Annotated in this window: 47 protein-coding genes, 5 pseudogenes and 1 riboswitch; of the genes and pseudogenes, 26 read left to right on the plus strand and 26 right to left on the minus strand. The window is 71.2% G+C overall.

What is annotated here, in order from left to right; genetic code table 11:
* The first annotated feature begins 126 nt into the window (after window positions 1-126).
* Both ABD323_RS09815 and ABD323_RS09820 read left to right on the plus strand, forming a co-directional pair.
* Entirely contained in the window at window positions 127-912 is a 786-nt protein-coding gene (locus tag ABD323_RS09815) for a GNAT family N-acetyltransferase (protein ID WP_344440884.1), read from the plus strand.
* 101 nt (window positions 913-1,013) lie between these two features.
* On the plus strand, window positions 1,014-1,964 hold the full coding sequence (locus tag ABD323_RS09820; RefSeq protein WP_344440944.1) for an NAD(P)-dependent alcohol dehydrogenase: 951 nt from the start codon (window positions 1,014-1,016) through the stop codon (window positions 1,962-1,964).
* 1 nt (window position 1,965) lies between these two features.
* Here the strand turns inward: ABD323_RS09820 and ABD323_RS45960 are convergent.
* Window positions 1,966-2,091: pseudogene (locus ABD323_RS45960) on the minus strand (transposase family protein); the annotation flags it as partial.
* Window positions 2,092-2,105: 14 nt separating this feature from the next.
* Between ABD323_RS45960 and ABD323_RS09825 the strand changes: the two are divergent.
* A complete protein-coding gene (locus ABD323_RS09825; RefSeq protein ID WP_344440885.1) occupies window positions 2,106-2,327 on the plus strand; it encodes a hypothetical protein in 222 nt (73 codons plus the stop codon).
* Here the strand turns inward: ABD323_RS09825 and ABD323_RS09830 are convergent.
* On the minus strand, window positions 2,313-2,978 hold the full coding sequence (locus tag ABD323_RS09830; protein ID WP_344440886.1) for a TetR/AcrR family transcriptional regulator: 666 nt from the start codon (window positions 2,976-2,978) through the stop codon (window positions 2,313-2,315). The two genes, ABD323_RS09825 and ABD323_RS09830, sit on opposite strands and share 15 nt — an antisense overlap.
* A 109-nt stretch (window positions 2,979-3,087) precedes the next feature.
* On the opposite strand from ABD323_RS09830, the gene ABD323_RS09835 reads away from it, so the two are divergent.
* Together ABD323_RS09835 and ABD323_RS09840 are read left to right on the plus strand one after the other, a co-directional pair.
* Entirely contained in the window at window positions 3,088-4,014 is a 927-nt protein-coding gene (locus ABD323_RS09835; protein ID WP_344440887.1) for an SDR family NAD(P)-dependent oxidoreductase, read from the plus strand.
* Window positions 4,015-4,147: 133 nt separating this feature from the next.
* Window positions 4,148-5,140, plus strand: coding sequence for a transposase (locus tag ABD323_RS09840; RefSeq protein WP_344440888.1), 993 nt, complete (start codon window positions 4,148-4,150; stop codon window positions 5,138-5,140).
* Window positions 5,141-5,187: 47 nt separating this feature from the next.
* Here the strand turns inward: ABD323_RS09840 and ABD323_RS09845 are convergent, their stop codons facing one another.
* A complete protein-coding gene (locus tag ABD323_RS09845; protein WP_344440889.1) occupies window positions 5,188-5,631 on the minus strand; it encodes a hypothetical protein in 444 nt (147 codons plus the stop codon).
* 171 nt (window positions 5,632-5,802) lie between these two features.
* Between ABD323_RS09845 and ABD323_RS09850 the strand changes: the two genes are divergently transcribed.
* Window positions 5,803-6,435 carry a hypothetical protein gene (locus ABD323_RS09850; RefSeq protein ID WP_344440945.1) on the plus strand — a complete coding sequence of 211 codons (633 nt, stop codon included), beginning with the start codon at window positions 5,803-5,805 and terminating at the stop codon, window positions 6,433-6,435.
* Window positions 6,436-6,599: 164 nt separating this feature from the next.
* Here ABD323_RS09850 and ABD323_RS09855 read toward each other — a convergent pair.
* Window positions 6,600-6,911, minus strand: a pseudogene (locus ABD323_RS09855) (Tn3 family transposase); the annotation flags it as partial.
* Between ABD323_RS09855 and ABD323_RS09860 the strand changes: the two are divergent.
* Window positions 6,897-7,079 (plus strand): annotated as a pseudogene (locus ABD323_RS09860) (site-specific integrase); the annotation flags it as partial. The pseudogenes ABD323_RS09855 and ABD323_RS09860 sit on opposite strands and share 15 nt — an antisense overlap.
* Window positions 7,080-7,213: 134 nt before the next feature.
* On the opposite strand, the gene ABD323_RS09865 reads toward ABD323_RS09860, so the two are convergent.
* Window positions 7,214-7,975 (minus strand): SDR family oxidoreductase, encoded by a 762-nt coding sequence (locus ABD323_RS09865; RefSeq protein WP_344440890.1) that lies wholly within the window; start codon window positions 7,973-7,975, stop codon window positions 7,214-7,216.
* A 189-nt stretch (window positions 7,976-8,164) separates the two neighbouring features.
* Here ABD323_RS09865 and ABD323_RS09870 point away from each other — a divergent pair, with 189 nt between their 5' ends.
* Window positions 8,165-9,037 (plus strand): helix-turn-helix transcriptional regulator, encoded by an 873-nt coding sequence (locus tag ABD323_RS09870; protein WP_344440891.1) that lies wholly within the window; start codon window positions 8,165-8,167, stop codon window positions 9,035-9,037.
* Between the two features lie 561 nt (window positions 9,038-9,598).
* Here the strand turns inward: ABD323_RS09870 and ABD323_RS09875 are convergent.
* A pseudogene (locus ABD323_RS09875) lies at window positions 9,599-9,936 on the minus strand (uracil-DNA glycosylase); the annotation flags it as partial.
* A gap of 564 nt (window positions 9,937-10,500) precedes the next feature.
* Window positions 10,501-10,671: pseudogene (locus tag ABD323_RS09880) on the minus strand (family 1 glycosylhydrolase); the annotation flags it as partial.
* A 397-nt stretch (window positions 10,672-11,068) separates the two neighbouring features.
* Here ABD323_RS09880 and ABD323_RS09885 point away from each other — a divergent pair.
* The gene (locus ABD323_RS09885) at window positions 11,069-13,879 is read left to right on the plus strand and encodes a glycosyl hydrolase family 95 catalytic domain-containing protein (protein WP_344440892.1); all 2,811 of its coding nucleotides are present in this window, start codon (window positions 11,069-11,071) and stop codon (window positions 13,877-13,879) included.
* A 66-nt stretch (window positions 13,880-13,945) separates the two neighbouring features.
* Here the strand turns inward: ABD323_RS09885 and metE are convergent, their stop codons facing one another.
* Complete coding sequence (gene metE, locus ABD323_RS09890; RefSeq protein WP_344440893.1) at window positions 13,946-16,288, minus strand: 5-methyltetrahydropteroyltriglutamate--homocysteine S-methyltransferase; 2,343 nt, start codon at window positions 16,286-16,288, stop codon at window positions 13,946-13,948.
* Window positions 16,289-16,426: 138 nt separating this feature from the next.
* Window positions 16,427-16,649: riboswitch (cobalamin riboswitch) on the minus strand.
* A 668-nt stretch (window positions 16,650-17,317) separates the two neighbouring features.
* Here metE and ABD323_RS09895 point away from each other — a divergent pair.
* Window positions 17,318-18,016: a type 1 glutamine amidotransferase domain-containing protein gene (locus tag ABD323_RS09895; RefSeq protein WP_344440946.1), complete on the plus strand. Its 699-nt coding sequence runs from the start codon at window positions 17,318-17,320 to the stop codon at window positions 18,014-18,016.
* A gap of 57 nt (window positions 18,017-18,073) precedes the next feature.
* On the opposite strand, the gene ABD323_RS09900 is transcribed toward ABD323_RS09895, so the two are convergent.
* Complete coding sequence (locus tag ABD323_RS09900; protein WP_344440894.1) at window positions 18,074-18,832, minus strand: DeoR/GlpR family DNA-binding transcription regulator; 759 nt, start codon at window positions 18,830-18,832, stop codon at window positions 18,074-18,076.
* Between the two features lie 289 nt (window positions 18,833-19,121).
* Here ABD323_RS09900 and ABD323_RS09905 point away from each other — a divergent pair, with 289 nt between their 5' ends.
* The 7 genes from ABD323_RS09905 (at window position 19,122) to ABD323_RS09935 (ending at window position 26,151) form a co-directional block, all read left to right on the plus strand.
* Window positions 19,122-20,396 carry an extracellular solute-binding protein gene (locus ABD323_RS09905; RefSeq protein WP_344440896.1) on the plus strand — a complete coding sequence of 425 codons (1,275 nt, stop codon included), beginning with the start codon at window positions 19,122-19,124 and terminating at the stop codon, window positions 20,394-20,396.
* Window positions 20,397-20,516: 120 nt separating this feature from the next.
* Window positions 20,517-21,455: a carbohydrate ABC transporter permease gene (locus ABD323_RS09910; protein ID WP_344440897.1), complete on the plus strand. Its 939-nt coding sequence runs from the start codon at window positions 20,517-20,519 to the stop codon at window positions 21,453-21,455.
* Window positions 21,455-22,309, plus strand: a complete 855-nt coding sequence (locus ABD323_RS09915; protein WP_344440898.1) for a carbohydrate ABC transporter permease — start codon at window positions 21,455-21,457, stop codon at window positions 22,307-22,309. Before ABD323_RS09910 ends, ABD323_RS09915 begins: the two co-directional genes overlap by 1 nt.
* Window positions 22,310-22,397: 88 nt before the next feature.
* Window positions 22,398-23,345 (plus strand): SIS domain-containing protein, encoded by a 948-nt coding sequence (locus ABD323_RS09920; RefSeq protein WP_344440899.1) that lies wholly within the window; start codon window positions 22,398-22,400, stop codon window positions 23,343-23,345.
* A 10-nt stretch (window positions 23,346-23,355) separates the two neighbouring features.
* Window positions 23,356-24,405 (plus strand): ROK family protein, encoded by a 1,050-nt coding sequence (locus ABD323_RS09925; RefSeq protein ID WP_344440900.1) that lies wholly within the window; start codon window positions 23,356-23,358, stop codon window positions 24,403-24,405.
* Window positions 24,402-25,337 carry a 1-phosphofructokinase family hexose kinase gene (locus ABD323_RS09930; protein WP_344440901.1) on the plus strand — a complete coding sequence of 312 codons (936 nt, stop codon included), beginning with the start codon at window positions 24,402-24,404 and terminating at the stop codon, window positions 25,335-25,337. The genes ABD323_RS09925 and ABD323_RS09930 overlap by 4 nt, the downstream gene beginning before the upstream one ends.
* Window positions 25,315-26,151 (plus strand): class II fructose-bisphosphate aldolase, encoded by an 837-nt coding sequence (locus tag ABD323_RS09935; protein ID WP_344440902.1) that lies wholly within the window; start codon window positions 25,315-25,317, stop codon window positions 26,149-26,151. Before ABD323_RS09930 ends, ABD323_RS09935 begins: the two co-directional genes overlap by 23 nt.
* A 74-nt stretch (window positions 26,152-26,225) precedes the next feature.
* On the opposite strand, the gene ABD323_RS09940 is transcribed toward ABD323_RS09935, so the two are convergent.
* Window positions 26,226-28,931 (minus strand): M9 family metallopeptidase, encoded by a 2,706-nt coding sequence (locus ABD323_RS09940; RefSeq protein ID WP_344440903.1) that lies wholly within the window; start codon window positions 28,929-28,931, stop codon window positions 26,226-26,228.
* A 341-nt stretch (window positions 28,932-29,272) separates the two neighbouring features.
* On the opposite strand from ABD323_RS09940, the gene ABD323_RS09945 reads away from it, so the two are divergent.
* Window positions 29,273-29,803 (plus strand): hypothetical protein, encoded by a 531-nt coding sequence (locus tag ABD323_RS09945; RefSeq protein WP_344440904.1) that lies wholly within the window; start codon window positions 29,273-29,275, stop codon window positions 29,801-29,803.
* On the opposite strand, the gene ABD323_RS09950 is transcribed toward ABD323_RS09945, so the two are convergent.
* A complete protein-coding gene (locus ABD323_RS09950; RefSeq protein WP_344440905.1) occupies window positions 29,800-30,744 on the minus strand; it encodes a lytic transglycosylase domain-containing protein in 945 nt (314 codons plus the stop codon). The genes ABD323_RS09945 and ABD323_RS09950 overlap by 4 nt on opposite strands.
* A gap of 163 nt (window positions 30,745-30,907) precedes the next feature.
* Window positions 30,908-31,588, minus strand: coding sequence for an alpha/beta fold hydrolase (locus ABD323_RS09955; RefSeq protein ID WP_344440907.1), 681 nt, complete (start codon window positions 31,586-31,588; stop codon window positions 30,908-30,910).
* A gap of 405 nt (window positions 31,589-31,993) precedes the next feature.
* Between ABD323_RS09955 and ABD323_RS09960 the strand changes: the two genes are divergently transcribed.
* Both ABD323_RS09960 and ABD323_RS09965 read left to right on the plus strand, forming a co-directional pair.
* Window positions 31,994-32,347 (plus strand): hypothetical protein, encoded by a 354-nt coding sequence (locus ABD323_RS09960; protein ID WP_425555932.1) that lies wholly within the window; start codon window positions 31,994-31,996, stop codon window positions 32,345-32,347.
* A gap of 74 nt (window positions 32,348-32,421) precedes the next feature.
* A complete protein-coding gene (locus tag ABD323_RS09965; protein ID WP_344440908.1) occupies window positions 32,422-32,583 on the plus strand; it encodes a DUF4158 domain-containing protein in 162 nt (53 codons plus the stop codon).
* A gap of 151 nt (window positions 32,584-32,734) precedes the next feature.
* Here ABD323_RS09965 and ABD323_RS09970 read toward each other — a convergent pair whose 3' ends face one another.
* The 3 genes from ABD323_RS09970 to ABD323_RS09980 are packed head-to-tail and all read right to left on the minus strand — an operon-like array spanning window position 32,735 to window position 35,424.
* The gene (locus ABD323_RS09970) at window positions 32,735-34,000 is read right to left on the minus strand and encodes a multidrug effflux MFS transporter (RefSeq protein ID WP_344440909.1); all 1,266 of its coding nucleotides are present in this window, start codon (window positions 33,998-34,000) and stop codon (window positions 32,735-32,737) included.
* A 3-nt stretch (window positions 34,001-34,003) separates the two neighbouring features.
* Window positions 34,004-34,648 (minus strand): NAD(P)-dependent oxidoreductase, encoded by a 645-nt coding sequence (locus ABD323_RS09975; RefSeq protein WP_344440910.1) that lies wholly within the window; start codon window positions 34,646-34,648, stop codon window positions 34,004-34,006.
* Between the two features lie 23 nt (window positions 34,649-34,671).
* Entirely contained in the window at window positions 34,672-35,424 is a 753-nt protein-coding gene (locus ABD323_RS09980) for an MBL fold metallo-hydrolase (protein WP_344440911.1), read from the minus strand.
* Between the two features lie 81 nt (window positions 35,425-35,505).
* Here ABD323_RS09980 and ABD323_RS09985 point away from each other — a divergent pair, with 81 nt between their 5' ends.
* Window positions 35,506-36,135: a winged helix-turn-helix transcriptional regulator gene (locus ABD323_RS09985; protein ID WP_344440912.1), complete on the plus strand. Its 630-nt coding sequence runs from the start codon at window positions 35,506-35,508 to the stop codon at window positions 36,133-36,135.
* Window positions 36,136-36,343: 208 nt separating this feature from the next.
* Here the strand turns inward: ABD323_RS09985 and ABD323_RS09990 are convergent, their stop codons facing one another.
* Window positions 36,344-36,940, minus strand: coding sequence for a transposase (locus ABD323_RS09990; RefSeq protein WP_344440913.1), 597 nt, complete (start codon window positions 36,938-36,940; stop codon window positions 36,344-36,346).
* A 213-nt stretch (window positions 36,941-37,153) separates the two neighbouring features.
* On the minus strand, window positions 37,154-38,107 hold the full coding sequence (locus ABD323_RS09995) for an NADP-dependent oxidoreductase (protein ID WP_344440947.1): 954 nt from the start codon (window positions 38,105-38,107) through the stop codon (window positions 37,154-37,156).
* Between the two features lie 124 nt (window positions 38,108-38,231).
* Between ABD323_RS09995 and ABD323_RS10000 the strand changes: the two genes are divergently transcribed.
* Window positions 38,232-38,810 carry a TetR/AcrR family transcriptional regulator gene (locus tag ABD323_RS10000; protein ID WP_344440915.1) on the plus strand — a complete coding sequence of 193 codons (579 nt, stop codon included), beginning with the start codon at window positions 38,232-38,234 and terminating at the stop codon, window positions 38,808-38,810.
* Between the two features lie 151 nt (window positions 38,811-38,961).
* Window positions 38,962-39,351 carry an SUKH-4 family immunity protein gene (locus ABD323_RS10005; protein ID WP_344440916.1) on the plus strand — a complete coding sequence of 130 codons (390 nt, stop codon included), beginning with the start codon at window positions 38,962-38,964 and terminating at the stop codon, window positions 39,349-39,351.
* A 134-nt stretch (window positions 39,352-39,485) separates the two neighbouring features.
* Here the strand turns inward: ABD323_RS10005 and ABD323_RS10010 are convergent, their stop codons facing one another.
* The 7 genes from ABD323_RS10010 to ABD323_RS10040 form a co-directional block, all read right to left on the minus strand.
* Window positions 39,486-40,940, minus strand: a complete 1,455-nt coding sequence (locus ABD323_RS10010) for a hypothetical protein (RefSeq protein WP_344440917.1) — start codon at window positions 40,938-40,940, stop codon at window positions 39,486-39,488.
* 157 nt (window positions 40,941-41,097) lie between these two features.
* Window positions 41,098-41,430, minus strand: a complete 333-nt coding sequence (locus tag ABD323_RS10015) for a hypothetical protein (RefSeq protein ID WP_344440918.1) — start codon at window positions 41,428-41,430, stop codon at window positions 41,098-41,100.
* A gap of 72 nt (window positions 41,431-41,502) precedes the next feature.
* On the minus strand, window positions 41,503-42,057 hold the full coding sequence (locus tag ABD323_RS10020) for a GNAT family N-acetyltransferase (protein WP_344440919.1): 555 nt from the start codon (window positions 42,055-42,057) through the stop codon (window positions 41,503-41,505).
* Between the two features lie 253 nt (window positions 42,058-42,310).
* Window positions 42,311-43,564 carry an RNA polymerase sigma factor gene (locus ABD323_RS10025; protein ID WP_344440920.1) on the minus strand — a complete coding sequence of 418 codons (1,254 nt, stop codon included), beginning with the start codon at window positions 43,562-43,564 and terminating at the stop codon, window positions 42,311-42,313.
* Window positions 43,561-43,908 carry a YciI family protein gene (locus ABD323_RS10030; RefSeq protein WP_425555935.1) on the minus strand — a complete coding sequence of 116 codons (348 nt, stop codon included), beginning with the start codon at window positions 43,906-43,908 and terminating at the stop codon, window positions 43,561-43,563. The genes ABD323_RS10025 and ABD323_RS10030 overlap by 4 nt, the downstream gene beginning before the upstream one ends.
* A gap of 123 nt (window positions 43,909-44,031) precedes the next feature.
* Entirely contained in the window at window positions 44,032-44,316 is a 285-nt protein-coding gene (locus ABD323_RS10035; RefSeq protein ID WP_344440924.1) for a hypothetical protein, read from the minus strand.
* Window positions 44,313-45,467 (minus strand): inorganic phosphate transporter, encoded by a 1,155-nt coding sequence (locus tag ABD323_RS10040; RefSeq protein ID WP_344440925.1) that lies wholly within the window; start codon window positions 45,465-45,467, stop codon window positions 44,313-44,315. The genes ABD323_RS10035 and ABD323_RS10040 overlap by 4 nt, the downstream gene beginning before the upstream one ends.
* A 143-nt stretch (window positions 45,468-45,610) precedes the next feature.
* Between ABD323_RS10040 and ABD323_RS10045 the strand changes: the two genes are divergently transcribed.
* Window positions 45,611-45,991 carry a hypothetical protein gene (locus ABD323_RS10045; protein ID WP_344440926.1) on the plus strand — a complete coding sequence of 127 codons (381 nt, stop codon included), beginning with the start codon at window positions 45,611-45,613 and terminating at the stop codon, window positions 45,989-45,991.
* Between the two features lie 39 nt (window positions 45,992-46,030).
* On the opposite strand, the gene ABD323_RS10050 is transcribed toward ABD323_RS10045, so the two are convergent.
* A complete protein-coding gene (locus ABD323_RS10050) occupies window positions 46,031-46,669 on the minus strand; it encodes a TetR/AcrR family transcriptional regulator (protein WP_344440928.1) in 639 nt (212 codons plus the stop codon).
* 65 nt (window positions 46,670-46,734) lie between these two features.
* Between ABD323_RS10050 and ABD323_RS10055 the strand changes: the two genes are divergently transcribed.
* Window positions 46,735-47,625, plus strand: coding sequence for an NAD(P)H-binding protein (locus tag ABD323_RS10055; RefSeq protein ID WP_344440929.1), 891 nt, complete (start codon window positions 46,735-46,737; stop codon window positions 47,623-47,625).
* Window positions 47,626-47,676: 51 nt separating this feature from the next.
* Here ABD323_RS10055 and fabV read toward each other — a convergent pair whose 3' ends face one another.
* Window positions 47,677-48,882 carry an enoyl-[acyl-carrier-protein] reductase FabV gene (gene fabV / locus ABD323_RS10060; protein ID WP_344440930.1) on the minus strand — a complete coding sequence of 402 codons (1,206 nt, stop codon included), beginning with the start codon at window positions 48,880-48,882 and terminating at the stop codon, window positions 47,677-47,679.
* Between the two features lie 674 nt (window positions 48,883-49,556).
* Here fabV and ABD323_RS10065 point away from each other — a divergent pair.
* The gene (locus tag ABD323_RS10065) at window positions 49,557-50,552 is read left to right on the plus strand and encodes an AraC-like ligand-binding domain-containing protein (RefSeq protein ID WP_344440931.1); all 996 of its coding nucleotides are present in this window, start codon (window positions 49,557-49,559) and stop codon (window positions 50,550-50,552) included.
* The last annotated feature ends 233 nt before the right edge of the window (window positions 50,553-50,785 follow it).

The following is a 50,785-nucleotide window of genomic DNA, read 5'->3' on the forward strand; positions in this document are numbered from 1 at the left end:
GGGCGTCCCTCAGGGCCGACACGCCCACAACCTGCTTCCGGCCGGCGCCCGAGTCACGCACTGTGGAGAACGAGCTCTCAGTCAACCCATCCGAAACGCAGGGCCTGCTTGCTTCGGGGTGGAATCGTGAATACGGCTGAACCGGAGGCGGTTTCTCTTCATGACATTTCTCCGCAAATGGCTAATCTTCGGGCCCACTGGCTCGCCTGGGGCGGATCCGACTCGATCCAGGATGATCTGGTCGTCTACCGCAGTGGCCTCCAGCACGGACTGCTCAATGGTGTCCTGAGGCTCAGCGGTCGCAGTGTTCCCGAGGCGGCCGCTGATGCTGAGCAGCAACTGGCCAACCTGCCCTGGCGATGGTGGGTTGGCCCGGACAGCGACGCCGGCGTGGCGGAGGCATTACGGGAACGCGGCTACAGCCGCAACGGCAGCATGCCAATCATGGCAGTCCGACTCGACCAGTTGTCTGCACCGCCTTCGCCCGCCGGCCTCATCATCGAACGCGTCGATGGACCGGACAGTGTGACGGACTACGTCGATGCCTACGCGTCGTCTTTCGGAGTCGGCCACACGCTTCGGGCCTTGGTAGTGGACGCCGAATCCAGCCTCCGCACCGATCTCGGCCGCCTCATCCGCCTGGTCGGGCGAATTGACGGTCGCGCGGTGGCCACATCGGCCGTGCTGATCAGCAACGGTGTTGCAGGTGTCTACTGGGTCGGGACACATCCCACGTATCGTGGGCGAGGCGTAGGCGCGGCGCTCACGGCGGCGGCCATGGTCATTGGGCGCCAGCATGGAGCACTCGTTTGCACTCTGCAGGCCAGTGCCCTGGGCGCGCCGGTCTACCAGCGGCTGGGATTCACGCAGGTGAGCGAAGTCGTGCTCTATTCGCCGCCATCCGGGCTGTGACCAGAACTGCGCCCCAAACCTACGAAGAGAGAAACGACCGTGATGTCGCGTCCGGGGTCCGGCATCAGAGGCACCACTGTCGGTCACGGAAGGACAGCGACATGAGGGCCGTTCAGATCATGAGTTACGGTGCGGCGGACGTCCTGCTCGTCAACGAGGTCGACCGTCCCGCTCCCGGTGCGGGCGAGGTGCTGGTGTCGGTCGAGGCGACCAGCGTGAACGGCCACGATGTGATCTTCCGCGCGGGGCAGTTGAAGATGGTGTCGGGATGTCGGTTCCCGATCGGTACGGGGCTGGACTTCGCGGGCACCGTCGTCGAGACCGGCGCCGACGTCCAGGGCTACCGGGCCGGGGACAGGGTGTGGGGCATGGTGCACCCCCGGCAGCGGCACGTCACTGCGGGGGCGGCCGAGTACGTCACGGTGGCAGCGAACCGCATCTCGCACGCTCCGGCGGGACTCTCGTCGGTCGGCGCGGCCTCCCTGGTCGTGGCAGGCGCCACAGCGCTGATCGCGCTGCGTGACAGCGTGCACGTCGTTGGCGGGGAACGGGTCCTGGTGCGGGGCGCGGCCGGCGGAGTCGGCACCGCCGCCGTGCAACTGGCACACGCGATGGGCGGCCATGTCACCGCGCTGGCCCGCGACCGCCATGCAGAGCTTCTCACCGGACTCGGTGCCGACGAGGTCCTCGACTACCGCTCCACCACCTCGGACCGAATCGGCCCGTTCGAGGTCATCGTCGACACCGTCGGCACGGAACTGCACTGCTACCGGAGCCGGTTGACAAAGGGCGGTCGGATGGTCACCGTCGGACTGTCCCTGTCGGCCCTGGCCGCGATCGCCGTGTCGAGCGTGCACGGTCCCCGCCGCATCCGCACCTTCAGCGCCAACCCGGGTAGCGCCGTGCTGGGCGACGTGGCCGACCAGGTCACCTCGGGTGCACTGCGTCCGGTGGTCGACAGCGTGTACCCCCTCGCGGACATCGCCGCGGCGCACGAGGCGTTCGAGCGCGGTGGCGTCGCGGGCAAGCACGTGGTCATGGTGTCCGGATGAAGAGGCGAGCCAGAACAGCGTGGGGTAGGTCGTGACGCAGGTGGATGAGCGTGGCGCTCACCCGGTCGACGAACACGAGCCGATGAGTCGGCGCCATGCCCTCCTTCCGTCCGCGCCCAGCTGGCCGAGGGCCTCGTCACGGTGTCCTCCGGCAGTCCGGCGGGTCAGGTCGCGGGCCGCTTCCACACCTGCGACTCCTACAGCTCCCTCACGCTCGATGGCCCGCTGCGGGCCGATCGGATCGTCGACGCCACCGCGATGTTCGACACCAAGATGGCCGCGCTGCGCCAGCACGCGAGCCAGCCCTCGGTCTTGGGGAACAGCGGTACAGCCGCACATGCGTCGTTCTCAGCGGCGGGGTAGTACACCCAGGAGAGTTGCGGTCAAGGCCTGCTTCAAGTAGTCCTCCAGGTCCAGGTGGAAGCGGGCCAGGTCGGGCTCGGCCTGGTAAGCCGCCTGCAGACTGGGCGGGGGGGTGCTGTACGCCGACAGCGCCCCGGCCATGACCATGGTTTGCAGACTGAACAGGGTGGCGTTCTCCCCCAGCTCCGATAGGTGCGTCCTGAGCAGGTCGGTCATGGTCGTCAGGCGAGTCAGGGAGGCGCGCTTGTGGCGGGCCGCAACCTCGACGGAGACATTGTGCTCGAGAACGCTGCCCTGTGCACCGAAGAGCTCGCACAGCACCACCCGGCCGGACAGCGAGCGACTGAGGACCTCGGCCACCGCTGCCGCTCGCTCGGTCATGGAGAGATCGTTGTCGAGAGCGGCGGCCAACTCCTCTGTCAGTTCTGCCAGCCACTCCTGCAAGAAGCGGTCGAGCAGTTCCAAGAGCACCGCTTCGCGGGACTCGAAGTAGCGCAGCACATTCGGCTTCGCCAGCCCTACCCGGCGGCTGAGCTCGTTGAGGGTGACCGCGGCCACCGGCATCTCGTCGAGCATGGCCGACGCCACGTCGAGGATCGCCTGCCGGCGGATCGTCCGTTGTTCCTCTGTTCGCGCGCGCTGGAAAGTCACGTTCCCCAGTCTAGATTACGTACCATCGGTACATTGACATCGTACCGACGGTACCTTAGCGTCCGAGACACAAGATACCTTCGGTACTTTCAGCGGCTGGGAGTCTGGCATGAGCGATGAGTGGACGACCGCACGTATTCCTGACCAGCACGGACGGGTGGCCGTCGTGACCGGCGCCAACACCGGCCTGGGATTCGAGACCGCCAGGGCGCTCGCCGAACGCGGGGCCTCCGTGGTGCTCGCCGTGCGCAACGTCGAGAAGGGCGAGAAGGCGGCGGCCCGCATCAACGGCGAGGTGACCGTGCAGGCGCTGGACCTGACCTCGCTCGACTCCGTCCGGGCCGCAGCCCAGGACCTGCGATCCCGGTACGACCGGATCGACCTGCTGATCAACAACGCCGGCGTCATGTACACCCCGAAGCAGACGACCGCCGACGGTTTCGAGATGCAGTTCGGGACCAACCATCTGGGCCACTTCGCACTCACCGGTCTCCTGCTGGACCTGATGCTGCCGGTGCCCGGCTCGCGCGTGGTGACGGTCAGCAGCACCGGCCACCGCATCCGGGCCGCGATCCACTTCGACGACCTGCAATGGGAGCGCTCGTACAGCCGGGCCGGCGCCTACGGCCAGTCCAAGCTGGCCAACCTGATGTTCACCTACGAGCTGCAGCGCCGGCTCGCCTCGCAGGGCACCACCGTCGCGGTGGCCGCACATCCCGGCCTGTCCAGCACCGAGCTGGTCCGTAACAGCCCTGCGGCCATCCGGCTTCCGCTCACTTGGCTCGCGCCGCTGGTCACCCAGACCCCGGCGATGGGCGCACTGCCGACCCTACGCGCCGCCGCCGACCCCGCCGTGCTGGGCGGCCAGTACTACGGCCCCGGCGGACGCCTTGAGATCAAGGGTCACCCTCAGCTGGCCACCTCCAGCGCGCAGTCGTACGAGACAGCCGTCCAGCAACGGCTGTGGGCCGTCTCCGAAGACCTCACCGGCGTGATGTTCCCCGCCGCCCAAACCCAGCAGAACCAGATCCAGTAGGGACCGGCCATCACCAACTGAGAAGCGATCCGCAAACCCGACACGGGACTTGGGAACAGCACGAGTGTTCCCGGGTTCCCGATTCGGGTGATCTCGGCGTTGTCGGCGCATGAAGACAGGGCCTCGGTGCAGCTTGGAGGTTGTCGAGACCGAAAAGCCGCAAGGAGATCCTGTTGCCGCTTTTGTATGCTACGACGGCGCGAAGAAGATCAACGGCCGCAAGCGACACCTGGTCGTTGACACCCCCGGCCTGCTCCTGATGATCCTGGTCACGCCCGCCGACGCCGGCGACCGGGCCACCGCCGCCGACATGCTCCCCGCGCCGAAGGCCAAATTCCGTCTCCTGCACAGGATCTGGGCCGACAGCGGCTACACCGGCGACCTCATCACCTGGGCGGAGACCAAGCTCGCCCTGGTCGTGGAGATCGTCAAACGCACCGACGACCTGTCCCGGTTCCGCGTCGTCCCGCGCCGGTGGGTGGCGGAGAGGAGCCTCGCGGAGCTGACCCGAGCTCACATCGAGGGCTTCCTGACCCACCAGATCGCCTGCCGCAAGGCCGGGCTCCTCGACGGCGACGGCAACCACACAGTCACCGCCCACAGGTTCCGGCCTTCCGTTGGCACCCAGCTCGCCGAGGGCGGCGCCCAGATCCAGCCCATCATGGCCATCCTGGGCCACCGCAGCGCGCAGATGTCAGCGACCTACTCCCACATCAGCGACCCCGTACTCAAAGAGCAGTACGAAAAGGTCATCGCCGCCGGCGGACGCATCGCCGGCCCGGCCGCCGAGGCAATCCTGGCCAGCCAGCTCGGCGAGGAAACCGTCCACTGGCTGAAGACCAACTTCTTCAAGACCGAACTCGAACTCGGCCACTGCCTGCGCACCCCGGCCGAAGGACCGTGCGAATGCGACCTCTACCTGCGGTGCTCGAAGTTCTTCACCACCGGCGAGTACGTTCCGCGACTGCGGGAGCGGCTGGTCCGCGAGCACGAGCTGGTCCAGGACGCGGTCGAACGCGGCTGGCCTCGTGAGGTCGAACGGCACACCGCGCTCTCCGGCCGGATCTGCGAACTCCTCGCGGAACTCGGCGAGTCCATTGCCTCAGGCACGCTCGGGGATGCGTGATCTCGTCTTCGGGCCGGTTCATTGATGCCCGTCCCGTCGCGACGAGGTCAGGTGCCCACGGGGGTGCCGTCGGGCTTCCGCCCGAAGGCCGACGCGAGGACGTCGGGGAGGTCGGCCGCTGGGACAGCGGTGCGCACCTCCGCCAGGACACGGGGGAAGTCGTCATCATCGATGGCACCCAGGTACTCCTGGCGCAGCTTGTGGATGACCTCGACAAGCTCGGGCCGCAACCGCATCCAGGCGCGAGACGTTCGGATCTCCTCCTCGACCTGATCCATGAACCAGCGCATGACCTGGTACGGGATGTCCAGGTGTCCACCTTGGGGGTCGAAGCACAGCGTCGGTTCCCGCACCGGGTCCTCGTCAGGGACGACGGCGGTCACAAGAGCTCGTTGATCGGCGACAAGGTGCAGTTCCAGATACCAGGCGTCGTCCGGGACGGAGTACATCACGGTGATCGCGTAGTCGCCGTCGGGGTGCGGGAAGGGCATGGCCGCATGCTGCCACAGCCGTTGTCGGCGTACACCTGTACCTGCCCAGGGTGGTACGGCCGAAGGTGCTCAGCTCCCGCGCCGTTTCAGGCTCGGCAGAGACGAGGATGCTCGGCGTAATCGGGAGGCGTCACGGGCGGGGGATGCGGAACACTTCGGCGGGTGATCGTGATGCAGCCCGTCCTGGAGATCAACACCCCCGACGGCTTCGACCTTTGGCCTGTCGCTGAGGCCGAGCCGTTCGGCTTCCTGCCCCTCAGCGGCGAGCTCTCGCCCGCCGAGGTCGGGACAGCGGTGATGCGCATCGCCGGCTGTAATGACATCGACCCCGACGGAGACCGCCCGCCCCGGCCCTCCGACCCGCTTGACTCCTTCCTTCACGGACTGCTGACCTTCGACAACCTCTTCGCGGCCGGCGGCCTGCGGGTGACCGACAACTCCACCGGCATCACGTTCCTGCCCGGCTGCTGCGACGGGCTGGAGGACTGGCGCGACTGGTATCGGCTCGTCGACGGCGGCGGCCTGCTCGGCTTCGGCCACGACCCCGTGTCACCGGTTGCGGAGCGCTTCGGCGACACCATCCGGCTCACGGTCAACGCCGAGCAGAGCGACAGTCCCGGGATCGAACTGTCCGTCACCGAACTCCGCCACCTGCTCACCGGTGCCGAGCGAGACCTGGCCGACTTCCTCGCGCTGGCCGCCGACTGGGTCCTTCAGCACCTGCCCGGCCACTGGGCTCCGGTCACCGCCGCCCTCGCCCGGGCTCTCGACCTGCCCGCGCTGGCCGTACCGCCGGAGCAGTAATGCAGCGGGCCCGGTTCCGCCGGCCGACGAAGACCGGGCCCGGCACAGTCATCGTGCGTGCCGCGGTGAGCATCTTCGCGTGCACCGGCTGGGCACTTCGAGGTGTACGCCGACAGCCGTCAGGCGGCAGTTCGCCAATATCGGACCTGCAACTTGTCCAGATAAACGTTGAGGTTCCGGTGCTTGAGCGGGGAGAGGCGGGCGATGTCCTCGTCCCTGATCTCGTGGCCCCCGGCGCGGAGCTGGGCGACGGCGGCATCGATGTACTTCCCGTCGCGGTACGCCAGGTAAATGGTGCCGCGCTTGCCGTGGCACACGTCGCGGGCGAGCTTGTGCCGGGACTCCTGCCCAGTGACCTGCCGGTTCATCTGCCGGCGGTAGGTGTCGTCGACCGGGTCGACCATTCGCATCAGGTGCTCGGTCTTGGCGATCCGCCCGTACTCGGCGACGCCTGCCCCAGCGGGGTGGGGTGGCCCTGGGACCTGCACGACTACCGCCACTCTGCCCTGACCTACCTCGGCGAGCAGGGCGCCCCGGCGCTGGTGCTGATGGCGAAGTCCCGGCACAAGAAGCCGGAGAACGTCCGTCGCTACTTCAAGCCCTCCCCGGAGGCGATCGCCGAACTCACCAGTCCACTCGCCCCGGAGACGTCCGCTGCTGAACCGCCGTCGCCCGGCAGAGCGGGTCGCAGGGACGGTCCGTTCGTGTCCAGGACGCGTGGCTGCCCGTCGGCCGCTCGGGGGCGATGAGCGAGGAGGCTGCCGGCGGGGGAAGGGCGTCAGCCTTCGCGACTGGGAAGCATGGCCAGGGCCTGGGAGCGCCGTGCGACGAGGTCGTCGTAGGTGCCGTCGCGCTCGGCCCAGCGGTGCATGAGGACGCCCTTCACGAGGATTTCGTGCGGGGTGGGGTTCTCCGAGAGCAGGTGCATGACCTCGGTGGCGAAGTCGTCGAGCGGCAACGCGTGCGGGTTCACCTTTTCCTGGCCTGCTGTGGCGACGGCCGGGGGGACGAGCTCGACGACGCCGACACCGGTGCCGTCGAGCTGCGCGCGCAGCGCCTCGGAGTAGGCGTGCACTGCGGCCTTCGAGGCGGCGTAGCTGGGCATGGGCGGAAACGGCAGGAAGGCGATTCCGGAGGTGACGGTGATGAAGGTGCCGGCGCCCCGCTGGACCAGATGCGGGGTGAAGGCGTCGATGACTCGGATGGTGCCGAGCAGGTTGGTGTCGATCGTCGTCTCTGCCACCTCGAAGTGCGCGGGGTCGCGCAGGTCCTCCAGGAGCATGACCCCCGACATCGTCACCACGGTGTCCAGCTCGGGGTACCGGGCGAGCACGTCATCACGGGCAGATGCGACGGAGACACTTTCGGTGATGTCGATGCTGATCGTGCCGAAGCCTTCGCCAGCGAGTTCCGCGAGTGCCTCCGGGCTGCGGCCGCCGACGGCCACGGTACTGCCCGCCGCAGCGAACCGCCGGGCCAGCTCTCGCCCGATACCCGAGGTTCCGCCGACGATCAGAACGGTGCGGTTGGAGAGATCCACGAGGTCTTCCCTTCAGTCCCGAGCGCCGCCTGCGTTCAGGCCCGCGGCGCAGACAGTGATGCTCTCTGTCTCGTTCGAAACAGCGCCATCGCAGTATTGACGGCATTCGCTAGGTGTGGCAGGGCCCCCGTCTTCCCTGGTCCTGTCAGGGCCCCCTCTGCGATGCGCGCACCGCATTACGGTGTCGGTATGAAGGACGAGGAATCCGGTAGCCGGCTCGGCGGCTACCTCCGTGCCCGGCGTGAGCTGGTCTCCCCGGCGCAGGCAGGACTCCCGCCTGGCGGCAGCCGCCGCGTGCCCGGCCTGCGCCGTGAGGAAGTCGCCCTGCTCGCCGGAATCAGCCCCGACTACTACCTACGCCTGGAACGGGGCCGCGACAAGAACCCCTCACCCCAGGTGCTCGAATCACTCGCGCGTGTCCTGCAGCTCGGCGACACCGAACGGACGTATCTGCTCGGCCTCGCGGCGGCACGCCCCAGGGCGCCGCGCCGCAAGCGGCCCGAGCACGTACCGGCGCGGGTGCACGAGCTGCTCGCTCACCTTCAGGTCCCCGCGTTCGTCGAAGGGCGCGCGTTCGATGTCCTGGCCTCCAACCCCATGGCCCTCGCGCTCTCCCCCCGGCTGCGGCCCGGCCAGAACCGGCTGCGTTCTCTCCTCCTGGATCCTGAGGAACAAACCTTCCACCAGGACTGGACGAAAGCCACCGCCGATTTCATCGCCACCCTTCGCACCACCATCGGGGACGACACCGACAACCCCCGGTTCGTCGAGCTCGTCGGAGAACTCGCACTGTCCAGTCAGCGGTTCCGCACCCTGTGGGCCCGCCACGACGTCCGCAACCTCGACGGAGGCACGACCACGGTCCACCACCCCGTCGTCGGTGAACTACGCCTCCACCGCGACAAACTCCCCATCGACGATGTCATCCTCGTCGTCTACTACCCCGACAAGAACAGCGACAGCGACGAGAAACTGCAGCTCCTCGCCGCACTCTCACACACCGGGTCCGCCAGCACGGTGCACGACAGGCCGGCGGACACCCCGCACGCGGAGACACCTTGAGGAACACGCGCCGTCCCGGCGTCGCAACCAGAAGGCGCGCGCCACGGGTTCGTCACCCGCGCGATCGCCCGGGGCCCTGATCACGAGGCCGCGGGCCCCCGGGCAGCTCGGGGAGCTGCAAGGAGTACCGGCCCGTTGCTGACGCTACGTTGTGGCAGCGATCACCAAGGGTGTTCGTCGGGTTGGCGGGTGTGCTTCGCCGATCCCGGGCGCCGCTGGCAGCAGTTCGCCGATCCCATCGCGGTGAAGTTCTCCTGCGGGCTGCCGGAACTGCAGCGCGCTCACGGTCGACGTCCCGGTCAGCCGTTCCTGCTGGCCCCGGCGGCAGACCGGACGCGCGGGTGAACGCGTTCTTCACGACGAACCCGATGACGTCGCGGGGCCCGGACACCTGGCGCAAGTACGCCTACGCGCTCGGGCTGTGGCTGTGGCTGTGGCTGTGGCTGTGGCTGTGGCTGTGGCTGAGCTTCCTGGCTGTACGGGGACGAGACTGGCAGCAAGCGGTAGCAGCCGACGTGGAGGCGTTCAAGTTCTGGCGGACGGCCGACCCGGCCAATCCGCACCGTTGCTGGGCGGCGGGAAGCCGAGGTCCTGGCCCAGCTCACGATGGATGTTGATGAGACTGCCCGGCAGGTTCCGCACCTGCGGGTCGACCGCGAAGCTGAGACCGATCGCCATGCCCGGGGTGGGGTATGGGTCCTGCCCCATGATCAGGGCCCGTACCTCGTCGAAGGGCTACTGGAATGCCCGAAGAATGGTCGCGCCGGCGGGAAGGTACGTCCGCCCCCGGCAACCTCCGCACGGAGGAACTCCCCCATCGCGGCGATCCGATCCGCCACCGGCTCCAGGGCCTTCGCCCGGCCCGGGTCGACGAGTTCGTGCAACGGCCTCGCAGTCACCGTGCACCTCCCGCATGCCGCAGGGCAGTAGTGACTACTCCTCGTCCTGCTCCCCGTCGCCCAGACGACCCAGAAGCTCCCGGAGCGCGCTCTCGGGAAAGACGGGCGCACCCTCGACCCAACGCTCCGCCCACTCCGCCACGGTCATCATCGTCGGTCAGCCTCCACTCCGAAACCAGTGATTTTTCGGAACTCTCGCGTGAGCGGTGGCAGTTCGGGCTCGAGCGGGAGTCGCTCCGCCCACGTGGAGGGCCTGGCACCCCTCCCGCCCCTGCCGACTTGGGACGAACACCCACCCCGCCACCTGGAGATCCCGCGGGAGCAGCGGAATGCGCCGCCCAGACGAGGTCAACGTCAGCGTCCTGCTGGCTGGCCGATCACGTGGGCCAACGCCGCTGACGACGAGTCCTTGTCGGGACCCAACAAATGCACCAGGGACGGCACCCGAGGGACCGGATCCCCGCCGGCCCGTCAGCATCGTCCGGCCGCACGGGCTACTGGCCTGCCGACCACTGGCGCAGCGGGATCGGGCTCGGGGCAGCCCCACCTCGACCGATCCTCGCAGTCGCAGGCCACCCGCCCCGTATGCCCGTCCTTCACCGCCCCGGGGCGCTCCACGAAGAGGTCCCAGATCGAAGCCCCGCGACCGTCCTCCCCCACCGCCCCTTCGACCTGGTACGCCGCCGTAGCAGCACCCCAGCGGAAGCCTGCCGGCAGGTCGCGTCGATTCGCCATCTCCCCAGCCCCCTTCAGAAAACACGAGGGCTGCTCATGTTAGTGACCCGCACTGCCGACACCGCCAGGGGCGACATCCTCGCCGACTCCCCCGTCCAGCGTCTCGGCGGACGGCTGCGGCGCAGATTCATCTGATGACATCCTTGCCACGCGCTGACATATCCTCGTAATCTCTGGGACACGCGCCACCCCGGGCCCTGATTCATCCGATGAAAGTGACCCGACGGTCGGCCCTAGGACGATCGGCCAGGCCGCCGGGACTCGCGAGATCGCCCAGCCGACCGTGACGCACCGTCGGGACAGCCGCGACGAGACGCACCTCAGCACGGCAGGCACCACACAGCACCGCCCCGCACAGAAGCAGCCTCTCCCCCACCCCTTCTGAACGGACTTCACCATGCCCCCTTCCCAGACGCCGAACGAGCGGCCGTCCCGTCGCGGAGTCCTGCGCGCGGCCATCGGTCTCGGCACCACACTCGCGCTCGGCTCCCTGCCGACCTTCACGGCGCACGCGGACGTCGTCCGGCCGCCGACGCCCACCCTGGTGCCGGACGCCCAGGCCGTCGCCCTCTGGTACGGCTCCCCCACCACCGAGGCGGCCGTCATGAAGGAGGGCCTGCCGGTGGGCAACGGCCGCCTCGGGGCCATGACCACCGGCGATCCCTCGCACGACGCCTTCGTCCTCTCCGATGCCACCCTGTGGACCGGCGGGCCGAACGCCTCACTCGGCTCGGACGGCCAGTTCCCTTACGACAGCGGCAACTTCGGCACGTTCGGGATGCTGGCCAAGGCCTACCTGAACCTCCCCGCCCACACCGCCGGCGCGATCACCGGCTACCAGCGCCGGCTCGACCTGAGCAACGGCCTGGTGACGACCACGTACCAGCTGGGCGCGGTCACCTACCGCCGCGAGGTCTTCGCCAGCCACCCCGACGACCTGCTCGTGATCCGCCTCAGCCAGAGCGGCGGGGGCACCTTCACCGGCAATCTCACCCTCGCCGGCACCCGCGGGGAGAGCGTCACCGCCGACGTGTCGACGGGCACGGTCTCCTTCGGCACCGCCCTGTCCAACGGCCTGAAGTACGCCACCACCGCCAAGGCCGCCTCGGCCACCGGCACGGTCGGCGTGTCCGGCGCGACCGTCACCTTCGCCGGCTGCCAGGAGGTCGTGCTGCTGGTCAGCGGCGGCACCAACTACACCACCGACTCCGCCACCGGGTACCAGGACGCCTCGCTCGACCCGCTCGCCGTCGCGCGCGGCAAGGCCGCGGCTAGCGCGGCCGTCGCCGGAGCCTCCCTGCTCGCCACCCATGTCGCGGACTACCAGTCACTCCAGCAGACGATGACGGTCGACCTGGGCGCCTCCACCGCCGCCCAGCGAGCGATGGACACCCCCTCGCGGCTCGCCGCCCGCGCCGCCGCCGGCTCCGCGCCCGACCCCGAACTGGAAGCCTCCTACCTCCAGTTCGGCCGCTACCTGACGATCACCGGCTCCCGGAGCAGCCTGCCCACCAACCTCCAGGGCCTGTGGATCGACACCAACAGCCCGGACTGGATGAGCGACTACCACACCGACATCAACGTCCAGATGAACTACTGGCTGCCCGACCGGGCCGGCCTTCCCGGCAGTTTCGACGCCTTCGCCGACTACTGCCTCGCGCAGTACCCGGGCTGGCAGGCGACCACCCGGGCGCTGTTCAACGACCCCCGCAACGGCTTCCGCAACACCTCGGGGAGGATCGCCGGGTGGACGGTGGCCATCTCCACCAACATCTGGGGCGGCTCCGGCTGGTGGTGGCACCCGGCGGGCAACGCCTGGATCAGCAACTCCCTCTACCAGCACTACGAGTTCACCCTCGACCAGGCGTACCTGGCGCGGATCTACCCGCTGCTGAAGGGGGCCTGCCAGTTCTGGGAGGCCCGGCTCGTCACCACGACGGTGACCGACCCGGTCACCGCAGTGAGCTCCCAGGTGCTGGTGGACGACCACGACTGGTCGCCCGAGCAGGGGCCGACCGACGCCCTGGGCATCACCTACGCGCAGGAGTTGGTCTGGCAGCTCTTCCAGAACTACCGCGCCGCCGCCGCGGCGCTCGGCCAGGACGCCGCCTACGCCGCCACCGTCACCGACCTCCAGTCCCGCCTCTACCTGCCGAGGGTCAGTGCGACCACCGGCTGGCTGGAGGAGTGGATGACCGACGCCAACCTCGGCGACACCACCCACCGCCACCTCTCCCCGCTGATCGGGCTCTTCCCCGGTGACCGGATCGACCCCTCCACCAGCCCCGCCGCACTCGTCACCGGAGCCACCAACCTGCTCACCGCGCGGGGCATGCAGAGCTACGGCTGGGCCTGTGCCTGGCGGGCACTGTGCTGGGCACGGCTGAAGAACGCCGACAAGGCGTACCAGTTGGTGCTCACCGTGCTCAAGCCCGCGGTGAGCGGCAACAACGGCAGCAGCATCAACATGTTCGACCAGTACGGCGGCAGCGTCTTCCAGATCGACGCCAACTTCGGCACCCCCACCGCCATGATCGAGATGCTGGTCCACTCCCGACCAGGGCTGGTGGAACTGTTGCCGGCCCTGCCCTCCGCCTGGGCCGCCGCCGGCCGCATCACGGGCGTCGGCGTGCGCGGCGGCTGCACCGTCGACCTCGCGTGGAGCGCCGGCAAGGTCACGACCGTGACGCTGCACAGCGTCCACGGCGCGGCCACCACCGTGCGGGCCGGCGCCTGGAGCCAGGCCGTCACCGTGCCGGCCGGCGGCTCGGTGACCCTGACCCCGGTCGACGTGTTCCAGTTGGTCAACCGCCGCAGCGGCAAGGTGATCGACGTGCCGGGCAACTCCGTCTCCGCCGGAACGGCCCTGGCGCAGGACACGAACCGCCCCTCCGACAGCCAGCGCTGGCGGCTCACCCCGATCGGCGCGGGTGGCTTCGAACTCACCAATGTCCACTCGGCGTTGGCCATGGACGTCAACGGCGGCACCACCGCCGACGGTGCCTCGATCATCCAGTGGACCCCGCTCCACAGCACCAACCAGCAGTGGAGGCTGGCCGACGCGGGTGGCGGCTACGTCAAGCTGCTCAGCGTCCGGAGCGGCAAGGTGCTCGGCGTGGCGGGCGACTCCACCGCCGACGGCGCGGGCATCCAGCAGCAGAGCGACACGGGCGGCATCAGCCAGCACTGGCAGGTCCTGCCGGCCTGACAGCGGCCACGGGGCGGTGCCGGGGCGGGCGGTCACGGTGGACCGCCCGCCCCGGGACTGCCGGTGTCAGTCGGTGAGTTCCGCGCGGACCGTGTGGGCGGCGGCGACCAGGTGGTCGAGTGAGGCGCGGGTCTCGGGCCAGCCGCGGGTCTTGAGGCCGCAGTCGGGGTTGACCCAGAGGCGTTCGGCGGGGATCGCGGCCAGGCCGGCGCGCAGGAGGTCGGCGGCCTCCTCGGTGCTCGGCACGCGCGGGGAGTGGATGTCGTAGACGCCGGGTCCCACCTCGCGGGGGTAGCCGGCCTCGGCGAGCTCGTGGGCGACCTGCATGTGCGAGCGGGCGGCCTCCAGGGAGATGACGTCGGCGTCGAGTTCGTCGATGGCGGTCATGATCGCGCCGAACTCGGCGTAGCACATGTGGGTGTGGATCTGGGTGTCCGCGCGCACGCCCGAGGTGCTGAGGCGGAAGGCCTCGGTGGCCCAGTCCAGGTAGCCGGGGCGGTCGGCGGCGCGCAGCGGCAGGGTTTCGCGCAGGGCGGGTTCGTCGACCTGGATGACGGCGGCGCCGGCCGCTTCCAGGTCCTGGACCTCGTCGCGCAGGGCGAGGGCGACCTGGCGGGCGGTGTCGGCGAGCGGCTGGTCGTCGCGGACGAAGGACCAGGCGAGCATGGTGACCGGGCCGGTGAGCATGCCCTTGACCGGGCGGTCGGTGAGGTCCTGGGCGTAGCGGAACCAGCGGACGGCCATCGGGTGCGGGCGGGAGATGTCGCCGGCGAGGACCGGCGGGCGCACGTAGCGGGTGCCGTAGGACTGCACCCAGCCCTGCTGGGTGGCCAGGTAGCCGGTGAGCTGTTCGGCGAAGTACTGGACCATGTCGTTGCGTTCGGGCTCGCCGTGCACCAGGACGTCGATGCCGGCCTTCTCCTGGTAGGCGATGACCTCGGCGACCTCGGCGCGCATCGTCTCCTGGTAGGTGTCCTCGTCGATCCGGCCGGCGCGCAGGTCGGCGCGGGCGGTGCGCAGGTCGGTGGTCTGCGGGAAGGAGCCGATGGTGGTGGTCGGCAGCAACGGCAGGGCGAGGCGGGCGCGTTGGGCCCGGGCGCGGTCGGGGTAGGGCTGGGCGCGGCGGGCGTCGTCGGCGGTGGTGGCGGCGGTGCGGGCGCGGACGGCGGGGTCGTGGGTCAGGGCGGAGGCGGCGCGGGAGGCCAGGTCGGCGCGGTTGGCGGCGAGTTCGGCGGTGATGGCGTGGGTGCCCTCGCGCAGGCCGCGGGCGAGGGCGGTGATCTCGGTGGTCTTCTGGCGGGCGAAGGCGAGCCAGCGGGCGACCTGCGGGTCGAGGTCGCGCTCGGCGCCGGCGTCGAGCGGGACGTGCAGCAGGGAGCAGGAGGGGGCGACGTCGACGCGGCCGGCCAGGCCCAGCAGGGTGGCCAGGGTGGTGAGGGACTTCTCCAGGTCGTTGATCCAGACGTTGCGGCCCTCGACCACGCCGGCGATCAGCCGCTTGCCGGGCAGGCCGCCGACGGCCGCGAGGTCGAAGAGGTTGGCGGCGCCGGGGCCGGTGAAGTCCAGGCCGACACCGTCGATCGGGGCCTTGGCCAGCACCTTGAGTGCCTCACCGGCCCGGTCGAAGTAGGTGGCGACCAGCAGTTTCGGGCGGTCGGTGAGGGCGCCCAGTTCGCGGTAGAGGCGGGCGGCGGCGTTCAGTTCGGCGGGCGTGCGGTCCTGGACCAGGGCGGGCTCGTCGAGTTGGACCCACTCGGCGCCGGCGGCGCGCAGGTCGGCGAGGAGTTCGGCGTAGACGGGCAGCAGCCGGTCCAGCAGGGTGATCGGCTGGAAGTCGGCGGCGACGTCCGGGGCTGGCTTGGCGAGCAGCAGGTAGGTCAGCGGGCCGACCAGCACCGGACGGGCCCGGTGGCCCAGCGCGAGGGCCTCGCGGAGCTCGCCGACCGCCTTGGCGGAGTTCGCGGCGAAGACCGTCTCGGGTCCCAACTCGGGGACGAGGTAGTGGTAGTTGGTGTCGAACCACTTGGTCATCTCCAGCGGCGCCAGGTCCTGGGTGCCGCGGGCCATCGCGAAGTAGCCGGCCAGCGGGTCGGCCTGGACGGCGGCGCGGTGGCGCGGCGGGATCGCCCCGACGGCGACCGTGGCGTCCAGCATGTGGTCGTAGAGCGAGAAGTCGCCGGTGGGGAGCTCGGTGACACCGGCGTCGGCGAGTTGGCGCCAGGTGGCGCGGCGAAGGCCCTCGGCGGTGGTCCGCAGGTCGGCGGCGCTCACCCTGCCGGCCCAGTAGCCCTCGATCGCCCTCTTCAGTTCACGGTGGGGGCCCTGCCGCGGGTAGCCGTACACGGTCGTCTGCGCGGCGGTGGTCGTCGCGGGGCCGTCGGTCGCACTGGTGGTGGAACTCGTTGACACGGAACTCTCCTTCGCGAGTCGCGTTGCGATCCCGGGAGAGCACGAAGCCGTGAACGTACGACAGCGCGGGCACGGCGCCAGGATGGGCCCGCCCGCTCCGCCGACCCGCCCTCGAGGTCACCGAGATCACCGCGTGCGAGGTGCACGCGGGCAGTGGCAGGTCTTCGGACTCGCGGGCGCGTCCACCTGTGAAGGCGGACCCCTACTGGCCGTCGCTTCCCGGGCCCCTGCTGGGGCCCAGTGCATGTGACGGCGGTCGTTCCCACTCACCGCTGCGGGGCAGTCCCGGATTCCCACCGGGTTCCCTCTTACGACGCACCTGCCTGGCGGACAGGGCGAACCGACTGCGAGTCACAGCCTAGGCCCATCGGGGCCGCGCCGCCGGAAATCGTCCGCATGACGGATGAGAATCGATCAGCATGCGAGCCGCGGTCCACCCGCGACACCGGCCCCCGGGCGCCGGCCGTCCGCACGCGCGCTGCCGCATAGGTGTAGTTGCCGGCCGCCGCGCAGCTGGGGTCCGGGGCGGTACTGGCCCGGGTGCAGACGGCCTGGTCCAGGGCGGCGACCAGGTCGTGACCGCCGAAGGCGTGCGGGTCGTAGCCGGTGATCTCGGCGAGCAGGGCCTCCTTGCCGAGCGAACCGCGCCGTAGACCTCGACGGCGCTCGTGGTGACGCGGCTTCAGCGCAGGTAATCCGACTCGTCCACCTCGCGGTGGACCTACGGTTGCGGGTCAGCGCCGGATTTTAACCGGCTTCCCCTGGCTGCTGAAGGTTTGAAATCGGCTCATCTGACCAGAGTCGGTCGCGAAGCGTCAACGGAGCGGGATACCCGGCCCGCCCGGCGGGATGCCCACGCGGCCCCGCACGATGACATTCCGTCGGCTCCCGGCTTCGCCGGCCGTCGGCGTTTCCCCCGGTGGCCGGAACTTGACCGGGTCTACCGTCGAGGCCATGAGCACGCCGGCGTCCTGGATCCAGGGCGTCGGAGCGTGGAACCAACCACCACCCCCGGAGCGGACCACCACCATGGCCAAGAAGATCCTTTTCGTGATGACCGGCGCCGACCACTGGACGCTGGCCGACGGCACCAAGCACCCGACCGGCTTCTGGGCGGAGGAGGCCCTCGCCCCGTACGAGGCGTTCACGGCGGCGGGCCACCGGATCGTCGTCGCGACTCCCGGCGGCGTGGTCCCCACCGTCGACCGGGCCAGTCTCGCCCCGCAGTTCAACGGCGGGGAGGAGGGCGCCAGGAAGGTCGCGGACGGCCTCGCCTCGATCGCCGAACTCCAGCGGCCCGTCAGGCTGGAGGACGTCGGCCTGGACGACTACGACGCCGTCTTCTACCCCGGCGGCCACGGTCCGATGGAGGACCTGGCCCTCGACGCGAACTCCGGGCGGCTGCTGACCGAGGCGCTTACCTCCGGCCTGCCGCTGGGCGTGGTCTGCCACGGCCCCGCCGCACTGCTGGCCGCCCGCGACGCCGACGGCGGCTCGCCGTTCGCCGGCCGCAGGCTGACCGGCTTCAGCAACACCGAGGAGATCCAGGCGGGCCTGGCCGACAAGGCCCGCTGGCTGCTGCAGGACCGCCTGGTCGAACTCGGCGCCGACTTCCAGGAGGGCGAGCCCTGGGCTCCGCACGTCGTCGTCGACGGCAACCTGGTCACCGGCCAGAACCCCGCCTCCGCCGCCCCGCTCGCGGCCGAGCTGCTGAAGATGCTGGCCTGACGGGTCGCACACTCCCGGCGCGTTCCCGCCGCGTTCCCGGCGCGGTACAGGCGCGGTTCAGGCGCGCAGCACCCGCGGCCCGCGCGCGGTGATGGCGCTCTCCTGCGCCGCGTCGAGGGCGTCGTCGGTGACCAGGTCGTCGACGTCGGCGAGCGGGCAGATCTCGGCAAAGGTCACCCGGCCGATCTTGGTGTTGTCCGCCACGACGACCGAGCGGGCGCTGCTGCGCAGGAAGGCCCGGTCGGTGTGGGCCTCCATCTCGTCGTGGGTGGTGCAGCCCTCGGTGGCGGTCAGGCCGTCCACGCCGATGAAGGCGATGTCCAGGTGGTACTGGGCGAGCATCCGCTCGGCGGCCGGCCCCACCAGTTCGTAGCTGGCCGTGCGGGCGTTGCCGCCGACGACCACCAGACGGATGTCGGGCCGCACGATGAGGTCGGCGGCGATGTTGACCGCGTTGGTGACCACGGTGATGCCGCTGCGTTCGGCCAGGACCCGGGCGATCTCGGTGACGGTGGTGCCTCCCGTCATGCCCACCACCGCGCCGTCCGGGACGAGCCGGGCGGCGGCGAGGGCGATCCGCCGCTTCTCCGCCTGCTGCCGTCCGGCCCGGTGGCGCAGCGGCAGTTCCAGGTTGACGGCGCCGGTCACCGCGCCGCCGCGGGTGCGCTGCAGCAGCCCCTGCTCGTGCAGGGCCTGCAGATCGCGGCGGATCGTCGCCCCTGACACGCCCAGCAGGTCGGCCAGCGCGTGCACATCGGCACTTCCCTCGGTGGCGACGTGGTCAAGAATGCGCACGGTTCGATCAGCTTTGAGCATGGCGGGAGTGTAGCCCCCGCCGCCGCTCGGGGACACACCCACCGACCAGGAAGACCAGGCCGTCGGATCACAACAGTCCAGTAACAGCGTCTGGACCTGGGAGTCCGGCTCGTGAATACTTCGCGGCGCAGCAGCTTTCCTTTCGGAACTGCTCGAAACAGGCCAGGTCTGAGCACTTCCACGCACACGAGCGCCAAGTCGACGCAGAGTGGCGGGGCCGCCGGACCTGAGCATCCCGGAGCGGACCCGGTTCAGGCGCGGGTCCGATGGTGCGAAGGCGGTATCTGCAGTGAACAAGCGTGTGCTCGGCCTTGCGGCGGTCTGTGCGATCGGCACCCTCACCCTGACCGCGTGCGGCAGCGGCGGCGGCAGCTCCAGCGGCTCCGCGAGTGGTCCGGTGACCCTCAAGCTGGTGGCGGCCGACTACGGCGACAAGGCGTCCAACAGCTCCACGGTCTACTGGAACGACGTGGTGAAGGGCTTCGAGGCCGCCAACCCGAAGATCAAGGTCGACGTCCAGGTGATCAACTGGAACGACATCGACAAGCAGGTCAAGACGATGATCCAGAGCGGCAACGTGCCGGACGTCCTGCAGACCGGCGGCTACGCCGACAAGGTCGCCGACAAGCTGCTCTACCCCGCCACCGACGTGCTCTCCCCCAGCACCCAGGCCGGCTTCATCGACACCTTCGCCAAGGCCGGCCAGGTCGGCGGCACCCAGTACGGCATCCCGTTCGTCTCCTCGGCCCGCGCCTTCTTCTACAACAAGGCGATATTCGCCCAGGCCGGCATCGCCGCCCCGCCGCAGACCTGGGACGACGTCAGGGCCGATGCCGCGCTGATCAAGTCCAAGGTCCCCGGCGTCACCCCCTACGCCCTGCCGCTGGGCCCCGAGGAGGCGCAGGGCGAGAGCATGATGTGGGAGCTGGGCAACGGCGGTGGCGTCACCGACACGTCGGGCAAGTACGCGCTCAACAGCCAGGCGAACGTGGACACCTTCTCCTGGCTCAAGAGCAACCTGGTCGACCCGGGCCTGACCTACGCCAACCCCGCCACCACCGACCGCAAGACCGCCTTCGCGGACTTCGCCGCCGGCAAGGCCGCCATGCTCAACGGCCACCCCTCGCTGATCCAGATGTCGACGGACGGCAAGGTCGACTACGGCGTGGCTCCGATCCCCGGCAAGAGCGGCGCGCTCAAGTCCACGCTGGGCGTGGCCGACTGGATGATGGCCTTCAACAAGAACGGCCACAAGGACCAGATCAGGGCCTTCCTCGACTTCGCGTACTCCAAGGAGAACACCGAGAAGTTCGACGAGACCTACAACCTGATGCCGGTCACCAAGGACACCCTCGCCGACATGACCAGCAGCGGCAAGCACAAGGACCTCGAGCCCTTCTTCGCCCTGCTCCCCGGCGCCTCCTTCTACCCGCTGGGCGACACCAGTTGGGACGCCGTCTCCGCCGAGATCAAGAAGAGCGTCGGCACCGCCGTCTCCGGCGACCCCGCCCAGGTCCTCGGCGACCTGCAGAAGAAGGCCCAGGCCGCGGCCGCCGACAAGTAGCCCCGGACGCAGGCGAGGGGAGCGGCCGACCAGCGCCCGGCTCTCCCCCCACCCGCGGCCCGTTCGCATGTCGCCAGCCCTGCGGCAGGCACTGCCGCACACACACGGAAGGCACCACCCGTGTCCCACACCACCGCCGCCCCCGACGCCGCCGCCGGGCCGACGACGGCCGCAGCGGCCCCCCGGCGGCCCGGCCTCGAACGGCTCGGTCCGCTGCCCTGGATCGCTCCGGCGGTCCTGCTGATCCTGCTCGTCGTGCTCTGGCCCGTCTACGAGATGGTCCACACCTCCTTCCTGCGGATCAGCAGCAGCGGGTTCGTCCGCGGCTCGGCGGGCCTGGACAAGTACCGCAAGCTCTTCGGCGAGACCGACCTCGGCCACGTGCTGGTCTCCACCGTGATCTGGACGGTGGTCGTCGTCGCCCTGACGATGCTGCTGTCGCTGGCCCTGGCCCAGCTGTTCAACCAGCAGTTCCCCGGCCGCCGGCTCACCCGCTGGGCCCTGATCGCCCCCTGGGCCGCGTCCGTCCTGATGACCGCCATCGGCTTCAAGTGGATGCTCAACCAGACCGCCGGCGTGCTCAACACGGCGATGACCGACCTCGGACTGATCGACGGCCCCAAGGACTGGCTCGGCTCCCCCACCACCGCCTGGCCGTGGATGATGGTCGTGGCGGTCTTCGTCTCGCTGCCCTTCACCACCTACACCCTGCTGGCCGGACTGCAGACCGTCCCCGGCGAGGTGTACGAGGCCGCGCGGGTCGACGGCGCCTCCACCTGGCAGACCTACCGCAAGATCACCCTGCCGCTGCTGCGTCCGGCCTTCCTGGTCGGCGTGGTGATCAACCTGATCAACGTCTTCAACTCCTTCCCGATCATCTGGGGGATGACCCAGGGCGGCCCGAGCAGCGCCACGGCCACCACGACGGTCTTCATGTACCAGCTGAAGGACACCGACATCGGCGAGTCCGCGGCCATGTCGGTGGTCAACTTCGCGCTGGTCGTGCTGATGGTGCTGGTCTTCCTCAAGGTCAGCCGCTGGAACGAGGAAGAGAGCTGATGAACCGTCAGACATTCACCACCGGGCCCGCCCCGCGCCGGCTGCGACCGCGCACCCTGGTCATCACCGCCGCCGCCTGGCTGCTCGCCGCACTCTTCCTGCTGCCGTACGGCGAGATGGTGATCACCGCGCTGCGGCCCGCCGACGAACTGCGCGACGCGAGCTACCTGCCCCGGCACTTCGCCTGGTCCAACTTCATCGACGTGTGGCGCGAGTCCACCCTGGGCGACAACCTCCAGGTGACGCTCCTGGTCGCCGGCGGCTCCACGCTGCTGGCCCTGCTGGTCGCGCTGCCCGCCGCGTACTACACCGCGCGGATCAGGTACCGCGGCCGCAAGTACTTCCTGCTGCTCGTGCTGGTCACCCAGATGTTCCAGCCGACCTCGCTGCTGGTCGGCCTGTACCGCGAGTTCTTCCAGCTGGACATGCTCAACTCCGTCTGGACGCTGATCCTGTGCAACGCCGCCTTCAACCTGGCGTTCGCGATCTGGATCCTCACCGCCTACATCGGTTCCATACCGGTGGAGTTGGAGGAGGCCGCGATGATCGACGGCCTCGGCCGGCTGGGCGCGCTGCGCCGCGTCGTCCTGCCGCTGGCCATGCCGGGCGTGGTCACGGCCGTCATCTTCACCTTCATCTCGGCCTGGAACGAGTTCGTGATGGGCCTGACCCTCTCGACGGTCCCGAGCAGCCAGCCGCTCACGGTCGGCATCAACAGCTTCATCGGCAACTACACCGTGCAGTGGAACTACCTGTTCGCCGGATCCGTCATCGCCATCCTCCCGGTCGTCGTGCTGTTCGCCTTCATCGAACGCCAGGTCGTCTCCGGGCTGACCGCCGGTTCCGTGAAGTAGCCACCCGGCCGGGCCCGCACCCGGCCCCGCACCCCGGCCCCAACTCCCGCTCCCGCTCCCGCACTCTCCGCTCCGAAGGAGCTCGCGCATGCCCAGCACGCCGTCCCGCACCGCCGTCGAAATCGCCTCCCAGCCCGACTGCTGGCGCCGGGCCGCCGCCACGCTGCCCCAGCACCTCGCGGCGCTGCCGCGCCGGGGCGAGAGCGTCGCCGTCGTCGGCTGCGGCACCTCCTGGTTCATGGCCCAGTCCTACGCGGTGCTGCGCGAGAGCGGCGGCCACGGTCGCACCGACGCCTTCGCCGCCTCCGAGTTCCCCGGCGTGCGCGACTACGACCGCGTCCTGGCGATCACCCGCTCGGGCACCACCACCGAGGTCCTGGACCTGCTCGGCCGGGTCCGCGGCACGGTGGCCACCAGCGCCGTCACCGCCGATCCGGCGACACCGGTGATGACGGCGGCCGACGCGGTGGCCGTGCTGGACTTCGCCGACGAGGAGTCGGTGGTCCAGACCCGCTTCGCCACCACCGTGCTCGCCCTGCTGCGCGCCCAGTTGGAGGCCGAGGGCGCCCTGCCCGTGGGGGTGCCCACGCTCGCCCGGGCGGCCGAGGACGCCGAGCTCGCCGTCACCGTGCCACTGGCCGAAGAGGTGCGCGGCGCCGAGCAGTTCACCTTCCTCGGCACCGGCTGGACGTACGGGCTGGCGCTGGAGGCCGGGCTCAAGATGCGCGAGGCCGCCGGCGCGTGGACCGAGGCGTACCCGGCCATGGAGTACCGGCACGGACCGATCAGCATCACCGGTCCCGGCCGGGTGGCGTGGGTGTTCGGGACGCTGCCGACCGGGCTGGCCGGCGACGTCGCGCGGGTCGGCGGCACGCTGGTCGCCGAGTCGCAGCACGCCTCCGGGGGCCTGGACCCGCTCGCGGACCTGGTCCGGGCGCAGCGCCTGGCGGTCGCGGTCGCCGAGGCCCGCGGCTACGACCCGGACCGCCCGCGCAACCTCACCCGCTCGGTCGTCCTGGAGGACTCCCTTGCCTGAGGCGCACGGGATGCACGAGATGCACAAGGTGCACGGGACGGGCGCGGTGCACGAGACGCGCGAAGCGGCCGCGGTGCACGACACGCGCGAGCCCGGCACGCGCGAGCCCGACCCGTGCGTGATCGCCCTCGACGTCGGCGGCACCGGCATGAAGGGCGCGCTGCTGGACCGGGACCTGCGGCCGCTGGCCACCCTGCGCCGCCCCACGCCCCGCGACGCCGGCCCGGACGCGGTGGTGGACGCGATCGCCGCCACCCTGGAGCTGCTGTCCCGGCGCGCCGGCGAGCAGGGGGTGACGGTCCTTCGGGCGGGGGTCGTGGTTCCCGGCATCGTCGACGAGGAGCGCGCCCGCGCGGTCTTCTCGGCCAACCTCGGCTGGCGGGACCTGCCGATGCGCGCCCTGCTCGAACAGCGCTGCGGCCTACCGGTCACCCTGGGGCACGACGTGCGGGCCTGCGGGTCGGCCGAGGCCGAGCTGGGAGCCGCGCGCGGCGCCCGCGACGTGCTCTTCGTCGCCATCGGCACCGGCATCGCCGCCGCCGTGATCAGCGACGGACGCCCCGTGCGGGCCGGCGGCCACGCCGGCGAGCTGGGCCACCTGGTGGTCGAGCCCGACGGCGCGCCCTGCGGCTGCGGCGCACGCGGCTGCCTGGAGACCGTGGCCTCCGCCGCCGCCGTCGCCGGTGCCTTCACCGCCCGCTCCGGGCGCTCCGTCGACGGCGCCGACCAGGTCGCGGCGCTGCTCGCCCTGGGCGATCCGAACGCCGAGGCGGTCTGGCGGCGCGCGACCGAGGCCCTGGCCGACGCGCTCGCCATCGCCACCACGCTCCTCGCCCCCGAGCTGATCGTGCTCGGTGGCGGCCTGGCCGAGGCCGGCGAGCTGCTGCTCACCCCGGTGCGGGCGGCGCTGGCCGAACGGCTGACCTTTCAGCGACAGCCGGCCGTGGTGCGGGCCGCGCTCGGCGACGAGGCCGGCTGCCTGGGCGCCGGGCTGCACGCCTGGCACGCGCTCACCGACGCGACCCTCCCCCGCGAGCTGACGGGAGGTGCGACCCGGTGATCCTCACCGTCACCCTCAACGCCGCCCTGGACGTCACCTACTTCGTCGACCGCCTGGTCCCGCGCGCCTCGCACCGCGTGGACACCGTGCACGAACGGGCCGGCGGCAAGGGCGTCAACGTCTCGCGCGTGCTCGCCGCACTCGGCCGGCCGACCACCGTGACCGGCCTCGCGGGCGGACCGACGGGCACCGTGCTGCGCGCCGAACTGCGCGCGGCGGGCCTGCGGGACGAGTTGCTGCCCATCGCGGGCGACTCCCGGCGCACCGTCACCGTCGTCTCGCGCGAGGACGGTGACGCCACCGTCTTCAACCAGAGCGGGCCGCGGGTCCAGCCGGCCGACTGGGCCGACTTCACCGCCTGGTACGCCCAGTTGATCCGCCACGCCGCCGTCGTCGTGCTCTGCGGCAGCCTCCCGCCCGGCCTGCCGCCCGACGCCTACGGGCAGCTCGTCACGCTGGCCGCGGCGGCCGGGGCCGCCACCGTCCTGGACACCAGCGGCCCCCCGCTGCTCGCCGCGCTCAGCGCCGGGCCGGACGTGATCAAGCCCAACGCCGCCGAACTCGCCGCCGTCACCGGCCACCGGGACATCGCGGCCGCGGCCGCCGAACTGCGCGCTCTCGGGGCCCGCGCGGTGGTCGTCTCCTGCGGGCCGGACGGGCTGTACGCCCTGACGCCGCAGGCCAGTTGGCGCGCCACGCCGCCCGAGCGGCTCAGCGGCAACCCCACCGGCGCGGGCGACGCGTGCGTCGCGGCGCTCGCCGCCGGACTCGCCTCCGGCACGCCGTGGCCGGACACCCTGCGCGAGGCGGTGGCCCTGTCGGCCGCCGCCGTGCCCTGCCCGGTCGCCGGCGACTTCGACGCCGACCTCTACCACCGATTCCGCACCACCGTCACCGTGGAGGACGTCCATGACGCTCATACCGACCGATGAGATCACCCGATCCGCCACCGAGAGCAACACCGGTGTCGGCGCGTTCAACGTCGTACAACTCGAGCACGCCCAGGCCATCGTGGCCGGCGCCGAGGCCGCCGGGCGGCCGGTGATCCTGCAGATCAGCGAGAACACCGCCCGCTACCACGGCGCCCTGGAGCCGATCGCCCTCGCCGCTCTCGCCATCGCCCGGGCCGCGCGGGTGCCCGTGGCGGTCCACCTCGACCACGCCGAATCGGTCGAGCTGGTCCGCGAGGCCGTCGAACTGGGCTTCACCTCGGTGATGTTCGACGCCGCCAGGCTCCCCTACGCGGAGAACGTCGCCACCACCCGCGACGTCACCGCCTACTGCCACAGCCGGGGCGTGCGGGTCGAGGCCGAACTCGGCGAGGTCGGCGGCAAGGACGGCGCGCACGCGCCCGGGGTGCGCACCGACCCCGAGGAGGCCGGCGCGTTCGTCGCCGCGACGGGGGTGGACGCCCTCGCGGTCGCCGTCGGCAGCTCGCACACCATGCTGACGCGCGACGCCGTCCTGGACTTCGAGCTGATCTCCCGGCTGCGCGCGGCCGTTCCGGTCCCGCTGGTCCTGCACGGCTCGTCCGGTGTCGGTGACGCCGACCTGGCCCGGGCCGTCGCGGCGGGCATGACGAAGGTCAACATCTCCACCCACCTCAACAAGACGTTCACCCAGGCCGTCCGCGGCTACCTGGACGCCCACGCCGAGGTCGCCGACACCCGCAAGTACCTCGGCCCGGCCCGCGAGGCCGTCGCGGCCGAGGTGGCCCGCCTGCTGCTGGTCCTGGCCGGAAACTGACGGACCACCGGCCGGCTGGGGTGCCCCGGGCTTGCCCGTCGGCTGCCGCGCTCCGTCCGGCAGCCGGTGCGGCGTCAGTACCGCGTGGACACCGTGACACCACTGAAGTCGGTGGTGGCGTGCAGCGTCAGGTAGCGGTATCCGGCAGCGGTGTTGGTGACGGTGATGCTCTCACTGGTACCGGAGTTGGTGGACTTGGCCGTGTAGGTGGTCGGGGTGGCCCAGGTGTCGGGGTCGTAGTAGAGGTCGGCGTTGCCGGTGCCGCCACTGGTGGAGACGGTCAGCGTCGAGGTACCGGCCGGCAGGTAGACCCACAGGTAGTCGTTGTTGCCGGCGGTGGCCGACTGGTTGGCGCGCGAGCAGTTCTTGTCCATGGCCTGGGGGTTGCTGCTGGTGCACGCGGGCAGGGTCCCGCCGCCCCCGCCGGTGCCGAACGCGTAGTGCGTGGTCACGGTGACTCCGCTGTACGCGGTGGTGGCGTGCAGGTCGATGTACCGGTAGCCGGGCGTGGCGCTGGTGAAGGTGAGGGTGATGGCGTCGTCGTTGCCCGGGTTGGTGGACTTGGCCGTGTAGGCCGTGGGACTGGCCCAGGTGTCGGGGTTGTAGTAGAGGTCGGCGTTGCCGGTGCCACCGGTGGTGGTGACGGACAGGGTGACGGTCCCGGCCGGCACGTAGACGTACAGGCCCGCGTCGTTGCCGGCGGCGGCCGACTGGTTGGTGCGGTAGCAGTTCTGGCCCATGGCGCGGGTGTCGGGGTCGGTGCACGCGGTGGCGGGACCGTTCGAGCCGGCGTTGGCGAGCGCGTCGAGCCAGGCGTCGAAGTCGGCGTCGTAGCCGGTACCGATCGCGTTGTAGACGGCGTAGGCGCCGGTGTAGTCGCCGACCCGCATCTTGGCCAGCATGGCGGAGGTGACGGTCGGGTGCTTCTCGAACATGTACCGCACCGCGAGGTAGCCCCACGGGTAGGTGCGGGTCGTGTTGGAGTTGTCGTACGTGCTCTGGAACAGGGTGCTCAGCGCGTACGTGTGCTGGCTGGCGTCGGTGACCGCCTCGGTGTCGGTGACACCGCGGTAGGTGTAGGAGACGTACTCGGCCTGGCCCTCGATCCACCAGATGTCCGGCACCGTGATCTGCTGCTCGAAGGTGCCCTTCATGTCGTAGATGGACTGCAGGAGGTGCGCGTACTCGTGGTTGAGGTTCCAGACCCGCGCGGTGAACCCGTTGTCGGTGGGCCACTGGTACTGGACGGAGACCGGCTGGTTGTTGGGGTCGGTGATGTCCCCGGTCAGGGTCTCGCCACCGTTGTTGGTGGAGTTGCCGAAGATCCAGCTGGAGTACGTCTGGTAGTCCTTGGAGCTCGCGAAGATGGCGAGCCGGACCTTCGACTCGTACTGGCCGGCTATGACGCCGTTGTCCTTGTCCAGGCCGTGGAAGTACGGGTACTCGTTCACCAGGCTCGTGCAGACGGCCGCCAGGTCGGAGGCGCTCAGCGCCTGGGCCAGCAGCGTGATGGTCGGCACGGACGAGCCGCAGGAGTACGTGGTCGGCAGCGAGGCCGCCGCGAGCTGGGTCGCCAGGTTGCAGGTGCCGTAGGAGGAGCACTGGCCCTGGTCGTAGGTGTCGGTCATCCCGGCGACCCCGACCCACAGCGGCGCCGAGTTACCGGTGACCGCCGAGGCGCTCAGCAGTCCCTTCACCAGCGGACGGACCTTGGCCTGCAGCGCGGGGGTGTCGAGGAAACGGGCGGTCTCGGTACCGGCGTTGGAGACCAGGTAGAACCAGCTCCCGTTCAGCACGGCCGGGTGGTTCAGCGCGAACGCGTCCAGCGTGTCGATGATGCTCGGGTCTGCGGTGACCGCGCTGACGAACGCCGGGTTCTGGTGGCCGCGGAAGATCGGGGTGAAGACGTCGTTGACGGCCACGTCCATGCTGAAGTAGGCGTCGTAGGAGCTGTTGTAGGCGTTGAGCACCCGCTTGTAGGTGTTCAGGTAGCGGGCCTGCTCGTTGGCGCTGTCGGTGAGGACGATGACCTCACCCGAGACGTCGCCGTTGGCCGCGGTGACGTCCATGAAGTGCGAGGAGGCCACGAAGGTGTCCAAGGCGCCCTCGATGGCGGCGGCGAGGGTCGGGCCGTACGTCCCGACGTCGGCCGAGTGGTTGAACTGGACGTAGTAGCCGGCCCGCAGGAAGAGCACGAGCTGCCACAGGTTGGTCGAGTTGTCGCCGGGGTAGGCGGCCGAGCCGCTCCTGAAGGCGTTGGCCACCGTGACCATCTGCGCCTCGGCGAACACGTTGTGCGCGTCGGTGCCCGTGACGTTGAACAGCGTGTTGACGCAGTCCGTGGTCGAGGCCTGGACGTAGGCGACCAGCGCGGAGCCGGAGCGGCTGCCGAAGTCGGCCGGCGTGCAGGACTGGGCCGCCGCGACGGCCGCGGACTTCGGGTGCGCGGTGGGCTTCGCGGACGTCGAGGGGGTTGTGGACGTCGCGGACGTCGTGGGCGTCGCCGGGCTGAGCGGGCGCGCGCGGGCGGCGTCGACCGGGTGGCTCCGCACGTCGGCCTGCTCGGAGTGGCCGGTGCTGACACCCAGCGGCGACTGCGACTGCGGCGCACTCACCGACTTGGCGGGGACCGCGGGGGACTTCAGCGCCGTGGAGGCAAGCGCCGTGGCGGGGTTCGGGCCGGCTGCAGCTAAGGCCGGCGCAGCCAGCAGGCCGACGGTCGCGACGGCGGCCGCCACCGTGGCGGCCAGGAATCTGGGCAGGGCGAATCGATGGCGCATCAATGCTCCTGAGTGCACGTGGGGGCACGCCTCGCGTGGGGGTGAGGCGTGACATGTAACATCTCACCGCGCCCAGCTGCTGGCAACGTGCTGTGCGATAGGACATTGCGCGGGCCGTGACCACGCCGGCTGCTATGGGAAACGCGGTGCACACCAGCCCCTGCGGCACCGACCGGTGCGGGGTGACGTGCCCGGAGCCTTCACCCGGGCGAGCGCGTCACCGCGTCGGCTCCGGAACACTTCTGCGGCCAGCGGCCGTTCGCGCCCCCACGCTCCGGCGGCTCGAGCGCCGGGCCCCGCCGTCCACCCGCGGCGCCCGGCGCTCGGCTCACCTGCCGGTCGTGGCGGGCGACGGGCTCGGGGAGCCGGTCGGCGCGGCGGCGGAGGGCGACGAGGTGGCGGTGGGCGAGGGGGTCGCGGTGGGCGAGGGGGTCGCGGTGGGCGAGGGGGTCGCGCAGTTCGGCGAGGGGGTGCCCGAGGGCTGCGGGGAGCCCGGCGTCGCGGACGGGGCGGGAGTCGGCGTCGCGGACGGCATCGCGGACGGAGACGGGGACGGCGAGGCCGACGCCGACGGGCTCGGGGTGGCGGACGCGCCGGCCGTCGGGGACGGGCAGGCGGTCGGCGTCGGGCACGGCGTGGGCGACGGCGATGCCGTGGGGGTGGGTGAGGCGGTCGGCGACGGCGAGGCGGTGGCCGTGGGCGACGGCTTCGCCGTGGGCGACGGTGAGGCGGTCGGTGAGGCCGGGACAGCCGTCGACGGCGACGGCGCGGCAGTCGGCGACGCGGAGTCGCTCGGGGCGGCCGAGGCCGAGGGGGCAGCCGTGGGCGGAGGTGTGGCAGAGGGCGGCGGCGCGGGCGCCGCGGTGGGCTAATGGTTGGCGGCGGGCACCGGGACCGGCCGGGGCACCACCGACGACGCCGAGGTACCGGACGCCCCGGAGCCCGTCGACACGGCGGTCATCCGGGCGGGCGCGGCCGGCAGGTCCGACACGGCCGAGGCGCCCGTCCGGTAGTACGCCATCCAACTCCTGACCGTGTTGAGGTAGTCGGTGGAGTCGTTGTAGCCCAGGACCGCCCGGTCGAGCTGGGCCGGCACCGACAGGTCGCGGCCGTCCGCGCAGAGGTAGCGGCCGGCGGCCAGCGCCGCGTCCCAGATGTTCTCGGGGTCGGCCTTGCCGTCACCGTTGCCGTCGGCGCCCCACACCGCCCAGGTGGAGGGGAGGAACTGCATCGGGCCGACCGCCCGGACCCACGAACCGGCGGCCCCGTAGGTGTCGCCGCCGGTGTTCGCGATCGCGGCGAAGCCGTTGGTCCCGTCCAGCGCCGGACCGAGGATCGGCGTGTACGTCCTGCCGGTGGCGTCGACCCGGCCGCCGTCCGCCTGGCCGGACTCCACCTGGCCGATGCCGGCCAGCAGTTGCCACGACAGGTGGCAGCCGGGATCGGTGCCGGCCAGGGACGCCTCGGCGTTGCGGTAGGCGGCGAACACCGTCGCCGGCAGCCGGGGCCCGTCCGCGGCCGGGGAGACTGTGGACGACACCGGCACGGCGGTGGAGGTCCCGGTCGGCAGGGCGGCCGGCGCCACGAAGGCCGATCCGCCCACCGTGTCCGGCGGCTGCGGCAGGGCCCGGCGGGCAGCGCCGTCCAGCGGCGTCGACCCGCTCGGCGCCGCCCCTCCCCCGGAGGTCGCGGGCGCCTCGGCCGCCACGGCCGAGGCGAGGGTCAGGGGTGCGGACGGCGCCGCCGCGGCAGCGAGGGCGACCAGCACCCCTGCTGTCTGGAACAGCGCGCGTTTCCGTATCCACCTGGCCATGTGAAGTCCTTCCGTCGGAACCTGCGAAACCTTCGGTCAGTCCATGGACGAACCAACTGCCTCTCAGGTTCCATCCAGGTTCCGGAGTTCGACCTCGCGCCGCGACCCCCAGCCGGCTTCGGCACCGGAGTACGGGGCCCACCGCCGCCGTTGCCGCCGGCGCCTACAGGGACTTCGCCGCGTCGCGGATCACGTCCAGGACGACGTCGGGGTGCGAGAGCATCGGGACGTGGCTGCTGTCGACGTCGTGGGTCCTGGCGCCCATCCGCCCGGCGGCGAAGCGCTCCAGGTCGGGGTTCACGGTGCGGTCGTTGTTGGCCACGATGTACCAGCTCGGCTTGGTGCGCCAGGCGGTGCCGGGGACCTGCTGGTTGAACAGGTCCGCGACCGGCACCGCACCCGTCGCCAGCACGAGCTTCTGTTCCGCCTCCGGCAGGTCGCCGCAGAAGTCCGCGAGACCCGAGGACTTGAGCCACAGCCGTCCGTCGCCGACCTCGAGGTGGTCGAAGACCGGCATGGGGGCGAACTGCTCCTGGAGCTGCTGGGACGTCTCGTTCTCGTCCGGGGCGAGCGCGGCGATGTACACCAGCGCGCCGACCCGGTCGTGGGTCCCGGCCTTGGTGATCAGGGTCCCGCCGTACGAGTGGCCCACCAACACGATCGGCCCCGGGACGTGGTTGAGCGTGAAGTTCACGCACGCGACGTCGCTCTCCAGGGAGTTGAGGCCGTGTTGGGAGGCGAAGACCTCGTGCCCCTCGGCCTGGAGCGTCGGGATGAGCTTGCCGAAGCACGAGCCGTCGGCCCAGAGCCCGTGGGCGAAGACGATGCTGGGCTTACCCGCCATGGTGGTTCCTCCTCCGTGAAGACCTGCACGATGCACTGCGTCGACTCCCCCCGGGGGCAGGCCAGGAGGCCTGTCCGAGCCCGATCGTCGCGCAGTGCGCACGCTCCGGACCGGCGGCGCCCCAGGGCCGGGCCACGCCCGCACCCGTTCGGCGGCGGCGGTCGGCTCCCCGGGCACGAGAACTCGCGAAATCAAAGACCCGGGGACCGCCGGGAACAGCCTCGTACGCGGCCTGGCCGGGCCCGCGGCGGCGATCCCGCGGGGGCTCGGGACTCCCGGACCGACCCCCTTCCGACAGACCCTCACACGCCCGCCCAGGCACTCGCCACATGTGCCCTGACCTGGTGTTTTCTCGCATTTCCCCTAAGCTGGGGAGCTCTGCTGGACACCTTCGGAGGGGACATCGTGGGCGAGGAAGCCACCAGGTACAGCGCCGCCAACATCCAGGTGCTGACCGGATCGGAAGCCGTTCGGAAGCGGCCCGGGATGTACATCGGCTCGACCGGCGAGCGCGGCCTGCACCACTTGGTGTTCGAAGTCGCCGACCGGGCCGTCAACGAGGTCCTGGCCGGCCACGCCCGCCGCGTCGACATCACGCTCACCCCCGACGGCGGCGTGTGCGTGGCCGACGACGGACGGGGCGTCAACGGTCCCGGTCTCGAAGCCCTGCTGACCCGCATGCAGGTCGGGGAGGGGACCGGCGGCCGCCACGACGTGACGCTCGGCTTCTGTGCGATGGTGGGACCCTTCGTCCACTGAGGGTTGATCAAGCCCCGCCGCGAGCCATAGCGTGCCGTCCGTTTGGTGACGGTCGATGCTCAGGCAGTGAGTTCGTGGCGACTCAGGATGTGTTCTCTGCGGAGGAACTGGCGCGGCTTCGGGGTTTCCCGGAGATCGACCGGGCTGAGCTGATTCGGTACTTCACGTTGACCGGTGCGGACGAGGCGTTTGTGCGCCAGTTCCGTACGGGCCGCAACGCGAGCACGTCGAAATAGCGGCCCTCCACGAAGGCGGGCAGCTGCAGGGATGCGAGCAGGTGCCCCCAGACGGGCGGGAACGCGTTCCACCCGTCGCTGCACCCGACCGTCGTCGTACGTCGGTCACGCTGATCGCGGAATCACCCTGTTCGCCAGACGCTGGCCCGATTCACTGGATGCCGGCTCGTCCGCGATCGATGTGCCGGCGCGGTCGCCGGTGCCCGGCAGGTCCTTGGCGAGCCGGCCTGCGAGTGCGCTCACCGGGCGTCGACCGGGTGAGGACGCCGAGTGTGAGCAGAGCGAGCGCCGGCAGCACGGCGACGATGATTCCCATCGGCAAGGCGTCGGTGGCGCCACCCGCGCCGGCCAGCGGAGCAAGTGCCCCGCCGAACATGAACTGGCTGAAGCCGAGCAGAGCGGCGGCCGACCCGGCGTGTCCGCCGTGGTCGGCCAGGGCCTGGGCCGCGGCGTTCGGCATGACCAGGCCCACGCTGGAGACCAGGACGAACAGGCCGATCAGGAGCACGGGCAGGGGTGCCCGTGTCAGCACCGCGCCCAGGACCGTGGTGCCACCGGCTGTCGCGCCCAGCAGACCGGCGAGCAGCAGCACGCGGGCGCCGGCCCGGGCCACCAGCCGGCCGCTGATCTGGGCGGCCGCAACGAGTCCGGCGGCGTTGACGGCGAACACGGCGCTGTACTGCTGCGGTGACAGGCCGTGGATGTTCTGCAGGACGAACGGCGAGCCGGAGATGTAGGCGAACATCGCCGCGAAGACCAGGCCGTTGGCCAGGACGTACCCGGTGAAGACCCGGTCGCCGAGCAGCTGCCCGACGACAGCCGGCAGCGGCTGGCGTGACGCGGAGGGCCGGGTCTTCGGCAGTCCTGCGGCGGAGGCCGCCAGCATCACGGCGCCGAGTACGGCCAGGGCCACGAAGATTCCAGGCCATGCCGTGACGCGCAGTAGCTGGCCGCCGAGGACCGGCGCGAACACCGGCGCCAGGCCGGTGATCAAGGTCAGTGCGGAGAAGAGACGTGCGGTGCTGGTTCCGGAGGTGCGGTCGCGGACCATGGCGTTGGAGATGACGATGCCGAACGCCCCGCCGATGCCCTGGACCAGGCGGAGGCCGACGAAGGTCCGGACGTCGGGTGCCACCGCGCAGAGCGCGCTGGCGATCGTGTAGAGGGCGAGGCCCGCCAGCAACGGACGCCGCCGGCCGTAGGTGTCGCTCAGCGGCCCGGCGATCAGCTGCCCGATGGCCAGCCCGGCCAGGCAGGCGGTGATGGTGAGCTGGGTGGCCGCGGCGCTGGCGCGCAGGTCGCCGGCGAGGTCCGGCAGTCCGGGCAGGTAGCCGTCGATGGACAGTGGTCCCAGGGCCACGAGTGCTGCGAGCAGGACGATGAATCGGGTGTGCCGGCCGGCGGCGTCGTTGCTCATGGCTCAGTACGCCACGGTGATGCGGCGGCGGATCGCGGTGCCGCTCTCGATCGTGTCGGCCAAGGCGATCGCGTAGTCGGCGTACGAGATGCGGCTGTTGCCGTCGTCGTCGGTGAGCAGGGTGTCCCCGGCGCTGCGGTAGGCCCCGGTCCGCTCGCCCGCTGCGATGACCGCGGCGGGCGACACGTACGTCCAGTCGAGGTCGTGCACGCCGCGGTAGAGGTCGAGCGCTTCGGACTGGGCCTCGGCGTTGGCCTTCCACAGTGCGGGAAAGTCCGGGTCGTCCATGACCCGGGCGCCGGTCGGCGTGCGCAGGCTACCGGCACCGCCGATGGTGACCAGGCGGGTGACGCCGGCTCGGCGGAGTCCGTCGATCAGCGCACGGGCGGCACCGACGATCGTGGCGCGGTCGTTCTCCTGGCCGATCCGGGGGCCGACGGCCGACAGTACGGCGTCGTGGGAGGCGGCGAGGCCGGCGACCGCGGCGGCGTCTGTGACGTCACCGGTGGTCACGGTCAGGGCCTTGTGCGTGAGTCCGTCGACGTGGCCGGCTCGGGTGACCGCGGTGACGGTGTGGCCGCGACGCAGGAGTTCCTCGGTGGTGGGCCGGCCGATGTTTCCGCTGGCACCGAACAGGACGATCTTCATGTGTTGCTCCTTGTTTCTGATGGTCACAGGACGGGCTGGCCGTCGGCGATGATGGCCGCGGTGATGCCGCGCTCGGCGGCGGCGTGCTGGAAGCGCTGCTCGATGTCGGGTTGTTCGGTGTAGAACGGCGGGTTGTGGAACAGGCCGTAGTGCATGGCGCAGACGGTGGCGGCGCCGAGTGCGACGGCGGCCTCGACGCCCTGCTCGGGGGTCATGGTCGCCGGGACGTTGGCCGCGTAGCCCTCGAAGTGGGCGATGACGCCGTTGACCGGGACGAACGCGACGTCGAACGGGCCGTGGTCGCGGGCGATCTGCCACCAGCTGCCGTGCCACTGGGTGTCGCCGCAGTGGATGACCCGCCGGCCGGCGCCTTCGACGACCCAGGCGACCTGGTCGCAGTCGTTGCCGCGCCAGTCCAGCGAGGTCACCGGGGTGACGGTCAGCGCTCCGATGCGGCGTGACTGGCCCAGGTCCTGGGCAACGGGGGTGATGCCCGCCTCGTGCAGCGCCGCCGCGCTCGGGGTGTGGCAGCCGATCGTGCCGGTGGCCGCGATCCGGGCGATCAGGTCGTGGTCGTAGTGGTCGGGGTGCAGGTGGGTGATGAGGGCGTGGGTGCCGGGCGGGGTGTCGACCGGGTCGACCGGCCGGTGCGGCGCTCCCATCACCGGCGCCAGCGGAGCGACGTTCTCGAGCGGGTCGATCAGCAGGCGGGTGTCGCCGAGACGGATCTCGACGCCGGCCCAGGCCAGCCGACGCACGGAAAGGGTGGAGGTCATGGGCAGCGACGCTAGACCGACCTTGTTGAGAAAGTCAACAAGAGAGTTTTGAATCTCAACACCACGATGTAGGGTGGTGGCATGCGCACCTACGGGCAGTACTGCGGCATCGCGAAAGCACTGGACACCATCGGCGACCGATGGACCCTGCTGATCGTCCGTGAACTGCTCGCCCTGGGTCCGTGCCGGCACACCGACCTGCGCAACGGGCTGCCCGGGATCGCCAGCAACCTGCTGGTCGACCGGCTCCGGGAACTCGAGGAAGCCGGCCTGATCCACCGCGAGGCCGCCCCGCCGCCGGTGGCCACCACCCTGTTCTCCCTCACCCAGCGTGGCCGCGCGCTGGAGCCGGTGCTGCAGGAGCTGAGCCGGTGGGGCGTGCCGCTGTTGCGCGAGCCGGGCGGCAGCGAAACCTTCCGCACCCACTGGCTGGACATGCCCGCCCGGGCACTGACCGACCACCGCCCCGACCAGCCGGCAATCGCCCTGCAACTGCACGCCGACGGCAACGAAGACCTGGTCATCGAAGTCAAGGACGGCTCGGTGCACACCCACGCCGGCCGGGTCGACCACCCCACCGCGTCCCTGACCGGACCGCCGCACCTGCTGGCCGCGACCCTGCTCGGCGACCTCGATCTGAGCGCCGCAGTACAGCAAGGCCTGCGGCTCAGCGGCGAACGCGAGGCAGTACTGCGCATCCTGCCCCGCTGATCGACCGGCCGCTCGCGGGCCTGCGACCTCAAGCTCTACCGAGTCTGCGCCGGTCTCAGTGAACGTTAAGTCCCTTTTCTCTCGGCTCGTGATCGCTCGTACGTGTGAACGTCGGCCGTACTGGCGTGCCAGTACGGGTTCGGGTGAAGTTCTGCGGCACATGGACAGACGGGCGTATCCGAGCGACTTAGATCGACCGGCAAATGGCTCACTTGAGGCGCCGTGTGGTGGGGCGGCCGCCCCACCGGTAACGGGTGGTGGCGCGGCGGATCAGCATGCGGAGCGTGACAAGCGCGGCGGCCAGGTGGAGATAGAACTCGACGACCGCGCCGTTCCTCTCGGTACAGCGCCGCAGCTTGCCGTAGCCGTTCATCCACGAGTGCGTTCGTTCCACGATCCACCGCTTGCCGGCCTGGATTGGGGAGGGTACGCCCTTGCGGGCGATCTCACCGGTGAAGCCCAACTCCTGAAGCAGAGTGCGGGACTTGTTGTTGTCGTAGCCCCGGTCGAGGTTGACATTCACGTCCTGAGGCAGGGGCCCGACCTGCCCGATGGCGGCCTCGAGGGTCGGCCCGAGAAGAGGCGAGTCGTGGCGGTTGCGGTCCGAGCATCCGTGGCTGGCGAGGCGCTCGTAGCCCGAACCGTGGACCAGTGCGAGCACCACGTGTTCGAACACGGTTCGGTCGGGGACTCTGCGGCGGTGGCAGCCGAGTGGGTGGCCCGCAGCGAACTCCGGTCGTGTGGGCAGCAGTGCGGCGAATTGGTCCCAGAGGGGTTCGAGCAGGCAGGGTGGCAGCGCGGGCACGGCTGTCCTTCGGGGTCACAGAACGTAGAGAACTCCATGATCGCGTAGGGCCGCGTGCCCGTTGCTGCCCGCCCCAGCCCTTCAGTGCCCATCGCCGGTCGGTCTTATTCCGGGGGCGTCGTATTCTCGGGTGGCGCCCCGCCCATTGGGTCGGCCTGCGGTCGGGCTTGCTCTGAGTTCGGTGAATGTCTCGAGCCCGGGTGGTCTCTCCGGTTAGTCGGCGTCGACGGCGGGCAGGAGCAGGAGCTTCCCGCGGGCGTGCCCGGTCAGGCTGATCTCAAGGGCCTTGCGCCAGTCCGCGAGGGGGAAGGTTGCGGCGATCGGCACGGTGAACCTGCCTTCGGCGGCCAGCTGGGCGAACTCGGGGAAGACGCCGAAGAGTTCGTCATCGGTCCGCTTCGCGGGGTCTTCGTGAAAGGTGTCGCGCACCCCGATCTCCGGCGCTGCGGCCACGTCGGAGCAGGTCAGCACACGCTTGGGATCACCGCCGACGATCTCGACGAGTTCGGGCAGGGCGCCGCCCGGCGGCGCGGTGTCGAAGACGAGGTCGACCTGGCCGATGCCGAGGGCCTTGACCCGCTCGGCCAGGCCTTCGCCGTAGCCGACCACCGTGGCTCCGAGGTCGCGCAACTGCTCGGCGTAGGTCTCCCCGGCGGTCGCGATCACCCGCGCCCCGCGGACGAGGGCGATCTGCACGGCCGCGTAGCCGATGGTGGTTCCGGCACCGTTGACCAGGATCGTGCGGTCCGCGGCCAAGCCGAGTCGCGCGAGGTGCCAGGACGCGGTACTCAGCGCCATCGGGAGCGCGGCGGCCCGGGTGAGGTCCAGGCCCTCGGGCACGGCGAACCAATGGTCCAGCACGGCGCGGTCCGCCGCGCCGGCGCTCGGCTGGCCGGCGAAGTCGGCGGTGCCGAACACGCGGTCGCCGACGGCCACGTCCGTGACGCCCGCGCCGACGGCCTCGACGGTGCCCGAGACGTCGCAGCCGATGCCGCGCGGCAGGCTCCCGGGGAAGAGCCCGCGGCACAGCGCCCAGTCGGCCGGGGCCAGTCCGCACGCGTGCACGGCGACGCGGATGCGGCCGGGCCCCGGTTCGGGCACGGGGACGGTCTCCAGGCGCAGGACGTCGACGGGCTCGCCGTTCTCGTGGAAGCGCACCGTGCGCATGATGCCCGGCGCGGAAGCGGGTTCGGTCATGAGTCTCCTCCAGGATTAATCGGAACGTGTTCCGTTTGCCTTCGACATAGACTACCGCCAGGACCGACTCAAATGGAACGTGATCCGCTTAGACATGGCCACCGAACCGTCCCCGGCAGCCCACCAGCTGCGCGCCGATGCCGCGCGCAACCGCGAGACTGTGCTCGCGGCGGCCACCCACGCCTTCGCCACCTCCGACACCGAGCCATCGATGCGCGCGATCGCTCGACAGGCGGGCGTCGGCGTCGCCACCCTCTTCCGCCACTTCCCGACCCGGGAGGCGCTCGTCGACGCCGTCTATCAGGACCAGGTCGTCCGACTGACGGCCGGGGCGCGCGAGTTGCTCGCCGGCCACGCGCCCGCGCAGGCGCTGCGCCTGTGGATGGACCTGTTCGCGGAATGGCAGGCCACCAAGCACGGCATGACCGACACCCTGCTCGCCATGATCGATTCCGGCGAAATCTCCCTCGCTCACACTCGCCAGGAGCTCCTGTCGGCCATCGCCACGATCCTCGACGCCGGCTCCACCGCTGGGGACATCCGCGCCGATGCTCGCGCCGACGACGTCTCCGCCGGCATCCTCGGCATGCTCGCCGTCGCCGCCAAGTCCGGAGAACCCGCTCAGGCCCGACGCCTGCTCGACCTGCTCATGGACGGCCTCAGACCGCGCTGAGGTGGCGCCAGGCGCCCCACCGCCCACCGCCTCAAGCGATCCATTTGCCGGTCGGTCCAAGCCCGAGTTCGTTCTGATCCGCACCGAGGCTCCACTCGGGATTCCCGCCCAGATTGCTGTCGATCTCGGTGAGACCGGCGTCCCAGGCGGGTTGATCGGATACGAGTACCGGGCGCTGAGTGAGCCGGTGTTCCTCGGAGGGGTCGGTGAGCGAGGGCTGGTCGCCATCGCGACGAGTGGGCTGTTCGGCCGCATCGCCGTCGACGTGGCCACTGGTCACGTGGTGCAGATTCCCAAGACCGAGTCAGCGAAGACCAGTCACGTGAACAGCGACCTCGGCTCCTTCAACCGATGCGTCGCAGCCGTGATCGCACGCTTCCCGTTCTACGCGGACGGCGACGAGGACAGGTACGAGGAGGCAGCGGACGAGCTCCGCGGTCTCATCTCTGGCATCGACGAGACCGCCCTCGTGCACAACGGATTCTGGGAGACGTTCTGCGACGACGTGGCAATCGGGGACTATACGGACTGGGATGCGTGATCTGGCAGCGATCTCCGACTTCGGTCAGCCGGCCATGAGGCCGCCGCTGACGGTACTCGAAGCTCCAGCTCGGCCCAGTGGCCGAAGCGCGGGTCGTCGGGCATCTCGACCAGGCCGGGGATCGTGCCGCGTCCTCACAGCCCTGCCTGATCGAGTATCTGGTGCATCGTGTTCACAGGAAGTAGCCGGTTCGCAGCAGCTCCTGCGGCAACAGCGGAATCGGCGGCACCGAGTAGGCCGATCAGCCGGTCGGCTGGAATGGCCGGGTTGGTCGCGGCTCGACGTCGTACGGTGTCATCATCGTCGGTCAACAGAGCCTCGATCGTATCGGCCGGCAAACCGGGGTGTGCTGCGGCGACCGCGCGGTCGTGGGGCTCATCGGAGCGGGCCAGGCCAGTAGCGGCATCGGCGGGGAAGTTCTTGTGGGCAAGCATGTCCCACCGGCTGTAGCTGGTCCACTGCTCGGCGATCTGAGCCAGCAGTCGACCGGGGGCGTTCGACTGTCGCTCGCACACGAATAGTCGAACCGCGAAGCTTTCGTCGCCGGCTAGGATCTCCACAATTTCGTCTGGTAGATCGGCGCACATGGCCAGGGTCTTGCGGAAGATCTGGTGCCGGCTTCGGGCGAACTCCAGCTGATCTCGCTTGGACAGGTTTTCGGTCAGCAGCCAGCCGATTATGGCGCTACTACGGTCGTCGTAGTCGACCGATATCGACTCTCGCAACTTCGGGTCCAGGCTGCGTCGCGCGACAACAGCCGCGCGTACTTGGTTGTTCGGATCACGCGCCAATTCCGCGGTGTGCTCGGCCGACAGCGTCGGGTTGGCCGCCACCGCGGCGCGCAAGTCCGGAGTCGCCAGGAATCGGTCAGTCAGACCGGCGTCCAGGTTGGCGACTTCGGCAATCTGCCGCAGCAGACCCTCGCTGTAGGCATCGCCTGCAGCGCAGTCGATTTCGGCAAGCATGGCGCGTGCGGCCTCTGCGGGAAGCGGACCGTCCAAGCGGCGCAGAAGCATCTGTCGGCCAAAAGCGCCGGTTGCCCGCGACAGGAGCTCTCCGATCCGGCCGGTCGGCGCCAAGGGCCATTCGCTGGCGGCGATGGCGGCCGTTCGCGAGTCCGCGTCATCGAGCATCCCGGCCCGCACATCGTCCGGCAGGTGACGGTTGAAGGCCAGCGCGCGGCGGACTTTCGGGTCCGGGTCACGGGCCAGTAGTTCGTAGACATTGCGCGGCAGCGGGTCCGGGATTCGGCGCCCGTGTACACCGACCGTGGTGAAGTACTCCGGTCCTTCAGCCAGCCGGCCTCGCACCCGTGGGTCGGCGTCGCCGGCGAGGACGACCTGCACCGCAGGCGGGAGTCTCGGGTTCGAGGCGAGATTCGACCGCACGGTCACATCACGGTCGGTGGCAAGCGCCGCTGCAGCGTCCGTGGGCAGGTCGCGTCGCCGGGCCAACCCGGACCGGTCAATGTTCGCCGCCGTCAGGCGGATCAGGACCTCTGGCGGTGCAGACGGGTTGCCGGCCAGGTCGAGCAGCAGCGTCTCCAGGACCGGTTGCGCAATGGCGGGAAGTTCGAAGGAAGCGGACACCGCCCCATGGTGTCAGGTCCGCTGCTGGAGCTCTCGTGACCCCTGCGTGTCCGTCGCGGCAAGACGACTCGGCCGTGTTCGTACCCAGGCCGCCCACCTCCCCCTCTCTGTTGCTGAGCGCGCCGCCTTCGCCGACCACTGAACGCTTCGGCGGGTCTCAGGCCCGCGGGGGTGCCAACCACCGTTCTGCGCGGCCCTGCTTGTCGGAGTCTCCAGAGCGGCGGGCGTGCGCCAGCAGTCGGGCGCGAAGCGGTTCGGGTAGTCCGGCGACATCCTGCTTCTGGCGCGGGCGGGTCTTCCAGCCCACCAGATGCCGCACGGCCCCGGCGTCGTGCCGCTCCTCGGCCCCCGGGTCGGCCAGCCCGGCGAGCAGGTCGGCGATCGGCACCCTGCCGAGCAGTTCGCCAGGCACGCCCTCGTGGACGGGGTAGCCGGAGCAGCGGCCGCTGCCGGAGCCGTACCAGTCGAGCAGGGCCAGCACCCGCTCCATGACCGTGCTCCGTCTCAACCAGCGTGTACCGCGTCCGCCCGCGATGGCTCCCGTCCTCATGCACGGTGGGAATCATGCCGGGACCAGCACCCCACGGCGAAGCCATTTCCCCTGTAGCCGGTCACGATGCCGCAGAGCACCGCGGTCATTGACCACCCGTACACAAGCGAGGTAGCCCTGGGTCGGGTGGGCGAAGCCTTCCGGCAGGGTGCCCAGGATCTCGAAGCCCAGGGAGCGGTAGAGGGACACCGCGTGGTGGTTGGTCTCGACGACCGCGTTGAACTGCATCGCGCGGAAGCCCGCCGTGCGGGCCCACTGGAGGGTGTGCTCGCACAGGGCCCGGCCCACGCCGTGGCCGCCGTGGGCCGGGTCGACCATGTAGCTGGCGCTCGCGATGTGCGAGGCGTTGCCCAGGTGGTTGTTGTTCATCTTCGCCGTGCCCAGGACCGTGCCCGCCTCGTCGACGGCGACGACCGTGCGGTTGGGGGCGGAGAGCAGCCACCAGTCGCGGGACTGCTCGCGGGTGAGGTCGGTCGGATAGGTGAAGGTCTCGCCCGCGGCGACGATCTCGTGGAAGAAGGGCCAGATGGCCGGCCAGTCCTCCGGGGTGGCTTCTCTGATCAGCATGCCGGACAGGATGTCAGACGCTCCCAGGGGTCGCGGGCCGACGGCTTCGGTCACCCGATCTCCCGCAACTCTCCCGCAGCGCACGGCCCAGGACGGTCACCTCGTCGCGGATCCGAGGTGGACCAGGGTGCGCGCGAGGCCCGTCCGGCCGGCGTGTCGGCGAGCCGGTCGACCAGCCGCCGCCGGAGCGCCGGGAGATCGACGCCGGCCCCGGGCAGGTCCGCCGGCAGCGGCGCGCGGACCGCCGTGATCATCACGCCGACGCCGGCCCGAGGTCGGCCAGCCGCCTGCGCAGGAAGGCCCGTTCCCGTTCGTTGTCGACGAGTTCGAGCGCGGACCGGTAGGCCGCGGCCGCCTCGGCCGTCCGGCCGAGTCTGCGCAGCAGGTCCGCCCGCGCCGCCGGGAAGGGGTGGTAGTCCCGCAGCGCGTCGGCGTCCAGCGCGTCCAGCGCCGCGAGACCGGCCTGCGGACCGTCGCGCATCGCCACGGCCACCGCCCGGTTGAGCTCGACCACCGGCGAGGGGGACACCCGCGCCAGCACGTCGTAGAGCGCCACCACCTGCGGCCAGTCGGTGCCGGCGACGTCGGCGGCCTCGTCGTGCACGGCCGCGATCGCCGCCTGCAGCGCGTACGTGCCCACGCGCGGCCCGCCCAGGGCGGCGACGACCAGGTCGCGTCCCTCGGCGATGCGGTCCGCGTCCCACCGGGAGCGGTCCTGGTCCTCCAGCGGCACCAGCTCCCCCGCGGCGTCGACCCGGGCGGCGCGGCGCGCGTCGACCAGCAGCAGCAACGCGAGCAGCCCGCTCACCTCCGGCTCGGCCGGCAGGAGCCGGCGCAGGATCCGGGCCAGGCGCACCGCCTCGTCGCTCAGGTCGACCCGCACCAGGTCCGCGCCCGCGCTGGCGGCGTAGCCCTCGGTGAAGATCAGGTAGACCACCCGCAGCACGCCGGGCAAGCGCTCGGTCAACTCCTCGGCCTCGGGCACCCGGAAGGTGATCCGGGCGTTGCGGATCTTGCGCTTGGCCCGCACGATCCGCTGCGCCATCGTGGCTTGCGGCACCAGGAAGGCCCGCGCCACCTCGGGCGTGGACAGCCCCGCCAGGCAGCGCAGGGTCAGGGCGACCTGGGCCTCGACCGACAGGGCGGGATGGCAGCAGGTGAAGAAGAGGCGCAGCCGTTCGTCGGGGATCTCCTCGCCCTCGTGCTCGCACGCCGCGGGCGCGGACCGGCGCGCCTCCACCTGCATGATCGCCAGTCGCGCGGCGAAGGCCCGGTCCCGCCGCAGCCGATCGACGGCCCTGCGGCGGGCGGTGGTGAGCAGCCAGGCCAGCGGGGTCCTCGGGACCCCGTCGATCGGCCAGCGCGCCAGGGCGGCCTCGACGGCCTCGGAGGCGGCGTCCTCGGCGAGGTCGAGGTCACCGAACTGGCTGACGAGCAGGGCGAGCAGCCGGCCCCGCTCCTCGCGGAAGACCGCCTCGACCGTGCCGGCCGCCCGCCCGTCCGTCATGAGAGGTCGAAGTCCTGGATCGGGCGGACCTCGACGCGTCCGGCCCGGGCTCCGGGGCAGCGGGCGGCCCAGTCGATCGCGGCGTCCAGATCGGGGAGGTCGAGCACGTAGTAGCCGCCCAGGTACTCCCGGGTCTCGGCGAACGGCCCGTCGGTCACGACGCGCTCCCCGCTCGCGCCCACCCGCACCGAGGTGGCGGTCTCGAAGGAGTCCAGCGCGTTGCTGTGGACCATCACGCCGGCGTCGTACACCTCCTTGGTGTACGCCATGAACGCCTGCATGAGGCTCTGGTCGGCTTCGGGGGTCGTGGGCTCGGCGTCCTGGGTGCCGATGATCAGCAGCATGTACTTCACGGTGGCTCTCCTCCGTCGGGGTTCCTGCGTCGCCCGTACGGCGACGACACCACGATGACGAACGGCGACGCCCCGGATCGACACCCGGCGAAGGAGATTTTCGGGGCCGGGCGGTCAGCTGTGGTTGACGATGACGGAGATGCCCCACCCGATCGCCGCGAGCACCACCGCGAAGCAGAGCCCGGCAAGGACGTAGCCGACCGGCCCGGCGGTACTGCGGCCCGCGGTGCCGCGCCCCGTGATGCTGCGGCCGGCCGTCGACGCGGCCACCGTGCCGGCCGGGGGCGGTGGGCTGAGCAGGCGCAGGCCGACCGCGAAGAGCGCCGGCAGACCGGCGCCGGCGAGCAGGCCGACCACCATGATCTTCCACAGCGCGTTCAGGTTGATCCAGGAGTTCACGAGGGCACCTCCTGCGACTCCGGGGCCGGCACCACGGTCCCGGTCCACGCCGCGTTGACGTTGGCCGCCGTCACCGCCGGGCGGCGGGAGACGGCGAAGAAGGCGACCGAGGCCAGCAGCAGCACGACGAAGATCACCACCACGCCGGCCGTCCCGCCGATCCCGTCGGCGGCCCAGTAGGCCAGCGCGCCCACCACCGCCGACGCCGGCAGGGTGAGCAGCCAGGCCAGTACCATCCGGCGGGCGACGTGCCAGCGCACCACGGCGCCCTTCCTGCCGACCCCCGCGCCCAGGATCGAGCCGGTGGCCACGTGGGTGGTGGAGAGCGAGTAACCGAAGTCGGTGGAGGAGAGGATCACCGCCGCCGAGGCCGACTCGCTGGCCATGCCCTGCGGTGACTCGATCTCCACCAGCCCCTTGCCCAGCGCCCGGATGACCCGCCAGCCCCCGATGTAGGTGCCCAGCGCGATCGCCAGCGCGCAGGAGACGACCACCCAGGTCGGCGAGGTCGCCCCACTGTTCAGGCTGCCGTTGGCGATCAGCGCCAGGGTGATGACGCCCATCGTCTTCTGCGCGTCGTTGGTGCCGTGGGCGAGCGAGACCATGGACGCCGAACCGATCTGGCCGATCCGGAAGCCGTGCCGGCGCGGGCCCTCGGCCACGTCGTGGGTGAGGCGGTAGACCAGGTAGGTGCCGATGGCGGCGACCGCGCCGGCGATGAACGGCGACAGTGCCGCGGGCACGATCACCTTGGAGACCAGGCCCTGCCACTTGACGGCGGAGGCGCCGGCGGCCGCCATGGTCGCCCCGACCACCCCGCCGATCAGCCCGTGCGATGAGCTGGAGGGGATGCCGAGGAACCAGGTCGTCAGGTTCCACAGGATGCTGCCGGTCAGGCCCGCCATGACCACCGTCAGGGTCACGTCGTGGCTGTCGACCAGGCCGCTGGCGATGGTCGCCGCGACGGCGGTCGACAGGAACGCGCCCAGCAGGTTCAGCACCGCCGAGAGGGCGACCGCGATGCGCGGGTGCATGGCCCCGGTGACGATCGAGGTCGCCATGGCGTTGCCGGTGTCGTGGAAGCCGTTGGTGAAGTCGAAGCCCAGCGCGGTGGCGACCACCAGCGTCAGGACCGCATCGTTGCCGGTCACGAGCCCGAACCTAGCCGGTCACCGGTACCGGCCCGGCCCTGCGACACCCGGTGCGCGGGGTGACGCCCGGCCGTCATCCGTTCGGACCAGTCCCGGCCGCACCGCTACGATTCCCCTTCGGTCGACCACGTCAGGAGATTGAGATGGCCACCGCCGCCGTGGGTTACGCCAGCCTCCAGGGGCTGGGAAGTCGTGAAGGCTGCCTGGAGGCGCTGCGCGCCATGGCGGAGGTCCTCGCCCGCGTCGACCGGGACGCGGGCGGCAGGGCGGCGAACTTCGCCTCCATGGTGTTCGGCAGTGCCGAGACCGTGGAGGACGAGGGCATCGACCCGGAGGTGATGCACGCCGTCACGGGTGGCACCTACCCGGTGGCCTACCTCACCGTCAGCTACGATCCTGATCGACTGCCGGCCGTCGAACTAGAAGCCCTTGAAAGGGAGTTCGACCTGCGGGTACTGGGCCGGACGTCCTCTCGGGCGTTGAACCTGCTCGGCTTCGAGCCCCGCCCCCGGTCGAGGAGCTAGTCGTTCGCCCCGGATCGCCGTCCGGGTGACTCGCAACACCTAGGACGCCGGTGCGCCCGGGACGAGCCGTCGGACGCTCGCGGCGATCTTGTCGAGGTCGACGTCGGCGGCGAGGGTGGCCTCGTCGGGGCGATCGGCGATCGGCTCCCGCACGCCGAGCAGACCCTGCATCAGTTCGGGGTAGACCGTCCGGCCGACGAGGATCTCGGCCACCTCCCGCGCCTCCTCCTGCGTCAGGCCCCAGGTCCGGCAGGCGTACGCGACGATCCGCGCCATCGGGGCCTCGAAAACCGCCTCGTAGTAGCCGGACGCGATCTCGGGCACCCGCTCGGCCTCCGTGATCCCCATCCGCAGCGTGCGCAGGGACGAGGACCACAGCAGCAGTTGCAGCAGCCGCCCGCAGTAGCGCACCAGGGCGTCGGCCGGGTCGGCCCGCTCCGCGGTGAGGTAGTCCTCCGGCGAGCCCAGACGGTCGAGGTAGAGCTCGCGCACCAGGGCGACCACCCCGGAGAAGAGGGCGTCCTTGCTGGGGAAGTGGGCGTAGAGCGAGCGTTTGGAGGTCTCGGCCCGCTGGGCGACGACGTCCATCGAGGTCCGTTCGAAGCCGGCCTCGAGGAACACGTCCTTCGCCGTCCACAGGATGTGTTCGCGCAGCTTCTCGCCTCGTCGCGCCGGCATGGTGGCTTCCTCTCCAAGTAAACGGTACGGTTGAGTTTACATACTGGATCACACGGAGGACACTCGTGATCGTCGTCACCGCACCCACCGCAAAGATCGGCCGCCACGTCGTCGAGCAGCTCCTCGACGCCGGCGAGCGCGTCCGGGTCGTCGCCCGCGACCCTCGGCGGCTCTCGCCCACCGTCCACGACCGGGTCGAGATCGTGGAGGGCTCCCACCGCGAGGCCGCCGTGGTCGACAAGGCCTTCGCCGGCGCCGACGCGGTGTTCTGGCTGATGCCCGGCGACCTCCGCGCCCCCGACGTGATGACCTCCTACGTCGAGTCCAGCAGGCCCGGCGCCGAGGCCGTCGCCGCGCACGGCGTCCGCCACGTCGTCGGGGTCTCGGCGCTGGGCCGGGGAACCGCCGTCGCCGACCGGGCCGGCAACGTCACCGCCTCGCTGGCCATGGACGACCTGTTCGCCGCGGTGACGAACTACCGCTCGCTCGCCAACCCGAGCTTCATGGACAACACGCTGCGCGACATCCGCACGATCCTGGGCGACGGCGTGATCTCCGGGCCGCTCGCGCCCGACCGCGAGCTGCCCCTGGTGGCCACCCGCGACATCGCCAGCACCGCCGCCCGCCTGCTGCTCGACCGCGACTGGACCGGGTTCGCCGAGATCCCGGTGCTCGGCCCAAGGGACCTGTCGGGCAACGACATGGCCGCCGTCATCACCGACGTGCTCGGCATCCCGGTGCGCTACGTCCAGGTCGAGGCCGCGTCGTTGGAGGCTGCCATGCTCTCCTTCGGCGCGTCACCCGGCATGGCCCGGGCGATGGCCGACATGGCGACCGCCAAGACCCGGGGCCTCGACGAGGGCGTGGTCCGCACCGCAGAGAACAGCACGCCGACCACCTTCCGCCAGTGGTGCGAGAAGGTCCTGCGACCCGCCGTCGACGCCGCCCGCTCCTGACCGCACCGCCGGAGGACTCCGGCGCGGGCCCGACCGTCGGGCGGCGGGGTGTCAGACAGGGCCGGGATCCGCCGCGGGCCACGGGACGTGTGTCTCGGCCGCGGCCTCGTAGTCGACGCCGGGAACGTCCCAGCCGTAGAGCCGGCCGACCTGGTCGCGCAGCCAGCCGGTGTCCGCGCCGGTGGCCAGGGTGTCGGTGTCGATCCGGTCCCACACGGCGCGGACGTCGGCCTGGACGGCGGGGTCCATCTCCCAGCCGTCCAGCCGGATGCGCCCCTGGTCGTCCAGAACCGGCTGGGCGTCGCCGGCGAACTGGTCCCACAGCACCGCCGCCTGGTCGACGGTGCTCTGCCAGCCCTCACCGGTGACCCGGCGCAGGATGCTGGTGTAGAGCGCGATGCTCGGGATGGCGCTGGAGGCCTGCGTGACGGCCGCGCCGGCGACCACGGTGTGGGCCCGGCCCGCGCCCTTGAGCCGCGTGTCGATGGCGCGGGCGGTGGCCTCCAGGTGCTCCTTGGCGGCGCCGATGGTGCCGGCCCGGTAGACGGGGGCGGTGATGTCGGACCCGACGTACGAGAGGGCGACGGTCTGGAAGCCGTCGGCCAGCAGACCCCTGGCCTGCAGCGCGTCGATCCACAGCTGCCAGTCCGCGCCGCCCATCACCTGCACGGTCGCGTCGCGCTCCGCCTCGTCCGCGGCCGTCAGGTGCATCTCGCCGACCTGCGGGAGGCCGCCCTCGAACACCAGGGTCTTGGCCCGGTAGTCCTCGCCCAGCGGCTTGAGGGCGGAGCGGTGGACCTCGCCGGTGCGCGGGTCCGTGCGACGCGGGGCCGCGACGCTGTAGACGAGCAGGTCGATCGCGCCGAAGCGGGCGGCGAGTCGCTCGATGACCTCGTCCTTGAGGGCCTCGGAGAAGGCGTCGCCGTTGAGGAAGGTGAAGTCGGCGCCGGCCCCGGCGGCGAGTTCGGCGGTCCGCGCCGTGCGGTACCAGCCCGCGCTCGCGGTGCGGCGCTCGGTCGCGTCGGCCTCGAAGGCGATGCCGAGACCGCGCATCCGGTGGGCGCGCAGGCCCACCAGGGTCGCGGCCAGTCCGTAGCCGGCGCTGGAGCCGATGACGAGGGCGACCGGGCCGGGCCGGTCGCCGGCGGGCTCCGGAATCCGCTGCCACATGCGGTCGACCACCCTCGCGCAGCCGGTCGGATGGCTGTTGACGTAGAGGTAGCCGCGGTTGCCGGGCTTGATCTCGCGGAGGCTCACTCGTGGGTTCCTTCTGGTGCGGGGATCGTCATCGCCGAACGACGAGACCGGACGTGCCCTGCGGACCGGCGGCCGGGCGGGGCCGTCCGCGCCCCGGTCCCGGGCCCGCTCCGGCTGAGCCCTGCTCACATCCTGGGCGCGGGTGGCCGGGCCGGTGATGGTGATCTTCGCCAGAAGTGGCCGCGAAGTTTTGTCGGTCTCCGCTGCGGCCTTGCCGCCCGGCCCACCACTCCTGTCGTCGGGTCAGCTGATGCCGCCGTTCCAGACGGTGTTCCAACCCTGGTAGCCGGAGTCCTGCGAGGGACCGTTGCCGGGGTGGCCGCGGACCCCGTACTCGCAGTCGTCCCGGCACTGCCCAAGCCAACGAGCCGTCGGGGGCCGCACAGGCAACCGAAGGGGCACTCCCCAGTGCGCCGATCAACCCCAACTCGCCTTGCCAGCACAACATTTGGCACACCATGAGCTTCCCATCCCGCGGGCCTCACCACCCGCCGACGCCGCCCGCCGGGCCTGCCGCCACAATGGCCCCCGGAAGTCCCTGCCACACCGTCACCCTCCCGGAGCGCACCGTGAACAGTCCCGTCTCCCCCTCCCCGGCGCCGCCCGCCGTGGCCTCCCCGCCGGCGGCCACCGCGGCGAAGGGCGGGCGGAGCGTGGCCGCGAGGACGGGAAGCGTGTTCCGCAGCGAGGACCTGCCCGGCAGGGAGCGGTTCGAGAGCTGGCGGGAGCTGGTCGGGCAGTCGCGGGCCAGCGAGGTGACCAGCGCGCACGCCGACGACTTCAAGGCGGACATGCGGCGACTGGAACTGGGGCCGGTGACCCTGCTGCGGACCTCGTTCTCACCGGCGCGGTTCCAGCGGACCGCACGCATGGTGCGGCAGTCGGATCCCGAGGTGTACAACCTGACGCTGCTGCTCGGCGGGGGCATGGCGCTGACGCCCGACGGCGGTCGGTCGGCGTCGTTCGAGCCCGGCGACCTGCACATGATGCACAGCTCGCGTCCGTTCGACCTGCGGGCCTTCGGCGCCCGCACCGCGGGGCGGCCGGACCCGCGGGTCGAGGCGGTGGGCGTCGACTTCCCCGCGGCGTTGCTGCCGCTGCCGCCCGACCGGCTGCGCGACCTGCTGGGCCGCGGGTTCTCGGGCCGCGAGGGCACCTGTGCGCTGCTCTCGGAGTTCCTCATCGGCCTGGACCGGCAGGCCGCCGCCCTGGGGCCGGCCGAGGCCGGCCGCCTGGGCACCATCGTCGTCGACCTCGTGGCCGCCTGGTTGGCCCGGGAGCTGGAGAGCGAGGAGGCCATCCCGGAGGAGGCCCGGCCCCGGGTCATGATGCGGGACGTCCAGGCGTTCATCCGGCGGAACCTGCACGATTCCGAGCTTTCGCCGTCCGCGATCGCCGCCGCGCACCACATCTCCGTCAGCTACCTGCACCGCGTCTTCACCCAGCAGTCGCAGGGCGAGACGGTCGCCGCCTGGATCCGCCGGCAGCGGCTGGAGAGGGCGGGCCGCGATCTGGCGGACCCCGCGCTGTCCACCCTGGCGATCCACGCCGTCGCCGCCCGGTGGGGCATCCCGCGCGCCGCCGAGTTCAGCCGCGCCTTCCGGTCCGCCTACGGCCTCTCACCCAGCGAGCACCGGCGGCGGGCCCTGTCGGGGGGCGCCGGCGGGTAGGCGCGGGGCGACCGGGGAGGCGGGGCCGCGAGGAGGCGGCGGACGGCGGGTGGACGCCCGGGCGGCGAGTGGACGCAGAGCCAAGGAACTGTCGACGCAGCGCACACACGGCCGGTCGGCGTCCTGGCATCCTCGACGAGGAACACCGCGGTGACTCGCCGCCCTCCCTCCCGCGCCCGCCGATCGGCCGAGCGCCCGGGGGCCGGCAGCGTCGGGGGGGGGCCGCCCCGGCC

This window comes from Kitasatospora nipponensis (assembly GCF_039528135.1).
GTDB lineage: Bacteria > Actinomycetota > Actinomycetes > Streptomycetales > Streptomycetaceae > Kitasatospora > Kitasatospora nipponensis.

What these genes read in the sequence shown, in the direction of transcription:
- ABD323_RS09940 (WP_344440903.1), bottom strand. Translation starts at nt 28,931, where the DNA reads ATGCGCCATCGATTCGCCCTGCCCAGATTCCTGGCCGCCACGGTGGCG.
- ABD323_RS09920 (WP_344440899.1), top strand. Translation starts at nt 22,398, where the DNA reads ATGCCCAGCACGCCGTCCCGCACCGCCGTCGAAATCGCCTCCCAGCCC.
- ABD323_RS09850 (WP_344440945.1), top strand. Translation starts at nt 5,803, where the DNA reads ATGCAGCCCGTCCTGGAGATCAACACCCCCGACGGCTTCGACCTTTGG.
- ABD323_RS10020 (WP_344440919.1), bottom strand. Translation starts at nt 42,057, where the DNA reads ATGCTGATCAGAGAAGCCACCCCGGAGGACTGGCCGGCCATCTGGCCC.
- ABD323_RS09820 (WP_344440944.1), top strand. Translation starts at nt 1,014, where the DNA reads ATGAGGGCCGTTCAGATCATGAGTTACGGTGCGGCGGACGTCCTGCTC.
- ABD323_RS09985 (WP_344440912.1), top strand. Translation starts at nt 35,506, where the DNA reads ATGCGCACCTACGGGCAGTACTGCGGCATCGCGAAAGCACTGGACACC.
- ABD323_RS10025 (WP_344440920.1), bottom strand. Translation starts at nt 43,564, where the DNA reads ATGACGGACGGGCGGGCGGCCGGCACGGTCGAGGCGGTCTTCCGCGAG.
- ABD323_RS10045 (WP_344440926.1), top strand. Translation starts at nt 45,611, where the DNA reads ATGGCCACCGCCGCCGTGGGTTACGCCAGCCTCCAGGGGCTGGGAAGT.
- ABD323_RS09835 (WP_344440887.1), top strand. Translation starts at nt 3,088, where the DNA reads ATGAGCGATGAGTGGACGACCGCACGTATTCCTGACCAGCACGGACGG.
- ABD323_RS10030 (WP_425555935.1), bottom strand. Translation starts at nt 43,908, where the DNA reads ATGCTGCTGATCATCGGCACCCAGGACGCCGAGCCCACGACCCCCGAA.
- ABD323_RS09935 (WP_344440902.1), top strand. Translation starts at nt 25,315, where the DNA reads ATGACGCTCATACCGACCGATGAGATCACCCGATCCGCCACCGAGAGC.
- ABD323_RS09870 (WP_344440891.1), top strand. Translation starts at nt 8,165, where the DNA reads ATGAAGGACGAGGAATCCGGTAGCCGGCTCGGCGGCTACCTCCGTGCC.
- ABD323_RS09895 (WP_344440946.1), top strand. Translation starts at nt 17,318, where the DNA reads ATGGCCAAGAAGATCCTTTTCGTGATGACCGGCGCCGACCACTGGACG.
- ABD323_RS09970 (WP_344440909.1), bottom strand. Translation starts at nt 34,000, where the DNA reads ATGAGCAACGACGCCGCCGGCCGGCACACCCGATTCATCGTCCTGCTC.
- ABD323_RS09955 (WP_344440907.1), bottom strand. Translation starts at nt 31,588, where the DNA reads ATGGCGGGTAAGCCCAGCATCGTCTTCGCCCACGGGCTCTGGGCCGAC.
- ABD323_RS09975 (WP_344440910.1), bottom strand. Translation starts at nt 34,648, where the DNA reads ATGAAGATCGTCCTGTTCGGTGCCAGCGGAAACATCGGCCGGCCCACC.
- ABD323_RS09885 (WP_344440892.1), top strand. Translation starts at nt 11,069, where the DNA reads ATGCCCCCTTCCCAGACGCCGAACGAGCGGCCGTCCCGTCGCGGAGTC.
- ABD323_RS10015 (WP_344440918.1), bottom strand. Translation starts at nt 41,430, where the DNA reads ATGGAGCGGGTGCTGGCCCTGCTCGACTGGTACGGCTCCGGCAGCGGC.
- ABD323_RS10000 (WP_344440915.1), top strand. Translation starts at nt 38,232, where the DNA reads ATGGCCACCGAACCGTCCCCGGCAGCCCACCAGCTGCGCGCCGATGCC.
- ABD323_RS09925 (WP_344440900.1), top strand. Translation starts at nt 23,356, where the DNA reads ATGCACGAGATGCACAAGGTGCACGGGACGGGCGCGGTGCACGAGACG.
- ABD323_RS09915 (WP_344440898.1), top strand. Translation starts at nt 21,455, where the DNA reads ATGAACCGTCAGACATTCACCACCGGGCCCGCCCCGCGCCGGCTGCGA.
- ABD323_RS09950 (WP_344440905.1), bottom strand. Translation starts at nt 30,744, where the DNA reads ATGGCCAGGTGGATACGGAAACGCGCGCTGTTCCAGACAGCAGGGGTG.
- ABD323_RS09900 (WP_344440894.1), bottom strand. Translation starts at nt 18,832, where the DNA reads ATGCTCAAAGCTGATCGAACCGTGCGCATTCTTGACCACGTCGCCACC.
- ABD323_RS09980 (WP_344440911.1), bottom strand. Translation starts at nt 35,424, where the DNA reads ATGACCTCCACCCTTTCCGTGCGTCGGCTGGCCTGGGCCGGCGTCGAG.
- ABD323_RS10050 (WP_344440928.1), bottom strand. Translation starts at nt 46,669, where the DNA reads ATGCCGGCGCGACGAGGCGAGAAGCTGCGCGAACACATCCTGTGGACG.
- ABD323_RS09995 (WP_344440947.1), bottom strand. Translation starts at nt 38,107, where the DNA reads ATGCGCACGGTGCGCTTCCACGAGAACGGCGAGCCCGTCGACGTCCTG.
- ABD323_RS09845 (WP_344440889.1), bottom strand. Translation starts at nt 5,631, where the DNA reads ATGCCCTTCCCGCACCCCGACGGCGACTACGCGATCACCGTGATGTAC.